Origin of the sequence: Hymenobacter piscis, assembly GCF_018760735.1 — a bacterium.
Lineage (GTDB): Bacteria > Bacteroidota > Bacteroidia > Cytophagales > Hymenobacteraceae > Hymenobacter > Hymenobacter piscis.
Window position 1 is genome coordinate 57,672 of sequence record NZ_JAHHZN010000004.1, and the last position, 57,224, is coordinate 114,895.

Below are 57,224 nucleotides of genomic sequence, written 5' to 3' on the forward strand. Positions count from 1 at the left end.
GATGCTCATCAGCCCGTCGTTGATCCAGTGCAGCAGGCTCAGGTGCAGGGCAATACCGTTGAGGTTGAGGTCGAGGTGCTTTTCCCAGATGGCGGGGAAGAGACGGGCCGGTCCCCAGTTGAGATTGGCCATGAGCAGGGCCAGCACGGCACTCACCATCAGCATGATGCCGCCGGCGGCTTCCCGGCGGAAAAACTCACTGAAGGGGCGAACGAGCGGACGAACAATATGGGGTACGGACATAAGCGGAACGAGGCAGAAAGAGCGGCGAAACGGACGGGCCACCCGCGGGGGCCGACCGGCAAAGGTACAACTGTCAGCCACCCGCGCCGGTTAGGGCGCAAAGCAGAAAGAGCGACGCCGGCCGCCCCCGTAAAAGGGGAGCCTAACGCCCTTCCAGCAGCTCGTCGAACGTGCGCAGCAGCTCAGCGTGGCTGTCTTCGGGCTCGGTGGCGAGGCGCTGCTCAAACACTTCCCGGGCCGTAAAATCGTGGAGGCTGCGGGTGAGGTGGGCCGCACTTTCATCAGCGTCCGCGTCGTCGGGGGTGCCGAGGCCGCGCAGGCGGATCAGGCGCAGGTGGCGGCGGGCCAGCACCTGGAGCTGCTGCCGGTCGAGAGTGTCTATCACCTGGAGCAGGGCCTCGGCTACTTCCAGCTGGGTGCGCTCGGAGTGCACCTGCACATCGGCCCAGGCGGGGAGCAGGAACCCCGTATTTTCGTAGGCCGTGAGGCCGGCCGTTACCTCCTCCAGCGTGCCGTGGAAGCGCACCAGCCGCCGCGCGCCCGGCACGGCCAGAGTGCGCAGGTCCGCCAGCCTGCCGCCGGCAAAATCGAGCAGCAGCACCTGCTTGGGGTGGTCGACTTCTGAAAACGACAGCGCGATGGGGGAGCCCGAGTAGCGGATATGCTCACGCCCACCCACCCGCTGGGGCCGGTGCAGGTGGCCCAGGGCCACGTAATCGAAAATGGCGGGGAAGTGGTCGGCCGTCACCTGGCCCAGGTTGCCTACGTGAATGGTACGCTCCGAGTCGGAGGGGGCGGCCCCGGCGGCGTAGAGGTGGCCGGTGGCCAGCACGGGCAGGCCCAGGTCCTTGAGCTGCCAGACCTGCTCCACCTCGGCTACCCGGGTGTAGTGGTCGGCCAGGCCCTGCTTGATGCGGGCCTCGCGCTCCTCGGCCGATTCGCCGGGTACCGAGAGGCGCACGTCCCGGTCGCGCAGGAAGGGCACGGCGCACACCACCAGCCCGGGCCGGCCGGCCGCGTCGTCGAGCACCAGCACCTGGTCTTCAAAACACTCGGGCACGCAGCCCACCACGTGCACGCGCAGGTGGCGCAGCAGCCGGGCCGGGGCGTTGAGGGTAGCCGGCGAATCGTGGTTGCCGCCCACCACTACCACGTCGCGGCAGCCGGTGGAGCGCAGCCGGAGCAGGAAGTCGTAGTAGAGCTCCAGGGCCTGGTTGGAGGGCGAGCCGGTATCGAAAATATCCCCGGCCACCACCAGCACTTCCACTTGTTCGGCCTGAATGGTAGCCACCAGCCAGTCGAGAAAGTGGCGGTGCTCCTCGGTACGCTCGTGGCCCTGGATAAACCGCTGGCCCAGGTGCCAGTCGGCGGTGTGTAGTACGCGCATGGCTTTTACAACTTTTTTCCCGCGGAAGAGCGGGGAGGAAAAACGCAGAGGTCCGCCGAGAACGACCTCCGCGAACCTCCGCGCTCCTCCCTGGGAAATACTTACTGAACGGCCTGCCCCTGAAACGAGGTAACCGCTTCCGAAAGGTCGTACACCACGGCCTCCGGCAGGGCAGCCTGCACGATGCTGCTGCCGGCGGCCGAGCGGTAGCCGCCGGCGCAGTGCACCAGAATGGGCTTGTCGGTCGGGATTTCGGCCGTCCGCTCGCGCAGCTCGGGCAGCGGAATGGACAGGGCGTTTTCAAACAGGGGCTCCCGGGCCTCGGCGGGGTTGCGGATGTCGAGGATGGTAAAAGCCTCCGGGTGCCGGCGGACCTGCTCCACATCCGGCACCGGGCTGGTGGCCGTCATTTCCCGGGGCGTAAGCAGGGCGCCCTTGATGTTGGTTTCGTAGCCGATTTTAGCCGCTTTCCGAATGACCGTGTCCAGGGCAATCTGGGAGTCGGCCAGCAGGTAGTAGGACTCCTGGGGCCCCACAAGGGAGCCCAGCCAGGTTTCGAACTTGCCGCCGTCCATCAGATTGATGGCCCCGGGCAGGTGGCCGGCCCGGAATGCCTCGGCCGGCCGGGTGTCAATCAGCAGCACGCCGGGCTCCAGCTCGTCTTCCGAGCGCAGGCGCGGCACCATCCGGATGCTGTCCTCGAAAGGCAGGGCCCCGTGCCTGTTGAGCACCACATCGTGGCCGAAATACTTGGGCATAAAGGGCTGGTCTTCGAGCAGCACCTGCACAAATTCCGGCTCCGACATGGGTTGCAGGGCGTAGTTGGTCTTGATTTCCTTGCCGATGGTGCTGTCCAGGTCGGGACTGGTGGTTTTGCCGCAGAGCGAGCCGGGGCCGTGGGCCGGGTACACCCGGGTGGAAGCCGGCAGGGTCATGAGCTTCTCGCGGGTGCTGTGGTAAAGCTGGGCGGCCAGCGACTCGCGGCTGTGCCCGCCCACGGCATCGGATTCGCGCAGGTCGGGCCGGCCCACGTCGCCCACGAACAGGGTGTCGCCGGTGAACACGGCCCGGGTCTGGCCCAGCTCGTCAAGCAGCAGCACGCTGATGGAGTCCGGGGAGTGGCCGGGGGTGTTGAGCGCGTGGAGCTCCACGGTGCCCACGCTGATGCGCTGGCCCTCGTCGAAGGCCTTGTGGGAGTAGCTGGCGTTTACCAGCTGGCTTACGTAGATAGTGGCCCCGGTTTCCTGCGCAATTTCGAGGTGGCTGCTCACGAAATCGGCGTGGGGGTGGGTTTCGATGACGGCCACAATCTGGGCCTCGTGCTCGTCGGCGAAGTCGTAGTAGGGCTGGGGGTCGCGGGCCGGGTCGATGAGGGCAATCTGCCGGTCGCTGCGGATGGCGTAGCTCGCGTGGGCCAGGCCTTTATCGTAAAACTGCTGAATTTGTACCGAGCCGGTACTACTGGGCAGAGGACTCATGGGGTGTTGAATGTGGTGAACGGGCCGCCCGGCCGCGGGGCCGCCGGCGGGAGGTAGTGTGTCAAATATACAGAAGCCCGCCTCTATCCCGCCGAAAACTTGCCGCGCCCGGCCTCACCCGTCGGCCGGATTGCCCGGCCGCCCCCACGCCAAAACGCCCCGACCAAAGCGGGCCGGGGCGTTCGGGGTGCCGGAACCGGTTGCGCCGGAATCAGCTCTTCATTTTCAGCTTGGTCTGGCGCTGCCCGCGCTTTTCCAGGCGGTTTTCCTGCAGCTGGCGGTACTGAGTATACTGATCGGCGCTCAGAATGCCCCGGAGCTGGGTGTCGTACTTGGTGCGCAGGGCTTCCAGGTTCTGGCGCCGGGCCGCCCGGTCGGCGCCGGCCGGCAGCTGGCCGCGCATCGCCTGCATTTCCTGGCGGCGGCTTTCCTCCAGCTGGCGCACCTGCTGGGTCTGCTCGGCTGAGAGGCCCAGCTGTTTCGCGAGTACGGCAGCGCGCTGCTCGGGCGTGGGCTGGTCGGTGCCCGGCTGCTGGCGGGCGCCGGCGGGGCGCTGCAGCGGGGTGGTCGAGGTCTGGGCGGTGGCGGAGCCGGCCAGCAGGGCCGTAGCGGCCAGCAAAAGGAGCATCTTTTTCATCGGAGTCGTGTCAGTGGGGAGGTTGAACGGGGGTTGGATGCCGGCCGTCGGGCAAGGTTTAAGCACGTCCCGGTAAATTCTGCCAATCAAAGCCGAGTAGTTTACCAAGCGCAGAAACGCCTATATTCGGGGCCTCGCAACGGCTTGCAGGCCGTTGGTCATATGGTGTCACCTCTACATTTTTTCCTCTCTCCACCTTTGTATGGCAAATATTTTCGCCAAAAAACCACTGGCCCAGCTGCTGGGCGAGGCTAACTCAACCGGGCACGGCACGCTCAAGCGTACGTTGGGAGCCGGCAACCTCATGGCGCTGGGTATCGGGGCTATTATCGGGGCCGGGCTGTTCGTGCGCACGGCCGCCGCCGCCGCGCAGGCCTCGGGCCCGGGCGTCACGCTGGCCTTCATTGTAGCCGCCATCGGCTGCGCGTTTGCCGGTTTGTGCTACGCCGAGTTTGCCGCCATGATTCCCATTGCCGGCTCGGCTTACACCTACGCCTACACCACCATGGGCGAGTTCGTCGCCTGGATTATCGGTTGGGCCCTGATTATGGAGTATGCCCTGGGGGCGGCCACCGTCGCCATTGCCTGGAGCGAATACCTCAACAAGCTCCTAGAGGTCTTTGGCACCGGCGTGCCGTATAGTTTAAGCCACTCTCCCTTCGAAAGCGCCGTGGTCGATGGCGTTATGCAGCATGGCATTCTGAACCTGCCGGCCCTCATCGTCATTGCGGCTCTGTCGCTGCTGCTCATCAAGGGCACGCAGGAGTCGGCCATGTTCAATGCGGTTATCGTGGTGGTGAAAGTAGCCATCGTGCTGATTTTCATAGGTGTAGGCTGGCAGTTTATTGACCCGGCCAACCACACGCCCTACCTGATTCCGGAAAACGCCGAGCCGGTAAAGAATGCGGCCGGCGTGGTGGTGCGCGAGTACACGGCCTGGAACAAGCACGGCTGGGGTGGTATCCTGGGCGGAGCGGGCATCGTGTTCTTTGCCTTCATCGGCTTCGATGCCGTGAGCACCGCGGCCCAGGAAGCCAAAAATCCCAAGCGCGATATGCCCATCGGGATTCTCGGCTCGCTGGCCGTGTGCACCGTGCTCTACATCCTGTTCGGCCACGTGCTGACGGGCGTGGCCAACTGGCGCGAATTTGCCGACCCAGCCCTGGGCGGCGAGGCTTCCGTGACCTATGCTATTGCGGCCCACATGCCCGGCTACGGCTGGCTGGCTACGGCCGTGACGGTGGCCATTCTGGCGGGTTTCTCCTCGGTTATCCTGGTGATGCTCATGGGCCAGAGCCGCGTGTTCTTCTCCATGGCCAACGATGGCCTGATGCCGAAAGCGTTTTCCGAGCTGCACCCCAAATACCGTACGCCCTACAAGTCGAACATTGCGCTGCTCGTGTTTGTGGGCGCTTTCGCGGCCTTCGTGCCCGGTTCCCTGGCCGGCGACCTGACCTCGTTCGGGACCCTGCTGGCCTTTGTGCTGGTGTCGGCCGGCGTCTGGATCATGCGCCGCTCCGACCCCGCCCAGCCCCGCCCGTTCCGGGCCCCGCTCTCGTCGCCGGCCTTCCCGCTGGTGCCTGTTATGGGCGTACTCGTGTGCCTGGCCATGATTGTGGGCCTCGACGTGGACACGCTCAAACTGGCCGTGGGCTGGATGGTGCTGGGATTCGGGGTGTATTTCCTCTACGGCAAGCGGAATTCCATGCTGCAGAAGGGCGTGGTGGTCAAACCCACCGAAATGGAGGAGCAGGCCTTCATCGAGCCCGATAAGGACAACCGCTAGGCGCCGCCTTCTGCCTCGCTAACCAACTCCCCGAAAGCCCGTCCGGATGCCAATCCGGACGGGCTTTCGTTGTCTGGCCGGCCCTTACTTCCGGGCCTCCTGCACCTCGCTTTTGAGCTTGAGCACTTTGTCGCCGCTTTCCTGCACGATGAGGAAGGCGGGGTTGTCGGGCGTGCCGTGGCGGGTGATGTCCGCGCCCTTGAGCTTGCGGCTGACGGTTTCCTTATAGGTGGCTTCGATTTTGCCGGTGGCCGTACCGGTGCCGTATTTCCAGGTAACCTGAGTGCCTTTGCGCATGGGATAAAATGCAGGGAGCGAAAAAATAACCGGGTTCCGGCCCGGGCCGGACCGAGCGGCTAATAGCCTGTACTGCACAAAACTGCTCTGAGTTGCCACGCTGGCCGGGTAATCTGCCGGGGCGGTTGGCCGGTTCACCAGTATAGTGTAGCCAAGATAATTGTAGTATCTTCAAGATGCCTACCACCCGTAGTAGGACCGTTTAGCCCCTCCGATTACTAGTTCTACCTGCTCGCATGTCTGCCCCTGCTCCCGACGTAATTCCGCTCCTGCTGGTTGATGATCATCCCGTGATAGTGGAAGGCATCAAAAACATGTTGCGGCCGGAAGAAGATCTTCAGGTAATTATTCAGGCGCACTGCGGCACCCAGGCCCTGGAGCTGCTGGCGGCCCACCCCGAGGTGCGCGTGGCCATCCTCGACCTGAACATGCCCGAAATGAGCGGGGTGGAACTGGCCCAGGCCATCCGCACGCGCTGGCCCCAGGTGCGCGTGCTCATTCTGAGCATGTTCCACGACCACGCCACGGTGGCCGACGTGCTGGCGGCGGGCGGTTCGGGCTACGTGCTCAAAACGGCCAGCCGGGCCGAGCTCAGCAACGCCATCCGGCGGGTGGCGGCGGGCCACACCTACTTCAGCCAGGACGTGGCCGATACCCTGCTCCAGAACCTGCAGATTCCCTCGGCCCTGGAAGCGCGCCAGAAGCCCGCCCTCACCGGCCGCGAGCAGGAAATTCTGGAGCTCATTGCCCGCGAGTATTCCAACCAGGACATTGCCGAGTCCCTGTTCATCAGCGAGCGGACGGTGGAAACCCACCGGCGCAATCTGTTTACCAAAACCAAGTCGAAATCGGTAGTGGGCCTGATTCAGTACGCGCTGCGCAACAAGCTGATTTCCTAGCGGCCTCCTGCCTAAGTCCGCTCCCGGCCGTATCGGACGCCAGGCGGCTCCATTTCTGAATTACCCACGGACGCTGAGCCCCCGCGCCGGCCCGACGGCGCCCGTTGGCCGGCGCGGGGACTCAGCAGAAAAGGGTCCCGGGAATCGGGGCGCTTCGGCCGCTCAGGCAGGTGCTGGCGGCGGACTGCAATCAGGAAGAAATAGTGCCAAATCGGCCCCCGAAATCGGTAGCCGGTCCGTTCCGGGGGCGGGGCGGGCCCAGGAAACCACGTGGGCGACTTGCGGGGCACGGGGAAGAAACGGGCGGTGGTGAACGGGAAAATGTCCGCAGGATAAGGCGGTAATTGGCTGATAATAGGTTGGATATCCATTTCGGGGGCCGATGGGGGTGGAGCCCGGAACGGCAACGGTATCCGTACTGGTACGGAGGTGAAAAATAAGGGCTGCTACCTATTTACATTTAACCAATAAAAAATATACCTTAGCATCGTTCAATCAAATAATAATATCGTCATGTTTGACTGGTTGAACCACCCGCTGAAACAGACCTGCAGGAACGTGTTGCACAGCCTCCTGCTTTTTCATCAACCTGCTCATTTTTCTACTCTCTAACGGAAAACACGCCATGGCTTCGAAAATTCTATCCTTCATTTGCCACGTACCGGGTATGGCCCCGGGCAACTACTCTTCCGCTCCGGCCCCAAGCGCCACCAAACCCGTGGAGCGCCGGGCCGAAAGCCGCCGGTCAACGCCGCAGCAGGCGGGCGGACATTTCACGGCCATCTACGAAAATGAGCGGTTCGTGCGCTTCAAGTACATCAACAACAACTAAGCGAAGGGCTCCGCGGCAGCCGCACCGCCGAAAAACGGTAGGGCGGCTCTTCTTTTCAGGTATCTTATAGGCGAGAGGCGTTGTCTTTCCGGGAGGAGGGGCGACGCCTCTGGTGCGTTGGACGGGAGCGGGCCCGGCAATTGGGCTAACTTGCGCCCCTGTTCATCCGTTTTGCGTGCATGATTAACTCGATGGTTCGCGTGGTGGCACCCTGGCTGGTGCTGCTTGGTATTTTGGTGGCGGTTCCGGGCTTTGCCCAGGAGCCTTTCATCCCCGAAGAAAACACCTGGTACGGGGTGGTGGCCCGCAGCAGCGGCCGCTCCCTCGACATCACCAATGCCTCGGCCGAGGCCGGCGCCCCGGCCATTCAGTGGGAGTTCACCCACGCCAACAGCCAGCAGTGGCGGTTTGTGCCGGCTGCCAAGGGCAGCAGCTTCTTCCGCATTGAGGCCCGCCACAGCGGCCAGTGCCTGACGCTGGAAAAACCCGACGAAAACGCCCCCCTGGTGCAGCGCCCCTGGACGGGCAGCTTTTACCAGCAGTGGAAACTGGTTCCTTCCGGCCCGCTGGGCAGCTTTCTGCTCATCAGCCGGGGCAACGACAAGTGCGCGGCCCTGGCGGCGTCCGATAAGTTCAACGGCACACCCGTGGTGGGCCAGCGCGTGCAGAACCGCGCCACCCAGCAGTGGACGCTGTTTAAGCTGCACCTGAACGTGGACCTGAGCCAGCCCGGCTTCGGAGTGCCCGAGCCGCTGCTGAGCCTGAACACGCCCGGCAACGAGCTGCAACCCGTCGTGTCGCCCGATGGCAATACGCTGTACTTCAGCCGGACCCGCTTTGCCGGCAACCTGGAGGGCGTGACTGAATCGGGCGACATCTGGGTGAGCACCTCCGCCAACCGCGGCCGCACCTGGGCCCCGGCCACCCGCTTCGATGCGCTCAACACAACCCAGAACAACGGCGTGATGGCCCTGGTCGACGACGGTAAGACGCTCATTGTGCGCGGCCAGTACCAGCGCGATGGTTCGTTTCAGGACGCGGGCCTGAGCCGGGCGCCCCGCAACGGCGGCGGCAAGAACAACCGGCCGGTGGCCCTGGAAGTGGCCAATTATTACTCGGCTGGCCCGGCTACTTCCTTCTTCGTGACGCCCGACCAGCAGTTTATGCTGCTGAGCCTGGAGCGGGGCGACTCCCAGGGCGCCAACGACCTGTACGTGAGCCGGCCTACGCCCGCGGGCCTCTGGACCGAGCCCTTCAACCTGGGCGCGGTGGTGAATTCGCCCGGCTTCGAGTTTGCGCCCTGGCTGGCAGCCGATGGCAAGACGCTCTACTTCAGCTCCTACGGCCACGCCGGCTACGGCTCGGCCGACATCTTCGTGACCACCCGCCTCGACGACTCCTGGACCCGCTGGACCGAGCCCCGCAACCTGGGGTACCCTATCAACGGTCCCGGGTTCGATGCGTACCTGAGCCTGACGGCCGATGAAAAGCAGGCCTACTACGCTTCCTCGCGCACGGCCAATGGCCCCGCCGACCTGTTTCGCACCGCTACCGGCGTGGCCCCGGCCGCCCTTGTAGCGGATACGGTGCCCAAGCCCGCCCTCGATGCTGCCGCCGCCCCGCGCACCCTGCTGGCCGGGCGTACCATCGACGCCAAAACCGGGCTGGCCCTGGCCACGGAAGTGAAGGCCAACCGCCTCACCGCCGATCTGGTGTTCAACGCCACGGCCCGCACCAGCGAGTCGGCGGGCAGCTTCCAGCTGTCGTTGCCGCCGGGCCGCTACCGCCTGCAGGCCACCCGCGCGGGCTACCTCACCGCCACCGATACCATCACCATCACGGGCTCGCGCAGTTTGCTGCTCTCGTTGGTGCCGGCTGCGGTGGGCTCCAGCCTGGAGCTGCCCACGCTGATTTTCGCCCAGGGCAAGTACACGCTACTCCCCGCTTCCTACACCGAGCTCAACCGCCTGGCCCGCACTCTGGAAGACAACCCCACGGTGAACATCCGCCTGGAGGGCCACACCGACGACCAGGGCCGCCCCGAGCTCAACGTTCAGCTTTCCGAAGAGCGGGTGGCGGAAGTCAAGCGCTACCTCGTGACCCGGGGCGTGGCGGAGCAGCGCATCAGCACCATCGGCTACGGCGGGGCCCGGCCGCGGGCTTCCAACGCCCGCGAGGAAACCCGCAAGCTCAACCGGCGGGTAGAATTCACCATTGTCAAATAGGGCCCTCGGCTTTGACGGCCCCCGGCCCGCTGATTTTCGTATGCACGCACTGATTCGCCGGGAAGTGGCCCTGCCGGAGTTGCCCTCGGCCTCGGGAGCTGAAATTGTGGGCGACGTAGCCTACCTGATCGGCGACGACTCGCCGTTTCTCTACCAACTCAACGCGGCCACGCTGGTGGCAGGGCAGCGCACGGCCCTGTTCGAAACCGTGCATTTCAGCAGCGGCCGGCTGCCCAAAGACCTCAAGCCCGACCTGGAGTGCCTCACGGCCCTGACCACGCCCGCCGGCGAAACCGGCCTGCTGGTGCTGGGCTCGGGCGCCACGGCCGCACGCGAGCAGGGCTTCTGGGTGCCGCTGACCGCAACGGCCGCCGGGGGTGCGGGCACCACGGTGTATCCGCTGGGCTTGCAGGGCCTCTACGCGGCGCTGCGGCCCCACCTGCCCGCGGGCGTTACGCTGAACCTGGAGGCCGCCGCCGCCACCGCTACCGAGCTGCTGCTGTTTCAGCGCACGGTGGGCGCCGCCCGCGGGAACCTGCTGCTGCGCCTGCCCCTGACCGCCACCCTCGATTACCTGCACCGCCGCCGCGCCCAGCCCCCGGCCGTCAGCGCCCAGCTGTTCGAGCTGCCCGCCCTCGATGGTAAGCCGGCCGGCTTTTCCGGCGCTACCTGGTTTGCGGGCCGACTGCTGGTGACGGCTTCGGTGGAAGATACCCAGGATGCCGTGCTCGATGGGGCGGTGCTGGGCTCCTTCGTGGGCGTGCTGGCCCTGCCCGGGCCCGGGCGCCACCAGGTGCTGCCCGCCACCTTCGCCCACCTGGCCTGGCCCGACGGCCGGCCCTACCGCGGCAAGGTGGAAAGCGTGGCCGCCTACCGGGAACGGGCCCCCGGCTGCTTCGAGCTGCTGCTGGTCACCGACGACGATGCCGGTGGTTCCACAGCCCTGACGGTGGAGCTAACGCTTTGATTCGCGGCGGGTAGGCGGTTGAAAAACGGGGGCGGCGCGGGTCGCAGAACGGAATTAAACCCGGCGGCGCGGGGTTTAGCAGGCGGTGCCGGGCCCGGCTGGCAGGCGCTATCGAATCTTATCAAACTGCCGCGTATGATTCTGTTCTCCACCCGATTTCTCTACCCCGTCAGTGCCGTGAAGCTGCAGGAGCAGCAGGGGCTGCTGCCCGCCGAATTTCTGCAAACCCTGCAGCAGTTGCGGCCCTTCCTGGAAAAGGAAAAAGCCTACGGCACCGTCTGCACCACCGCCGCCACCTCGCCCCGGGGCCAGCAGCTGGTGATTTCCTACCGCAAAAGCTACTCCTCGGACCAGGGTTTCGTGATTGAAATTCTGGATGCCGAAGTAGTGCAGCCCCTGGCCCGGGCCGCGTAAACTGCCGCACTAATTAAAAACGCCCGTTTTCTTCGGAAAGCGGGCGTTGCAGTTTGAAAATTGTCTTCATGCGGTGTAGAGACGCATATTTGCGTCTCGTCGTTGAACTGGCCTTGAATCATTTGGCCAAATCCGTATGGTAATCCCTCAGGCCCCGCGCCGCCAGATAAAGCCGTCGAGCACGTAGTGGGTGGCCTGGGGCAGGGCCAGCAGGGGCACGAGCAGGGTCAGCAGGGCCGAATCGGATACGGCGGGCAGGTGCTGGAACCAGCCGAATACGGCCGCATGCTCCCGCCACACCAGCCCGTCCCAGAGGCCTTCTTCCAGCAGGGCCAGCCCCAGCAGCACGCCCACAAACGCCAGCACACCGTAGCGCCCCTGCCACCAGGTCCGGGCTGCCGGGCCCGCCGCGGTGGGCGCCGGCTGGCTGGTGGTCCAGATCAGGGCCAGGTAGGGAATGCCGTGGGCCACCACGTTGAGCAGGGTAAAGGCCAGGTCGCCGTTGAGCAGCACGATGCCCACGTACCAGGAGGCCGCCGTGCCCAGCAGCAGCAGGTTGCGGGGCCAGTTGAATTGGCCCGTGCGCCGCACCTGTTGCGTTTCCTTCACCAAGTAGCCCAGCAGCAGCGCCGCGTACAGCACCGTGAGCCCCAGGCGGCCCGCCGGCCAGTCGCGCTGCACAAAATCACCCTCGATAAACCAGTTGAAGTGCCGGGGCGCCGAGAGGTGCCACCAGAGCAGGGGGTAGAGGGTGGCGGCGTAGATCAGAACCGTATCGAGGTGGCGGCTGAAGCGGTTAGCCGCTTCCTGGCGGCTGTAGAGACGCAGGAAGCCGTACTGCTGGCGGATGAAGTGGAACACGGCCGCGTAGGCCAGCACCCGCCAGAACCAGAAGCCGCCGCCCACGGCGTGCAGGGCCACGCCGGCCGCGTAGCAGGCCAGCGGCACGGCCCAGAGCAACGTCCGGAACCGCCGCCGCCGGGTGCGGTCGAAGTAGGTGCGGAACAGGGTGCTGTAGACGTGGGCTACATCGATGAACACCACCAGGCTCAGCCAGGTCCAGAGCGGCATCTGGGAACCGGTGCGCAGGGCCGGGGGCAAGGCCGCCACGGCCAGCAGGGCCAGAAATGGCGGGGCCAGAATCCAGAACCCATCGAAGCCGGCCGAGCGAATCCAGGGCTGGCGGTCCGGAACCCGGCGGGGCGGCGGTGGGGCAGGAGCAGGCAGAATAGCGGGCGGCATAGTCCCGAAAGTAGCACTTGCGCCGGATTTGCGCAGCGCCAGCTTCTTCCAGAAGCCGTCGGAACGGCGGAGAGACGCAAGGTTCTGCGGCTCATTGTTGAACAGGCTGAACAGGGCCGGATAGATAACAGCCGCAACGACGAGCCGCAAAATCCTGCGTCTCGACACTATTCATTCCGGGTATCACCTAGCAGTAATTCCCCGGCGTAAGGCGCGCTGGTGTCAGGGCCCGGGGGCGGGCGGGGGCTGGTAATCGACGGGCAGAAACTCGCCCATCTTCTCGAAGCCCCAGTAGCCCTCGGTCAGCAGGGCCAGCGGGTCTTCGGGCAGGCCGTTGGGTTGCAGCGGCACCGACGGGTGCAGCAGGTGCAGCACCGATTCCTGCCGGTCGAGGCCGGCGGGCAGGCGTTGGCCGGGCGCGGCCTGGCGGGCCGTGTAGGCGACGTAGGCCGGATCGGCGGGTTCGGCCTCGTAGGCCACCACCAGCAAGTCGGGGAATTGCAGGTTGACCGCGCCCGAGCCGGCCTCCTGGTGGCGGTAATCGGCGGGGGACAGAGGCTGAGTAAACAGGTATTCCAGCTGGCGCGGCACTTGCAGCAGAGCCGCCAGCGAATCGTCGAAGCGGGCGGGATTGGCCAGGCGTGAAGCCGGCGCCCCGGCCCGCATGAGGGCTATCAGGCTGTCGGCGCGGGGGCGGGCGGGATTAGGCACCCGGCGCAGGCGCTGCACCCGGAACCCGGCCGCCCCCACCTGGTTCTGGTGCACGCTGCGCAGAAAGTGGGGCAAGGAGCCCTGGTAGGCCCGCTGACGGTTGGCGTCCCAGCGCTGCTGCTCCCGGCGGGAGCGGGCCCGCAGCGGCTCAAACACCGGCGAGCCGTAGAACGACGTCCAGCCCTCGGCAAAATTAAGCCGGAACTCAAGGCCGTAATAGCGGATGCGGTAGCCCAGGGCGCGGTTTTCCACGGTCAGAAAATCGGGGCAGGTGGCCGTCAGCTCGTTGGTTTGGGCGTCGTATTCCACCCGCACGGCCGCGGGGTTGCGGATGCGGCACTGGCGGGAAAAGGTGGTGCTGCCCAGAAACGTGTCGGCGAATTTGCGGTAGTCGTCGGGGTTGTTGGCGTGGGGGCGGATGACTACTTCGCCCAAGGCGTTGGCCGCCGGGGGCAGCCGGAAGGTCAGCTCCTGGGCTGTGGTAGTGACCGTCAGCGGCTGGCGGCGCAGCTGGTAGCCCAGGTAGGACGCCACTACCTCGTAGCGCCCGGCCGGCACCTGCCCGAAGCGGAAGCGCCCGGCCTCGTCGGTAGTGGTGCCCAGGGTGGTGTTGGCCAGAAACACGGTGCCGAAAGGCAGGGGCTGCCGGGTCACGGAGTCCAGCACCACCCCGCTCACCGGCGCCTGGGCGCGGGCCGTCAGCAGGGGCAGCAGGAGCAGGATCAGGAGAGTAACCCACCGCCGTAGGGTAGACGGGCGAGAAAACAAGGTCAGCCGATAAGTCATTTTTAGATAACTACGATTTATCCGTAATTCTACGAAATATTCGTAATTAAAAAATGAATGCCAGTTTCTGCTTCGGTCCGACGACTACCAGCCGTCGGACAGGGTGGGCCTGGCTAACCGGCGGCCAGAGCTTCCTGCGCGGCCCGGACTCCCTGGTCGAAGCCTTCCTCGAAAATGGAGATGCCGCTCAGGTCGGTGTGGGCCAGGAAGAGCTTCTGCTGCCAGGGCCGGGCGGCGGCGGCCCGGGCCGGGCCCCACAGGAAGCCGGGCGTGGGGGCCACCATGCCGTGGCCCCAGACCCACACGTCGGCGCGCTCGACCAAAGGAGGGAGGCCGGGGTGGGCGGTTTCGAGCTCGGCCAGGGCCTGGCGCACCCACTCGTCGTAGCTGGTCTGGTAGGCCTGGCGGCGGGCGGCGGCGGGGTCGGGGGCGGCGAGGGGGCGGTACCAGGTGATAACCCGGGCACCGGCGTCGGAGAGGCTCAGGCGCTGGTGCCCGGCGTCCACGTACCCCACCGATGCGGTGCCGTAGAGCACGTTGTCCCAGCTCAGGGGCTGGCCCGGGCCCTGGGGCAGGCCCGGCACGGTCAGGTTGACCACCACCCAGGGGGCGCGGTGGCAGGGCAGGGCGCGGTGGGCGGCGGGGGGCAGAGTGGCCAGCAGCCGCTCGGTAATGAAGAGGGGCGTGGCCATAATCACCCGGCGGGCCTCAATGCGGGTGGTTTGGTGGGTGCGCACGTCGTAGCAGTCCACGGCCAGGCCGGTGGGCGTGTCGTGGAGGGCGAAGGCCACGGTATCGGGGCGGAGGGGGGAGCGGGCCTGGCGGCGCAGGGCGTCGGTCAGGAAGCCGTTGCCCTGGGGCCAGGTGAGCACATCGGAGCCGGTGGCGTTGTGGGCGCGGCCCTTGCGGCTGGCGAAGTAGTGCAGCCCCGCCCAGGCCGATACCTGGGCGGCCGACGCGCCGTAATCGTCGCGGCAGCTGTAGTCGAGGTACCAGCGCAGGTAGGGACTGGTGAAGCCCTGCTCGTCGAGGTAGGCCGCAAACGTTAGCTCATCGAGGCGGCGGAACTGCGCATCGCGGGATGACTCCCGGACCGGGATGCGGAAGGCGTCGCGGCCGTCCTGGCCCACGGCCCGGCGCAGGTCCTCAATCAGGCGGAAGAAGCGGGTTATCTGGGCTTTTTCGGCGGCGGGCACGCCCAGCTCCGGCACCAGCCCGCTCTGCCAGTGGCCCTGGATGAAGAGCCGTTCCTCGGGGTCGTGGCAGAGGTGGTACTCGTTGTAGACGGGCAGGCCCGAGGCCGCCTCGAAGCCGGTGATAACGCCCGCTTCGCGCAGGAAATCCAGCAGGGCGCGGTTGCGCACGTCGGGCACGGGCAGGTAGTGGGCCCCCCAGGGATAGGCCGAAACGCCGTTGCGGCCGGCCCGGGAGTTGCCGCCGGGCTGCTCATCGAGCTCCACCAGCAGCAGCCGGGCCGGGTCCAGGCCCTGCCGCTCCAGCTCGCGCCGGGCCGCGAGGCCGGCCACGCCCCCGCCCACAATGAGCACCTCCACCTGCTCGGTGCGGGTGGGGGCGGGCAGGCGGGCGGGGTCGCGCAGCAGGTGGCCGGTGGCGTGGCTGGCCCCGTGCAGACTCCCGCTAATGTGGCCGCGCCCGGTGCCCGGCGCGCAGGAGTGCAGCCCCGCCAGCGGCGCCAGTAGCAGCCCCGCACCCCCCAGGGCAGTACGTTGCAGAAAATGACGGCGGGAAGGCATGGGGAGTAGGGTTTTGAGGGACTGGGGGACTGAGTTTTGGGGGCTAGGGGATTGGGGGACTGGGTTTTGGGGGCAGGTTTTGGGTAGCTGGGTAGGTTCTGTCATCTTTCTTCGCCGCTTGATGCGCGGAATGCTCAGGATGACAGAAATCACCCAGTCCCTCAGTTCCCCAGACCCTCAAAACCCTAATGCACGTACGGGCCCCAGTCTTCCTCGAAGTAGCGGACCAGGGCCTGGTTGTTGAGCTGGTTGATGTCGGTGGGGATTTCGCTCATGTCGGGGGGGAAGAAGCGCATGTCGCGGATGGTGGCGGGCGTCACGTAGCGCAGGCCGGCGGGCAGGGGGCCGGCATCGGGGCGCCAGTGGCGGTTGCGGCCAGCCAGCACGAAGCCCCACTCCCCGAACGAGGGCACGTAGCAGTGGTAGGGCAGGGTGGTGAAGCCGGCGGCTTCTAGGGTGTGGGCCACGCACCAGAACGAGCGGCGGGCCACGTAGGGCGAGGTGCTCTGCACTACCACCCAGCCGCCCGGAGCCAGCCGCCGCTCCAGCTCCCGGTAAAACGCGGCCGAGTAGAGCTTGCCGATGGAGTAGTTGCCGGGGTCGGGGAAGTCCACCACGATGCAGTCGTAGCGGGTGGTATCCTGGCGCACCCACTGGTAGGCGTCGCCGTTGATGACCTGCACTTTGGGGTGGAGCAGGGCGCGCTGGTTGAGCTCGAGCAGCATCTGGTTGTGCTCAAACAGGTGGGTCATGCCCGCGTCGAGGTCCACGAGGCGGATGCTTTGCAGCTGCGGATACTTGAGCAGCTCGCGCACGGCCAGCCCGTCGCCGCCGCCCAGCACCAGCACTCGGCGGGCCCGGGGCAGGGCCTGCATGGCCGGGTGCACCAGGGCCTCGTGGTAGCGGTACTCATCGGCGGAGCTGAACTGCAGGTTGCCGTTGAGGAACAGGCGCAATTCCCGCTGGTTCTTGGTGAGCACCAGCCGCTGGTAGGGCGTGGTTTTGGAGTAAATCACCTGGTCCTGAAACGCCAGGCCTTCGGTGTAGGTCTGCAGGCGCTCGGCGTAGCCGAAGCCCACCGCCAGGGCCATCAGCGACGCCACCAGCGCCCCGGTGAGGGAACGGCGGAAGGGGCGGGTTTCGGGGAAGCGGTAGAGGGCCACCCCGGCCACCACCACGTTCAGGGCCCCGCACAGCAGCGAGGTGCGAATCAGCCCCAGCTGGGGCACCAGCACCAGCGGGAACACCAACGACGCCAGCAGGGCCCCGATGTAGTCGAAGGTGAACACCCGCGACACGAGGTCCTTGAATTCGAAGCGGTTTTCCAGAATCCGCATCAGCAGCGGAATTTCCAGGCCCACCAGCACGCCCGTGAGGCCCACCAGGGCGTAGAGCATCAGCCGAAACGAGCTCACGTACTCGAAGAGCACGAACAGCAGCGGCGCCGAAAAGCCGCCCACCAGCCCCACCAGAATTTCGAGGCGGATAAACCAGCGCAGCAACGAGCCGCCCAGGTAGCGCGAGAGCCAGGAGCCGATGCCCATCGAGAACAAATAGGCCCCGATGATGGTGGAAAACTGCATCACCGAGTCGCCGAGCAGGTAGGAGGCCAGGGTGCCCGCAATCAGCTCGTAAATCAGCCCGCAGGTGGCAATCACAAACACGGAGCCCAGCAGCAGGGCCGGGCGGTAATCGGGCCCGGCGGCGGCCGGGGCAGCCCCGGAGGCCGCCCGCCGCGCCCGGCGCACGGGCACTTTATCCATGAATGGCGGAGCTGATAATCAGGGCCACGGCAATCATAAATGCGGCTCCCATGATGGCCAGGGCCGTATTGTGCTCCTCGATGATTTCCTTCCAGAGCATGCGGGGCGTGAGCTTCTCAATCACGATGAAGCTGATGACCAGAATCACGATGCCCAGCACCGAGTACACCACCGACGAAATAATGAGCTTGAAGTTAAGGTATTCCATGAGGAAGAGTTAGGAGTGGGGAGCTAGGAGTGAGGAAATAGGAGATGATGTCGAAGGGGGGCGAAAGCGAAAACGCTAATCAGCAACGAGCAGAACAAACGAATTCTGTCTCCTAGCTCCTAGCTCCTCAATCCTGACTCCTCACTTATGAAAATACAGGGCGCGGCCGCCGGAGCCGTGGGCTCGACCGGTGCCGTTGAGGTTGGGAGAGGCCTCGTTGTCGTCGCCGAGCAGGCGCTGGCCCGAGAGGCCGGCCCACACGAAGCTGCCGTAGACCAGCACGGCAAACAGGGCGTAGAAGCGGATTTTCCAGAGGGAGCGGAACCAGTCCATGGCGGGGCAGCAGAAGGTCAGGAATAGGGGCTGAAGTCACTGTTTTCCCAGCGCGAGGATTCGTGGAAGGCCCGCCGGGCGTAGATAAAGCCGGGGTAGAGCAGCAGCAGCACCAGGGCCAGCACGGCGTTGGAGCCAGCCGTGGCCCGGGCCTGCACGGTGGCCCGGAACTGGATGGCCTCCGACTTGCCGGGGTCGGCTACGGGGTAGAAGTTGAGGTGGTAGGGCCCGGCCGGCACCTGGCTGAGCAGGGCTTCCGCATCCTGGTTACCCTCGTGCCAACTCTCGCCGTCTTCCACCCCGGAGTAGTACTCCAGGTTGCCGGTAGCCGCGAACTGCTGGCCGGTCTGCTCGTTTACCAGCGCGTAGGGCAGCTCCACCCAGTTGTTGTTGAGGCTGGCCCAGAGCTTCACCGTGAGGGCGCCGGTGCCGGGCACCGTAAACGAGGGCGACACCAGCACCGGCCGCTCGGCGCCGCTGGTCAGTGCCGGCTGGCCCAGCGAGTCCGGCGCGGCGGCCATCGGGGGCGCAGTCACGAACTCGCGGTTGAATACCGTTTCGTTGCCCCACATCATGAGGTATACGTGCGTCAGCACCACGGCCAGGGCCATGAGCAGCGAAAACGTGGCCAGCTGGGGCCAGTTGGCATGGCCCGGGGCCGGCTGGGCCGCGCCCACGCCGTTGCGGTAGGGCAGCCGGCTCATGGTTACCCCGAAGGCCTCGGCCACTTCCCGGGGCTCCAGGTGGCGGGCCCGAAACCAGTGGTTATTATTCTTGTTCTGTCGCTCGCGCACCAGCATCAGGGGCGGACTGATATATTCCGAAATAGTCAGGCTCTCATCAGCCAAAATATTCCAGTCGAATTCGCCCTCGGCGTAGAGCACCCGGGGCGAGTAGCGGTTGTAGAGCTGGTAAGTGGCCTCCATCGTTTCCACGTGGCCGCCGGGCGTGGGGCGGTACTGCTCGTCGGTGGGCTCAATCAGCAGCCAGTGGCCCTGGAACACGGCCAGCTGGCGGTTGGCCCCGGTGGTTTCGTGGCGGAGCTGAAACTCCTCCCAGCGGTAGTTGGGCGACTTGGCCTCGCAGCGCCACTGGTAGCCCGTAACGCGGTAGGTTTCGCCCTCAAACTGGCCCGTGCTGCCCAGCGCCAGCGGCCGGGTGTGGCGTGGCGTCTCCTTGAAGCGGCGCAGCTGCTTGGGCGCGCCCGTCTCGGGATACTCAAAGAACACCTGGCATTCGGGGCACCCGAAAAAGGCGCTATGCAGGGCATCGTAGTAGCGCACCTCGTGGGCGCAGTGCGGGCACTTGACGGCGGCCGGGGCAAACTGGGCGGGCTGACTCATCGGCGCACTTCGGTTTTGCTGGTTTCGGTAGCCCCGAAAAAGGCCAGCGTAGCCGCGTACAGCTCCCGAGCGCGGTCGGCGTTGTCGCGGCGGAAGTTGCTCAGAAACACGTCGAAGGTGGCCAGGCCGTGCTCGGGCCAGGTATGAATGCTCAGGTGCGACTCAGTGAGGGCCACCACGGCCGTGAAGCCGCCCTCCTCGAAGGCGTGGTAGGCGCTGCCCACGGCCGTAAGCTGCTGCCGGGCAATCTGGCCCGCGAAAAAATCCCGGCAGGCGGCCATGTCGCGCAGGGCCGGAGCCGGGGCCGTAAACGTGGCCAGAATATGCAGGCCGGGAGCGTAAGAATCCATTCAGTCACCTAATCTCCCGCCCCGAACCACCGGGCCAGGCCCCGGCAAGTTAGCAAAACGGGGAATGAGTGAAGTAGTAAATGAGTGAAGTAGGGAATGAGTGAATGAGTGAGCGGGACGGTCATTGCGAGGAGGCACGACGACGCAATCCGTCCTTCACGCAGTCTAAATCCCCAAGCAACCACAAAGCCCCTAACGTGCGGACGTCAGGGGCTTTCTAGTAGGTCGAAGTTCGGGAGAAGGGGAAGGGCGGATTGCTTCGCGTAGCTGGCAATGACCGTCCCGCTCACTTATTCACTCATTCCCCGCTTCACTCATTTACTACTTCACCGGCGGGGCCTGGGCCTGAATCCAGGTGCGGATGACGTCGAGGGCGGCGCTGGCGAAGACGGGGGAGGGCTGGCCGTCGATGAGGGGCCACTCCGTGATGGGGGCCTGGAAGAAGTGGTTGAGGCCCTCGAGGCGGCGGGCTTCCACCGCTTTGCCCTTAAGGCCTTTTTCGAGCACGCTCAGGTTGGCACTGGCATTTACCACCACATCATCGGCGCCGTGCACCAGCAGCACCGGGCACTGCACCTGGGCCAGCTCCCGCTGCGGGTAGAAGTGCAGGTAGGTGCGCACCCAAGGCGTGGTCAGGCGGGTGGCGGCGTTGGCGTAGGCTGAGTCGGGCAGGCCGGGGGTGCTCTGGCGCAGGGCGTTGGCCACCAGCTTCTGGGCCAGCTCGTCGGTGAGGTTCTGGCGCACCAGTTCCAGCAGGGGGCGTTGCTGTTTGGCCAGGGCATCAAGGCGCTTTTTCTCCTCTATTTTCTGCCGCAGGTATTGCTGCTCTTCCTGAATCTGGATCTGGGCAGCGTTGGCCCCGCTGGCGCGCATCTTCTCGATTTTCTGCTGGGTAGCCACGTTTTCGGCGTTCTGCCGGCGTTGGAGCTGGTGCAGGAGGGTATCGGCCACGGCCGCGGGGCGGCCCAGCCCCAGCTGGGTGCTGAGTACATCAATGCCGGGCAGACCGGCCGCGGCCAGCGTTACCACGAAGGCGGGGGGCAGGGGACGGGCAGCCGCCAGCAGCGCAATATTACCGCCTTCGCCGTGGCCCAGCAAACCCAAGTGGCCGGCATCCAGCAGCTCCTGAGTGCGCAGAAAAGCCAGGGCTGCCTGGGCATCGCGCACCCGGTCTTCGGGGCTGGCCAAGGCGCTTTGGCCCTGCGAGCCCTCCACGCCCCGGTCGTGCAGGCGCAGAACGGCCACGCCGCGTCGGGTCAGGTGGTCGGCCACGCCGCCCAGCAGCTTGTAGGCGCCGTACTGGCCGTCCTGGTTCTGCGGGCCCCAGTCGGAGAGCAGCGCCACGGCCGGGAAGGGCCCGGCCCCGGCCGGAATGGTGAGTGTGCCTTTCAGGGAAATCTGGTCGGCTTCATTGCGCACCGTTACCTCCTGCACGCGGTAGGGCGGCGGGAAGCGGAAGGTTTTGGGCGGGGCCGCGGGCGGGGGCACGAACGACAGCGTGAGAGCCGCCTGGTAGCCGGGCTGGCTCCAGGTGCCCACCAGCTGGTTTTCGGCCGTGCGCAGGCCCTTGAAACGGCAGCCCACCTGCTCGGCAAAGAATACGACCGTGTCGCCGTGCTGTTCTACCAGGGTGGGGATGCGGTTAATGCGCTGGGGCGCCACATTGAGCACGGCAAACCGGTTGCCGCTGGCCAGTTCCGTGACAATAATCTGGATGGGCAGACTGCCCCCGGGTACGGTCAGGGGGCCCTTCCATTCCCCTTCCAGGGAATACTTGCCCGGACTCTGCGCACCGGCCAGCCCGGGCAGCAGCAGCAACGTCAGCAGCAGCATAGCCCGCCCGACGTAGTTTCTGAGTGCAGGAAAGCAGGTAGGAGGCATCATCATCGGGCAGAAAGCAACTAGGTAGAGAAGGACGTAAGCAGGAGGGAAAGATAGCGGAATCAGTAAGCGGTAAGCGAGGCGGCCAGTTTAGGGCAGCAGCACGCGGTTAATCACGTGCACCGTTCCATTAACACACTGCACATCGGGAATCACCATGCTCGCCGCGGCCGTATTGCCGGCGCCCTGCACCGGGAGCACCCCGTCGGTGAAAGCGCCCAGCTTGAGCGTGCCGCCGCCCAGGGTCCGGAGCGTGCCATTCTCGGGCAGCTCAGGCGTGAACTGGCCGCCCGGCACGACGTGATTGAGCAACACGGCCGTGACGGTGGCCTTGGGCAGGCGGCGAATATCGGCGGGCACGTTCAGGGGCACGCCCAGCAGGATGCCCAGGTCGCGGAACGCCTGGTCGGTGGGGGCAAACACGGTGAGCTGAGGGCTGCCGGGCGAGGCCGAAAGGGCGCCGGCCAGGTCGGCGTAGAGCACGGCTTCTACCAGGAAGCTCAGCTCGGGGGTGGTAAATACCTGGGCTTCCTTGAGGGCAATGGCCGATTGCACAATGTCGGCCCCGGTGGCCAGCAGCACCTTGTCGATGGGGTGCACGGTACCGTTGGCGGCTTTCACATCGGTGGCCAGCAGGCGGGAGCCGTTCACGTAGCGTACGCCGTTGCGCTCTATAATGCGCCGGTCCACCGTCAGCAGTGAGCCCGACGCTGAGCCGGGCGTGAGGCTGCTGCCGGGCAGGTTGCCATTGGCCACGTGGTAGAGCAGGGTGCTGGTCAGGAAATCCTTGTTGAGTCCCGTCAGGTCGGCGGCCGAGCGCAGGCCCAGGCGGGCGAAGGCGGCATTGGTGGGGGCAAATACAGTGAAATTGCCGCTGGCGTCATTTGGATTTTTATTCGAAAGCACGCCCGCTACTCCGCCGCGTACAGCTGCGTCTTCCAATAATTGGAAATCCGGATTGAGCACGGCAATGCTGGCAATGGAAGGATCGGCCTCCTGTTTGTCGGAGCAGGCGGTGAGCGAGCAGCTGGCAGCCAGCAAAATCCCGAAAGTGGTGGTAAATAGGTTTTTCATAGGATGAGGGAGCTTTTTGTGTGTCTTTCAGCTACTTTTGCTGACAAGCTCGGGTACTAACGAAAACAAAAGTTCACCGGTTTTATGGGATTAGCAAACCAACTGAACTTTTGTTTTCGTAGGTCAGTCGAAAAGCAAAAGTCCCTGATTTTGATTTGCTGATTCAAAATGGGAATTGTGTTTTTTTGATTCGCGTTAACCTAATTCTTTTTTCGGACCCAACCTCTACCTCTTCGATGAACACCTTCTACTTCTCGCCCATTGCGGCCATTTTACTGCTGAGCGCAGTGACTACCCAGGCTCAGAGCTTGAGCAGCGGCTTTCTGCCGGGTAAAAAACACGGGTCCATTTCGGTTTCTACCACTCAGGAGTGGTACAAGCAGGTGTACCTGGTGCCGGAGAAAATAGACCAGGTGCCCATATTCGACCGAATCCGGATTCAGTCGGTAAACCTGTATGCCAATTATGGTATCACCGATAAGATTGAGGCCGTGGTGAGCCTGCCCTTCGTGCGCTCCGAGGGCCACGCCAGCCCGCAGGTGCTCCAGGACGGCAATTATACCAATGTGCGCCAGGGCCTGCAGGACGTGACGGGCCTGCTCAAGTTCAAGGGCTATTCCACGGAGCTGGGCAGCAGCATTCTGAACCTGCTGGGCGTGGTGAGCGTGAGCACGCCGGCCAGCAACTACAAGAACGAGCAGGGCCTGGAGTACATCATTGCCATCGGCAACGGCGCTACCAAGGTCTCGACCTCCGGTATTGCCCACCTGCAGACGGCCTCCGGTGTGTTCGTCACGGGCCAGACGGGCTATAGTGTGCGCTCGGGCCGGGTACCCAATGCCTTCCTGGCCGAGGCCAAGGTAGGCTACGCCGGGCCGCTGTTTTACGTCGATGGCTGGGTGTCGTATCAGAAATCGGCCAGTTCCGGCACCGACATCCTGCAACCCGGCTTCGACAACTTCTTCCCCGCCACCCGCGTCGATTTCACCCGCGTGGGCCTGAGCGCCTTCCGGCCCCTGGCCCAGGGGTTCGGGCTGGTACTGGGTGCCAGCACCTACGTCGGCGGCCGCAACGTGGGCAAATCCACCGGCCTGACCGGCGGCCTGGCGTATAATTTCTAGTTGCCGGTTATCAGTTGTCAGTTGATAGTTGTTGGTTGTCGGTGTCCAGTTGCCAGTTTGTCCTTATAGCCATCAACCAACAACTAATAACCAACAACTGACAACCAACAACTGACAACCAACAACTCTCAACCAATAGCCAACGAGCCCTGCCATCCGTGGCGGGGCTTTTTCGTATGCCGTTGCGGGGGCGGGCCGTACCTTCGCCTGCGTCCGTTCTCTACTTCCACCACCCTTCCTTTTCCGCATGACGATGACCACCTCCCGCCTCGAGCACGATTTCCTGGGCGAACGAACCATTCCGGCCGACGCTTACTACGGCATCCAGACGCTGCGCGCCCTCGAAAACTTCGCCATTACCGGTATTCCGCTCAAATCGGAGCCGCTGTTTGTGCAGGCGCTGGCTTACGTGAAAAAGGCCGCCGCCCTGGCCAACCACGACCTGGGCGTGCTGCCCGCCCCCATTGCCGACGCCATCGCGCAGGCCTGCGACCGGGTAGCCAGCGGGGAGTTCGACGACCAGTTTCTGACCGATATGATTCAGGGCGGGGCCGGCACGTCGGTGAACATGAACGCCAACGAGGTCATTGCCAACGTGGCCCTCGAAATCATGGGTCATGCCAAGGGCGAATATCAGTTCTGCCACCCCAACAACCACGTCAACTGCTCCCAGAGTACCAACGACGCCTACCCCACGGCTTTCCGCATCGCGCTCAGTCATAAGCTGGTGGGCTACAGCCAGGTGCTGGGCGAGTTGGCCGAGGCCTTCGGGGCCAAGGGCGAGGAGTTCCGCGACGTGCTTAAAATGGGCCGCACCCAACTCCAGGACGCCGTGCCCATGAGCATGGGCGACGAGTTTCGGGCCTTCGCCACCAACCTGCGCGAGGAGCTCTCCCGCATCGAGGATTCGCGCCGCCTTATCAGCGAAATCAACATGGGCGCCACGGCCATCGGCACCGGCCTGAACGCGCCCCAGGGCTACGCCGAGCTGGTCACCAGGCACCTGAGCCGCATCAGCGGGCTGGATTTGGTGCTGGCCGGCGACCTGTTCGAGGCCACCTACGATACGGGCGCCTACGTGCAGCTCTCGGGCGTGCTCAAGCGCACGGCCGTGAAGCTGAGCAAAATCTGCAACGACTTGCGCCTGCTCTCCTCGGGCCCCCGCTGCGGCATCAACGAAATCAACCTGCCCGCCCTGCAGCCCGGTTCCAGCATCATGCCCGGCAAGGTAAATCCGGTGGTGCCCGAGGTAGTCAACCAGACGGCTTTCTACGTCATCGGGGCCGATCTGACGGTGACTATGGCCGCCGAGGGCGGGCAGCTCCAGCTTAACGTAATGGAGCCCGTCATCAGCTTCGCCCTGTTCACCAGCATCAGCTACATGACCAACGCCTGCCGTACGCTGCGCGAAAAGTGCGTGGTGGGCATCACGGCCAATAAGGAACACGCCGAGCGTCTGGTGCTGGGCAGCATCGGCATTGTTACCCAGCTCAACCCCGTGCTGGGCTACGAGGCCTCGTCGGAAATTGCCAAGGAAGCCCTCAAAACCGGAAAATCGGTGTACGACATTGCCGTGACGGAACGCCGCCTCCTGTCCCAGCAGAAGTGGGATGAAATCTTCACCTTCGAAAACCTCATCCGCCCGGACTTTATCCGGTAAGCTGCCATTTCTAATCAGTAAGGCAGCGCAAACGCCGCCTGCTCCTGTTGGGGCAGGCGGCGTTTGCGCTTTTGGAATACTGAATAGCAATCATGTTGAAGTTGGCGTCAGCAGTAATAAGGAATGAGCAGCCAGCGCCGAACTCTGGGGCAGGAAAGCCAAACTGGTATGTAGCAGCCCTGGCTTTAACACACTGGCAATCAAAAGGCCACATTTTGCTGCCATCTGGGCGGTTTATGCTCTTGTTTGCAATACTTTATTCTACTTTTGCGTCTGTCACGAGATAAGTATCTGATTACTTGGTCTTAACCGCATTGCGGCCCTTTGGCTGATTTTTCAAGGAGTGATCCGTTGTTTTCAGGCATTACGCAGTTGCTTCACCCTTCTTTCGCACCTTTCCATTAACCTATAAAGCCGTTCCTGCATGAAAGCACGTTTAATCACTTGGCTCAGCAGTCCGCTGAACCGCACTCTAAGGGCTCAACCCGAAGGGCTAGGAACTGTACTGCGCCTGTTTCTGGTACTAATGACGCTGGGCGCAGGCCTGAACGCCCAAGCCCAGACTTCCTGCACCTCCACCAGTACCCTGGATTTCACTTCAGCCAGTTACAACGGCAATTGGGCGAATCGGAGTGCAACGGCGGTTCCTGTGGGCTCACAACTGACGACAATAAGTACGGGTGCGCTTGTCTCTGGCAATGGCACTGCTTCTCTTGCCGTTGATAATTCATTTGGTTCTCAACTATTATCCTGGGATACCAACTACGCCACTACTTCAACTAACACGTCTACCATCACCTTCACGTTCAACCGGCCAGTAACCAACGTGCAGATCCGCGTGGCGGATATTGACCGGGCAAACAATGGCGACAATGATGGCTACGTTGACCGCGTAACGTTTACCGGGGCTAACGGCGGTGCGGCAGTTACACCGGTGCTGACGAAATCCGGCAGTAACGACGCAAGTGTCTCTATCAGCGGAAACGTAGCTAGGGGAGTCCTTACAAATCCTACTGCTCTTAACTCCATTGTAACGGCTACGTATGAACTACCCATTACAACATTAACATTGGTCTACGATGGGAATGCTACAAGCCGCAATAACCCTAATGCTCAGGCCATCGGCATTCAGCGGATAACCTTCTGTGCGGCTCCGCCAAAGGCCGTGGACGATGCAGCCACCGTGAGCTATACCTCTACGGCGGCGCTGAACGTGCTGGGCAATGACCAGATTGATAATGCGGCGCTGGCTCCCACTACGGTGGACCTCGATGCTGCCACGACCGGTGTACAAAATACCGTTACAGCGGCTAATGGGATTGTATACTTGGCTAATCCTGCAGGGGCTATTACCTTCACCAACCCGGGTAACTACGTTGGTACCAGCGTTCTTACGTATTCCGTGGCCGATGCCAACGGGCAGCGGTCAAATAATGCCACGCTGACACTCACGCTCACCAACGCAGCCCCGGTGGCCGCACCTGTAAGCACCGCGCTGCTGAGTAGTGCCCCCCGGACTCTGCTTAACGCCTTCGCTGCTACCGATGCCAACGGTGACGGAACTATTGCCAACTACAAGTTCCAGGTGCCTTCCACTACCCTGGGCTCTTTCTACACCGCACCCTCCGGCGGCACGGCCCTGGCTGCCGGCAGTCAGCAGACGCTCACTTCGGCCAACACGCTGTATTTTGACCCAAACGGTACTGGTAACGGCTCTATCACCTTCGACTACACGGCTACTGATAACGCGGTGCCGGCGCTGACGTCCGCGGCGGCTACCTACACCATCAGTCTGGCCAACGTAGCCCCCGTCGCCGCGGCAATTTCCACCCCGGTCATTAACAATAACGGGTCGACCACGCGGACGCAGCTGCCCGCATTTTCGGCTACCGACCCCGATGGAACCGTAGTAAACTACCAGTTCACGGTTCCGGCGGGTGGTTCCTTCTACACCACTGCAACCGGCGGAACGGCCCTGGCTGCGGGCAGTGTCCAAACGGTGGCCCCGGCACAGGCGCTCTATTACCTGCCCACCGGCTCTACTACGGCCACAGTCGCCTTTACGTACACCGCCACCGACAACGGCAGCCCCGTGGCTACCTCGGCTCCGGCCACGTACACCATCAACATCAACCAGGCGCCGGTGGCCGCTGCCCAATCGGTTACGGTGATCAAAACCGCCGGTCGGACGCTGCTGCCGGCTTTCTTTGCCACCGATGCCAATGGCAACGGCACCGTAACCAGCTACAGCATCACGCTGCCGGCCAGCACCCCATTGGGTTCTTTCTACCGGCAAGCCAGCGGCGGACCGGCTGTAACCGGGGTGCAGACGTTCACCGCCGCCCAGGCCAATTCGCTTTATTTCGAACCTGTGCCATCCGCCGCCGATGGCTCGCTGTCGTTGAGCTATACGGCCACCGATGGAACGCTCACTTCGGCACCCGCCGCTTACACGGTGGCCGTTGCGGCCAGCCGAACAATAAGCGGGCGGGTATTTGAGGACGTGAACTACGGCGGGGGCAGCGGGGCTGATTACGCCACGGCCAATGCCAGCGCCACGGCTTCCGGCTTTGCCGCCACCCAGGCTGGCAATACTGACCGCATCGGCCGGTCCGGTGTTCGGGTAGAGTTGTACCGGAATAATCTGCTGGTCTCAGCTGTCAACACGGCGGCAACCGGGGTGTATAGCTTCACGAACCTGGATCTGAACGTAACCTACACTGTGCGCGTGGTTACTAGCACCCTCACTTCGGTGCGAGGTACCCAAACTGTTGTAGCGGTGCCCACCTACATAGGCGCCGGCCCGCTGGCTAGTGAGCAGGTTGGGGGAAGCAATCCGGCGGCGGCAGATGCCGCGGCCAACAACACTAATGGTACAGCTCTGCCTGCTGCTGCCCAGGTGACCTACGCACTGGCTGGCTCAGCCGGAGCTACGAACGTCGATTTCGGCTTCAGCTACGATGTGGTAGTTAATACCAACGATACGGGGTATGGCTCGCTCCGGCAGTTTGTGGCCAATGCCAATGCGCTGTCCAACGCGAATCTTGATCAGCGGCCATTCAACAGCAACGGGGCCGCCATGGGGCGCGATTTTCCGGCCGGTGAGGAAACGTCCATCTTCATGATTCCCGGCGGCGTAGTACTGCCAGGTCTGCGCAGTGGCCTGACCAGCCAGTTGCGCAATGCCGCCGGTACCGTAGCCTCCACCGGCAACCGGCGCGCCCTGATTAACACTACGACCAGCCTGGCGATTACCGGCCCGGGTACCATCGTGGATGGCACTACCCAGACGACGCTGCTCGATTCGAATACCGGCCAGCTGGGCAGCGGTGGTACAGTAGGCGAGCAGGACAAGGCGCTGGCCCAGGTAAACCGGCCGGAAGTGGAAGTCTCTTCTGGCGCCGCTTCCAGCTTCGCCGTATCCGCCAGCAACGTAACGTTGCGTGGGCTTTCCGTACACGGCGGTACGGTAAGCGTGAGCGGCTCGGCCACCGCAAATTTTCTGGTTGATGCAGCACTCATTGGTATCAATGCCTTTGATTTGGCCGTGCCCTCGGCTAACCCAACCAATGGCATTGGTCTTACGCTGGCCAACCTGTCGGGCACGGTGCAGAACAGCATCATCGGCTACGCTGGCAGCTCGGGACTCAATTACTCGGCTGGTGGAGGCGTGGCCAACAGTGGCTATACGATTCGCCAGAACGAATTCGTGGAGAATGGCCGCACAACGGCCGGGGGCGATGCGCTCAGCATTGGCGACCAGGGGCCGGCCGGTCCGCTGCTGATCGAGGAAAACCTGATTCGCCTCTCCAACAGCAGCGGCATTCAGTTTGATATCGGCCGGGTGAGCGACAACGTCGTGCGCAACAATACCATTCGCGACAACGGCGAAGGCGGTTTGTCAACGTCGCGGCTGGAAGGGTCGGGTATTCAGTACCTGGCCCGCGCTACCCCCTTGGCGAGCACCAACTCCGACTTGATTGAGCTCAACACCATCACCAGCAACCAGTCGTCGGGCATCGTCATTAACGTGGGGCAGAACAAAGTGCGCATCACGCGCAACTCCATTTTTGCAAACGGCAGCCGCACCGATGCCTTGGCCAAAGGCTTGATCAGCATCGACTTCACAACCCCTGACCGGCGGGTTGGCGGTACAGCCGACTACGGCCAGGGCGACGGCGTAACGCCCAATGATGGCAAAATCAACACCATTCAGGGTGCTCCTTATGTCAATCAGCCCAACAACGGCATCGACTACCCCGTTATCACCGAAATTGCCAAAACCGCAGACGGCAAGCTGCGCGTGAAAGGCTACGTGGGCTCGGCTCCCGGCCAGACCTTATTCGGGGGCGCCATCGTGGAAATCTACAGTGCCAACGACACGGATGCCAACCAGAACGGTCCTACTGTGGAAGGCGGCTCCGATAACGTAGCGCACGGCGAAGCACAGAACTACGTGGGCACCCTCACCGCGGCGGCCGATGGCACGTTCGACGTAACGCTGGCGAATGTGGCCACGGCCATCAACGTTGGGGATAACATCACGGCCACGGCCTACCTGCCCGCTTACGGCACCTCCGAAGCCGGAGTGAATCAGGTCAGTACCTTCGAAGTACCCTTGCCGGTGGAGCTGACGCAGTTTACGGCTCGTAGTGTTGGCCCGGATGCTGAACTGAACTGGGCCACGGCCCTAGAACTCAACAACGACCGTTTTGAGGTCGAGCGCAGCCAGGACGGGCGTGCGTTTGTTACAATAGGTACAGTAGCCGGCATGGGAACTACGGCCGTTGGTGCTGCTTACTCCTTCTCCGATAAAGGCGTGGGCCAGCAGTACAGCCGCTTGTATTACCGCCTTCGCCAGGTTGATACCGACGGAGCCCGGACCTATTCCGCCGTGCGTACCTTGCAGTTCGCGACGCTAAGCCGCAACTCGGTCCGACTCTACCCGAACCCCGCCCACCACCAGGCCCAACTGGATTTGCGGGCACTCCCCGCCGGTGAGTACCACGTAACGGTACTCGATGGGCTAGGACGGAAAATGCGTGAGTTCACCGCCAGTGGTGGCGTAGAAACCGAGGTAGATATGCAGGGCATGCCCGTGGGTAGCTACATTCTGCAGGTGCAAAATGGCTCTCAGTATAGCACGCTGAGACTCGTGAAAGAAGACTAGCGCTACACTGCGTATTAACGACAAAGCGGAAAATGCCCTCGAATGAGAGGGTGTTTTCCGCTTTGTTGCATCTATTGTAGCCCATAAAGGCTGTTAGGACAACCACCCGGGCGAACATAACGGGGGGTATGAACCAGTATTCCGGCAAAATAGCGGGGCTCAAATGTGTATGAAATGCAGTGCCACCTGGTTCTGCCACTGGTACCCGTACGCCCGTAAGATAGCCGGTCACAGATAGAAGAATCCGCTGCTCCTGGGTGCCGCCGGCCCAGGCGATGGCTATGCTCAGGGCCTGCTCAAACCCGGCTGGCCGGGACTCCTTCGGCAGGCTAGCCAGGCACTGGCCCTACTCCTCATCAGATAATTCTGGGAATCACCCGATGCCGAAGCCGATGGGGTAGGCGGATAATCACCTGCAGCAACACCTGGCAGGTACCGACGCGGCGGGCGGGCCGACGCAGCTTGATGGCTGCTGAACAGTTCATCGGAAAGTCTTTACCAAGCTCCAATATGTCTAAAAACGTAAAATCGGCCCCTCTGATTGCTCAGAAAGGCCGATTTTACGGCTATGTGGCAGTTTTAGTGCCTAAAAGTACCCAGAGCCGGGATCGAACCGGCATATCTTTCGATATCGGTGTTTGAGACCGACGCGTCTACCAGTTCCGCCATCTGGGCAAGTAACCGTTCCTGCTGGTAGCTCAGGAACGGGTGGCAAACTTAGCCAGAGATTCCCGAATGCGCAAGAGGTAGCGCTTTTTCAGGTAGTAGGTCTGCACCTGGGCCAGGGCGGCGGAGCGGGCCTCGGCAGGCAACTGCTCATAGCCAGTCAGGACCGGCTCGATGCCGGCTTCCAGCGTATCGTTCAGTTCGTTAACCTCCATTTCAAGGCGCGAAACCAGGGCTGGATCGGGTTCAAATTCGAGCTCCATCAACTGTTCATTGAGCTCCATTACCTCCATCAAAAAATCGGGGGGCAAGGCCTGTTTTCCTTCTTCCAGCAACTGATGACGGCCCAGAATATAGGCCATGCGCTGGTCGGGGTGGCTGAGGGTGCGGTAGGCGTCGGTGTTGCGGGTGGCCAGTTCCAGGATTTCGCGCTGCTTCTCGGGGCTGGCTGTGGCATGGAAATCGGGGTGGTACTCGCGGCTCAGGGCGTAGTACTGTCGCTTAAGGGCCGCTTCGTCGGGGCGGAAGGATTCAGGCAGGCCGTAAAATTCGAAGTAGTCAGGAATGGGCATAGGCGGGGAACGTGCGGCCAAGCCGCAGGGAAAGTACCAGGACTAACCAGAGTCCGGGGGATTAGGTTACGCGCCGGGCGCTGCCGGCAGCTCGGCGGGCTGCACCGAAAAGGCCAGGGGCGGGGCCGCGAACAAAGCCTTCGTGGCGGGCCAGACCTGCCCAAACAGCTCGGAGCGGCGGTAAGTGTTCAGGTCCTCGGCTGATTCCCAATGGCTGTGGGTGCAGTACACGTGGGGCTGGTCGGCGTCCTGCCAGAGCTCCAGGAAGCGGCAGCCCGGCATCTGCCGAATCTGGCTCTCCGAATCCTGAAAAATCTGCAGGAAGGCCGGCACGTGTTCCGGGGCAAACGTCAGGCGCACAATGCGGATAATCATGGGACGGGTAAGTGAAAGGCGGCTGGCATCGCCGCTACCCCAAAGCGGGAAGGCAATGCGGAGCCGTTTGAAAAGGCAATAAGACAAGCTATGAAGTAGAGGAGCTGACAGGGTGTCAGCCATGCAGTTAACATAATTAATTCACTGAAAGCATAGTTAAATAGTTGCTAAGAAATGGTTATCAGTGCATTAAGATGAAAATCTAACATCCACCTGAGAATCGAAGTGCAGGCCCAGCAGCTCCGAGGCGTTGCCCTGGTTGATGCCGATGCACAGCCGGTCCTGGCTGTTGAAGATGCACACCGCCTCGCCGGGGTCAGCGGCCTGGAAGTGGGCGACGACCTCGCGGACGGTTTCGCGGGCGAAGTGGACGGTAAAAGGCCGGTCGCGACCGATAACTTCCATGGCCGTGCGCGAGATATCGGTGATCAGGTTGCCGTAATGGTCCACGTGCACCACGTGGCCGGTAATGCGGTTGTCCTGCAGGCGCAGCTGGCGGTTGAGCAGCTGGTAGGTTTCGGTGGTGAGCGGGCCCAGCTCGGGAAGGGCACCGCCCCGGGCCAGGTGCACGGCGGCGGGGGCCAGCAGGTCGCGGGTGGGGGAGGCGGTGGTGGGCCGCCCGGCCCCGAGCGTGACAATCTGCTCGGGGTTGCCGTCGCAGAGCAGGGGTAACAGGCCGTTGTCGGCCGTCACGAAGTAGTGGTCCTGGAACCGGGCCGCGTGCCAGGCGGCGTGGGGGGCACCCAGGTCATTGACGCCGACCAGGTGGACCGTCCCGGCCGGGAAGTCGGCAAAAACGGCGCCCAGCACGTGCACGGCATGAGCAATATTAAAGGGCTCGATGCCGTGGGTGACGTCGAGCACGGGCACCTCGGGAGCCAAATGCAGGATTCGCGCCTTCACGGCGGCCACGTAATGGTCGCGGTAGCCGAAATCAGACAAAAACGTAATCAAGCCCATGACCGGAAATTCGCAGTTATTCGTACTATTGCCTCACCCCCTGCGGGGGCGGCAAAAGTAGGCCTTTTGGCGCGAACCGGCCGCGGCAACGATAATGCGCGTTTTGCTGTTAAACAGGGCAGCGGCCCACTGCCCAGCGCCGGGCCGGCCTTTCCTCTTCTCTTTCTGCTCTTAAATTCCCTCAGTTTGGTCGAAAAAATCATCACGCTGGAAAATGTGTCCCTGGTCGAATTCCTGGGGGCCGACAATCAGAACATCCGTCAACTCGCGGCTGCCTTTCCGGGTAGTAAAGTTATTTCCCGCGGCAACGAAATCAAGATTCAGGGCCAGCCGGCCGTGATTGCCCGCATCAACGAAATTCTCTCGGCCCTGATTGAGCACTACCACCAGTACGGGGCCATCACCGATAAAACGGTGAGCCAGTACCTGTCCTCGGCCGATGAGGAGCTGGAAGAAGCGCGCATGGCGGCCTCGCCCGACGTGATTCTGTTCGGGGCCAAGGGCGGCGTCATCAAGGCCCGCACGGCCAACCAGCAGCGCCTCGTGGATGCCGTGATGCAGCACGATTTGGTGTTTGCCCTCGGGCCGGCCGGTACCGGCAAAACCTATATCTCGGTGGCCCTGGCCGTGCGGGCGCTCAAAAACAAGGAGGTCAAGAAAATCATCATTTCCCGCCCCGTGGTGGAAGCCGGCGAAAGCCTGGGCTTTCTGCCCGGCGACATGAAGGACAAGGTGGACCCCTACCTGCGCCCGATTTACGACGCGCTGGAAGACATGCTGCCGCCCGAGAAGTTCAAGTTCTACCTCGAAAACAAGACCATCGAGATTGCGCCCCTGGCCTACATGCGCGGCCGCACGCTCAACAACGCCTTCGTGCTGCTCGATGAGGCCCAGAACACCACGCCCTCCCAGCTCAAGATGTTCCTGACCCGCATGGGCCCCCAGGCCAAGGTGATGGTGAACGGCGACCGAAGCCAGATTGACCTACCCACCAGGCAGAAATCGGGCTTGAACCAGGCCCTCGACATTCTGCGCGACGTGAAAGGCATCGGTTTCGTGGAAATGACATCCGAGGACGTAGTGCGCCACCGCCTGGTGAAGCAGATTGTGCAGGCCTACGACCGGTTCGACGTGGATCAGCAGCAGGAGCTGGCCGACCAGCACAACCGCCCCGTGCGCCCGGCCCAGCCCTTCCGCCGCCCCAACGGCCCCGGCTCCGAAGCCCCCGACCCCGGCAAGCACCCCGACGCCCGCCCCGAGGACGACGGCACCAAGCTGCCTGTAAACCACGAGCAGTAGCCTATCGGCCCCGGATCTCGTCATTGCTGGTAACATAAAAAACGGCCGCTTCCGCTGGGGGCGGCCGTTTTTACGCCCGGCTAATGGCCCGATGGTTACTTTCGCGTACCCGCCATTCCCCCGCCGCCGAGCAAAACCGGGTTTACGCGTTGGCCCGCTCACTACTACTAAGTCATGCTTTGGGGGATGTAGTGCGAACTACCGAGTTCGTGCTACCTTCAACCTACTCATTCCCCGAGTCACTCATTCACAGTTCATGCAAGTCCACCGCATTACCTCCGAAGAGGACCTGACGGCCGCGCTGGCCATTCGCCGCACGGTGTTCGTGCTGGGCCAGAACGTGCCCGCCGACCTGGAAAACGATGCCCACGACCGCACCGACGCCACCCACTACCTGGCCCGCACGGCCGACGGCCAGCCCTGTGGCACTGCCCGCTGGCGCCCCACCGAGCAGGGCGTGAAGCTGGAGCGCTTCGCCGTGCTGGCCGATTACCGTAACCAGCAAGTGGGGGCGGCCCTGCTGGCGGCCGTGCTTCGGGACGTGCGCGCCGCCCACCCCGGGGCGCTGGTGTACCTGAACGCTCAGCTGCCGGCCGTGCGCTTCTACGAGCGCCACGGCTTTGTGAAGGCCGGCGAGCAGTTTACCGAAGCCGGCATCGAACACTACCAAATGACCGCCCCGCAATAAGTAAGAGCCGCGTTTTTTGCCGGAATCAGGCGTCCCGACTTGCAAAATCGGGGCGCTTGTTCGTTTGCAGGATTTTTATCACCTTAACTGCCAGCTGATGAGGAAGTAGTGTCATTATTTTCCGGGTTCGTTATGGAGGTGAAATGGGCGCCAAATGCCTTTGTCCGGCTGGTGCTGCCGCTGATGGCCGGCATCCTGACCTATCTGTACTTCGGGTCCGAGCTGCCCGTTACCTGGCCGCTGCTGGCGGCCCTGACGGCTGCCTTCCTGGGCGCGCAGCGGTGGGCGGCCCGCCGGCCCACCCCGGGCCTTACCGATACGGCAGGTCTGCTGGCCGTGGCGGCTTTGTATGCGGCCGGCCTCACGCTTACCCAGCAGGCCACCGAAAGTCGGGCGGATAACCACCTGTACCGCTTCGGCAAGGAAATAGAGTTTTACCGGGCCGTGGTAGACGACTACACGGTGCTGCGCCCCGCTACCTATGCTACCACCGTGCGCGTGTCGGCGGTGCGGGTGGGCGGGCAGTGGCAGCCGGCCGTGGGTGGCATCCGGGTATCGATTCCGCGCACCGATACGCTGCCCGCACCCCGCTACGGCGACGTCTGGCTGGTGCGGGGGGCGCCGGCCCCGAGCAAGGCCCCGCTCAACCCCGGCGAGTTCGACTACCGCCGCTACCTGCAGTACCACCAGATTTACCACCAGCACTTCATCCACCCCGACCAGTACCAGCGCGTGGCCGTGGCCCCGCCCAGTGTGCTGCGGGCCGTGGCCATGCGGGCGGCGCGGGCAGTCGAGGGCGTGTTCCGGCAGTACGTGCGCGCCCGCCGCGAGTACGCCCTGGCCTCGGCTTTGGTGCTGGGCATCAAGGACGACGTGGACCAGCAGACCAAGCAGGCCTACGCCAGCACCGGCACCACCCACATCATGGCCGTATCGGGGTTGCAGGTGGGGCTGCTGTTCGGGGCCGTGAGCTGGCTGCTGGGGCTGCTGCCGGGCCGGCGCGGGCCGCTGCTGCGCCTGCTCACGGCCCTGCTGGGACTGGCCGTTATCTGGAGCTACGCCTTCCTGACGGGCCTTTCGGCCTCGGTGCTGCGGGCGGCCGTGATGTTCTCCTTCCTGATTGTGGCCCGGGCCACCGACCGGCAGACGTCCATGTACAACCTGCTGGCCGTGGCCGCCTTCGTGCTGCTCTGCTACGACCCCTACCTGCTCTGCGACGTGGGCTTTCAGCTCTCCTTCCTGGCCGTGCTCAGCATCGTGTATTTGCAGCCCCGCATTGCCCGCTGGTGGGAACCCCGGGAGTTCTGCCTTGACCGGCAGCGCCCCTGGCAGCCCCCGCTGGTTCAGAAAGCCTGGAAATGGCTGGGCGTAGCCCTCGACTGGACCTGGCAGGCCACGGCCCTGTCGGTGGCGGCCCAGGTGGCCACGTTTCCGCTGGGCCTGTTCTACTTCCACCAGTTTCCGCTCAGCTTCCTGCTCTCTAACCTCGTGGCCGTGCCCATTTCCAGCCTCGCCGTGTACGTGGGCATCGTGGTGCTGCTGCTGAAGGGCTTGGTGGTGCTGATTGGCCTGGTTTCGGCTCCCGCCGCACATGGGTTCGACTTTCTGGTGCAGGGCGTAGCCCGGGTGTTCGAGTTTATGATCTGGTGCTTTAATGAGTACATCTTCCTGATCGGGCGCGCGCTGCCGGGGGCGTTGGTGTCGGGCATCCACATCACGGCTCCCCAGGCCTGGCTGATTTTCGCCGTGATTCTGGCCCTGCTGGCGTTTTTCGCCTTGAAAAAGCTTTCCTGGCTGCTGCTGGCCTGCTCGCTGCTGGGCGTATTTGCCGGCAGCCGGGTCTGGGCCGCCCGCCGCCTCGCCCCCGACGAGCAGCTGGTGGTCTACAGCATTCCGCGCCGCTCGGTGCTGGGGTTCTGGCAGGGGGCCAGCGCCGACATCGTGACCCTGGACTCGCTGGCGCTTTCCGAAACGGAGCGTACTTACCGCATCGTGCCGGGCAGCATCCGGCGCAACGCCCGGCGGGTGCGGCACTGGCCTGGCTGGCGGGGCTGCCCCGTGCCGGCGCGGGTAGCCGAGCCGGGCCTTCTGCTGCTGAGCTGGCGGGGCCGGCGGCTGGCCGTGCTCCATGGCCGGCTCAGCGGGGCCACCCACCCCGTGCCGGGGCTGGCGGCCGTGGTGCTGCGCCGCAACGCCCGCGTAAAACCAGAAGAAGTAACTGCCGTGTTCGGCAAAGCTGCGCCCATCGTGTTTGATTCTTCCTGCAAAAGCTGGTACGTGGCCCGGCAGGACGCTGTGTTTCAGGCGGCTGGCTTCCGCACCCACGACGTGACCCAGCGTGGGGCGTTCATCGTTCGGGCAGGGCCGTAGAAGGGGTAGGCCGGGAAGTTGACCGAATCCGCCGCCGCTTTCCGGCGGCAGTTCGTATTATAGTAGCATCAATTTTGCTACGTTTGGCTTTCGCGCCTCTTTTTCTTGTCAGCCGAGCCCGTTTTCCTTGTCCGGTGCTCCCCGCTGCTATTTCTCACCGCCCTTACCCCCTGACTATGGAAGACATGCCCACTCAGGAACTGGAAGACCTGCGCTACATCCGCTACGATGTGCAGGATTCCATTGGATACATTACCCTTAACCGCCCCGAAAAGCGCAATGCCCTCAACGCTAACGTGGTAACCGAGCTCAAGCTGGCCTTTGGTCATGCCGAAGACGACGAGACCTGCAAGGTGATTGTGCTGCGGGCCGAAGGCGACGTATTCTGCGCCGGCGCCGACCTGGCTTATCTGCAGGAACTCCAGAACTTCGGCTACAACGATAATCTGGCCGATTCCACTCACCTCATGCAGCTGTTTCACCAGATTTACACCCTCAACAAGGTGGTCATCGGGCAGGTGCACGGCCACGCCCTGGCCGGGGGCTGTGGGCTGGCGACTATCTGCGACTTTGCCTTCACCGTGCCGGAAGCCAAATTCGGGTACACCGAAGTGAAAATCGGGTTTCTGCCGGCCATCGTGAGCATTTTCCTGCTGCGCAAAATCGGGGAAACCCGCACCAAGCAGCTCCTGCTCACCGGCGACGTGATTTCGGCCCAGCGGGCCATGGAGTACGGCCTCGTCAACTTTGTAGTGCCCCGTGAGGAGCTGGCCGACAACGTGTACAAGTTCGCCCGCCGGCTGTGCGTCGAGAACTCGGGCCAGAGCATGGAAGTGACCAAGGAAATGCTGGCCCGCATTCCGGAAATGCCCCTCGAGGACAGCCTCCGCTACGCCGCCCGCATGAACGCCGACGCCCGGGGCTCTGATGACTGCCGCCGCGGCATTGCCGCCTTCCTTAACAAGGAAAAGCTCACCTGGGATAATTAAGCCCAACGCGTGCCGGTGCGCCGGTTGGCCCCGCCGGATCGTCAGAAACCGCAGCCAGGCAACAGTTTCCGGAATTCGGTTTCGGGAATGGTTGCCGGGCTGCGGTTTCCGGCGTCTGGGGGAGGCCCGGCAAACTCCCGGAAAATGTGTATACTCCCCCTAGATTCGCTTTCGCCTTCTTTTCCGGAGCCATTTTGCGGCCTCCGTTGTTTCCTTTCCGTGACTGACGCAACCACTACACCCGCCCGCCCCGACCTGCTGCGCATCCCCTACGATGACTACCGCGCCCTGCCGGCCATTGCCAACTCCGACCTCTCGCGCCTGCGCGACGCCCTGAATGGCCGCCCGCCGCGCCCGCACACCAGCGTGGGCGGGGCCCTGGGCCTGGGTACGGCCTTTCACACCGCCCTGCTCGAGCCCGATCTGTACGAACCCGGCCAGCCCGGTATCAACGACACGCTGATCTGGTGGATGGTGGAGGGCGTACAGCTGCACCCTGAAATGAAGGCCTTGCTGGAAGTGGGCACGCCCGAGCCCAGCTGCATTTTTACCGAGCCCGTAACCAACACGCTCTGTAAGCTCCGCGCCGACCTGGTCATCGACCACCCCGGCCACCCCTACACCGTGGTGGATTTTAAAACCACCATGGCCCGTGACCATAACCACTTCGTGGAGCAGTGCACCAACTACGACTACGACCGGCAGGCCGCCTTCTATGCCGACGCCCTGCAGGCGGAGCGCTTTCTGCTGGTGGGTGTGCAGAAGGTGGAGCCGTTCAAGGTGTTTGTGTACGCCGTGCCCCCGCTCATGCGCTCCGAGGGCCGGGCCAAGTACCTGCGTCTGCTGCGTCTGCTCAATCCGGAAACCCCCGTGCCGCTTTCGGTAGTGCAGGCCGTGCGCGAGGTGCGCGCCGCCCTCACCGGCTCCGACGAGGACTGAGCTATTGCCGCCGCCTGGTACGCGCGTTGAACAAGGATTGGCGGTGGCACGCTGCGAAATTTTATATCCGGTGAAATTCAGCCTGAATTACCTGAATAAGGCAGATTTATATAAAATGTAAATGCCCGGTCGAGAAAATAATAGTTCACTTATTTGGCCGTGCGCCAATAAGCAGGTATACTTGCACACATCCTAACGGAATACTGACTTCACTCATGCGCCATTTTTGCAATAACCGCCAGAATAATAACTCGAATAATCCACTTATTCGGGACTGGAAGGCTATTGCTCCTTTGGAGAAACAGAAATAATCGGTAACTGATTTACTCTGTAAGCCTTCCCTGACCGGAAGGCTTTTTTTGTGCCTGCGCGTGCCCGGAGTCAGTAAATTAATTAGCTGATTGTCGGCTTTTCACGCGGCATTTAATTTCCGGAATCATAAAAATAAACTCCCCTCGGGAGTCGGAAATTCGTGCGCTTTTTTTTGAAAAAAATTCCATAAATAATAAAGTAAACTGCCATGACTGCATCAGAATTATTGCAGACGGAGCAAGCCATCAGCTTCGTGAAAGAGACGTTTGTGCGGGAACTCACCAGCCGCCTGCACCTGAGTAAGGTGTCCGCACCCATTGCCGTGCTCGACGGCACCGGCATCAACGACGACCTGAACGGGGTGGAGCGGCCGGTGGGCTTTCCCGTCAAGGCCCTGGCCGAGCGCCGCGCCGTGGTAGTGCATTCGCTGGCCAAGTGGAAACGGGTGCGCCTGCACGAGCTGGGCATTGAAGCCGGCCGCGGTCTGCTCACCGATATGCGCGCGTTGCGCCCCGACGAAGATTACTCGCCTATCCACTCCATTTACGTGGACCAGTGGGACTGGGAAAAGCACATCGAGGCCGCCCAGCGCACCCCGGCCTTTCTGCGGGCCACTGTGGAGGACATCTACGAGGGCCTGAAGGCCACGGAAGCCCGCGTGGCCGCCGAGTACCCGGGTATTACGCCCGTGCTGCCCGGCCGCATCACCTTCCTGCACGCCGAAGACCTGCTCCGCCAGTACCCCGACCTGACGCCCAAGCAGCGCGAGCACGAGGCCGCAAAACAGTACGGGGCGGTGTTTCTGATGGGCATCGGCGGGGAGCTCAGCCACGGCGAGCCCCACGACGGCCGCGCCCCCGACTACGACGACTGGAGCACCGAAACCGCCGCCGGCTACCGGGGCCTCAACGGCGACATCCTGCTCTGGCACCCGGTGCTGCAAACCGCCTTCGAGGTGTCGTCGATGGGTATTCGGGTGGATCGGCAGGCCCTGGTGCGCCAGCTGGCCCTGCGCGGCTGCCAGGACCGGCAGGAGCTGTCGTTCCACGCCCGTTTGCTACGGGGCGAGCTGCCCCAGAGCATTGGGGGCGGCATCGGGCAGAGCCGGGTGTGCATGTTCATGCTGCGCAAGGCCCACATCGGCCAGGTGCAGGTGAGCATCTGGCCCGAGCAGGTGCGCAAGGAGCTGGCCGAAGCCGGCGTGGGCCTGCTGTAAGGCCAGTGGAACAGCTGCTGTGGGCAGCGGGCGGGGAAGCAGGTTTGGCGGCCGTAGCTTCCCCGCCTTTTCGTGCGCGGGGCTGGCAACGGGCGGCTCCGGTAACCGCTGGGACTGGCTTTTCGTTGGGGCCAAGGCCGGTTCCGGTCCGCAATTCCATCTCACTAAACCTTCTTGCCCATGGCTACCAACGACAAAGATGCCGATGACATCTACACTAAATTTCAAGACGACGTCAACATGACGGCTACCGAGCTGAAAAAATGGCTGCAAACCGACGAATCGAAGTCGGTGGGCCAGGACAGCGGTGACGGCAGCAGTATCGGCCATCATTCGGGCGAGAAGATCGTGCAGATTCTGGGCAAGAAAAAAGCCGACCTCACCGACGACGACCGCGCCCACATGCACAAGGTGCATAGCTACGTTAGCCGCCACGTGGCCCAGGGCGGCCCCGAGCATAAGAAGGACGTGGAGACTTCCGCCTGGCGCTATTCGCTCATGAACTGGGGACACGACCCGCTAAAAAAGTAGCCAACTGGTCTGGCCCCCTAAACGGCTACCGGGCGGATAAATCCTTCCGAAGGATTTATCCGCCCGGTAGCCGTTTGCTGAGCGTAAGGTGGGGGTAAGCGGCAAGAAGCCAGCGGAGCCGGCCTCACCCGTGCCTGCGTTACCCGTTTGACTTCAACGGCTCAGGCGTGCAGGGTAAGCACGGGCGGCTGGGCGTGCAGGGCAACATCTTCGGAAATGCTGCCCTGAAACAGGTGACGCAGCGCCGAACGGCCGTGGGTGAGCATCACCACCAGGTCGGCGTGGGCCTGGGCGGCGAAGCGCGGGATGCCGGTGCGGGCCTGGGGCGCGTCGAACACTTCCGGCTGGTAATGGGTAAGGTGGTGGCGAGCGGCGAATTCGTGGATGGTGGCCAGGGCCTGGGTGTGGCGGTCGGCGGAAGGAACCACGTCGAGCAGGTGCAGGGTGGCTTCCGGGAACAAGGCCTGGAGCTGGTGCAGGCCGGGCACTGCCAGGTCGGCTTCGGGCGAGAAATCGGAGGCGAAGACGAGGTGGCGCACGTCGAAATCGATGGCCGGGTGCTTCACGTTGAGCACCGGGCAGGGCGCCACGCGCATCACCCGCTCGGTGTTGGAGTTGAGGAAGAACCGCGTCCAGGACGTGTGCTTGTGGGCGCCCATCACCACCAGGTCGATGTGGTGGTCGTGGATGGCCTGGAGCACGGAGTCCTCGAATCCGGCCGTCAGCACCAGGTCCGTGACGGGCACCTCAGGGGCCTGCTGGCGGGCTTCGGCCATCAGGGCGTGGAGGCGCCGTTTGGTTGCCTGGAGCATTTTGAGCACGAATACGTTGTTGAGACTGTCGTCGCTGACCCGGCTGCCGGAGGTGGCCATGTGGGCTACCGGCGGCAAATCAACGACGTGCAGGAGCATAACGTGGCCCTGGCTGCGGTGGGCCAGCTGCACGGCCGCCTCCAGGGCGTAGAGCGCCTCGGGCGAGAAATCAGTGGGAACGAGAATGTTTTTCATGGCGGGCAGGGGGAATAGCGGAAGGCGCTACCAGGTTCAGGGCGGGGTGAAAATGAAGGGCCGCCAGAAGCAGTGGGAAGCTGAATAAGATACATATTTAGTATGATATATAAAACTGATAGTTAGTTCTATAGCTTGCTGTGGCCTTGGTCTGTGGGCACAGGACGTCCGCTGTGGCCGCTTCGCCAAACCGGGTACGGCCAACGTAGCCCCCCAGGGCATTCGGGCAAAAACCATGGCGGCGAAGCGGCCGGCACCGTGCCTGCCGTGCCGGCGTATGGCGGAGGGGCAAGTCGCGGAGCCGGGGTGAGGGTGGGGCGGGAAACGGGCAGTCGGAGAATTGATCCGGGACTTTATCGCCCCGGCGTTGTTAGCAGGCCCTATGACGAATGAAATGATTCCCCCGGTGCTCATCATCGGGGCGGGCCTTTCGGGGCTGATGGCGGCGCGGCAGCTGGTGGCCGCCGGCCGGCCGGTGCGGGTGTTGGAAGCGCGTGAGCGGGCCGGCGGGCGCACCCACGCCGTGCCCGCCGGCCCCGGTCAGCCGCTCGTGGACCTGGGCGCTACCTGGGGCTGGCACCATCACCCGCGGCTGGTGCGGCTGGCCCGGGAGCTGAACCTGACCCCCTTCGAGCAGTACAGCGCCGGGGCCATTGCCTACGAGGCGGGCGGCTCCGTACATCACCTGGCCCAAGCGGCGGGCTCGGCAGGCTATCTGCGGTTTCCGGGCGGGGCTGCCGCCCTGGCCCGGGCAGTGGCGGCCCAACTGCCGGCCGGCACCGTGCAGCTCAGTACGCGCGTTACCCGGCTGCGCCAGGAGGGGGGGGGAATAGTGGTAGAAGCAGAAGAAAACGGCCATTCCGTGACCTACCAGGCCGCCGCCGTGGTGGTGGCCCTGCCGCCCCGGCTGGCCGCCCACAGCCTGCAATTCGAGCCCGCACTGCCCGCCGAAGTGCGTGCCGCCCAGCACGAAATGCCCACCTGGATGAGCCACGCCATGAAAAGTGTGGTGGTGTATGAGGAGCCGTTCTGGTGGGCCCGGGGCGGCTCGGGCTTCGCGGTCAGCCAGGTAGGGCCGCTCACGGAAATCCACGACGCCACCCCGCCCGAAGGCCGGCCGGGGGTGCTGTTCGGCTTCTTCGCCGCGCCCCATCCGTTGCGCAGTGCCGCCCCGGCTGCCCGCCAAGCGGCGGTAATAGCGCAGCTGGCGCGCATTTTCGGCCCTGCGGCGGCCGGTTACCGGGCCTACGAGGAACTCGACTGGACCCGGGAACCGTTCACCAGCACGCCCGCCGACGCGGCCCCGCCGTCATCGGTACCGCTCCAGGGCCCGGTCATCCTGCGGCAGCCGCTCTGGCAGAACACCCTGCTCTGGGCCGGGGCTGAAACCGCCACCGGCGAATGCGGCCGCCTCGACGGGGCCATCGAAGCCGGCGAACGGGCCGCAGCCCAGGTGCTGGCAGCAACAGCCGGATAATTTACGCTACGCAACGGTTTTATTTTGCATAACCCGCACGATGTAGCGCGACCTTTGTAGTTCGCGTCTCCGCGCCATTCAACTGGCTTTCACGGCGCGGAGACGCGAACTACAAAGGTTGCGCTACAGGCAACGGCGTAAGAGCAGCGTAGTAATTGAATGGTGTAGAGACGCGACCCTTCGCGTTTCGTCGTTGAATGATGATGTGCTGACGGCGCGGACGACGAGACGCGAAGGGTCGCGTCTCTACACCGTATTCACGAAACCGCGTAAACCAACAACGCCCCAGGCAAACGTAATAAGGTCCTTCCTTCGTCAGGATGACGTTCTTTTGACAACTGACAACTGACAACCGGCAACCATGACTCCCACTCCCCACGCCCTCGAAGACGCATTGTTCACCAATTCCTTCGTGGCGGAGCTGGCCGGCGACCCTTCCTGGGAAAATGAGCCGCGCCAGGTGCCGGGCTACCACTACTCGCGGGTGGCGCCCACGCCCGTAGCCAATCCGCGTCTGCTGGCCTGGTCGGCAGAGATGGGAGCGGAGCTGGGCCTGACGCCGCCCCCGGAGCAGGGCGCGGCCACCGAGCTGCTGGCCGGCAACCGCGTGGCCGATTCCATGCGGCCCTACGCCGCCCGCTACGGCGGCCACCAGTTCGGCAACTGGGCCGGGCAACTCGGCGACGGCCGGGCCATTTCCCTGGGTGAGCTGGCGGGCACGGCGGGGCGGCGCTGGGAGGTGCAGCTGAAAGGAGCCGGCCCCACGCCCTACTCGCGCCGGGCCGACGGCCGGGCGGTGCTGCGCTCCTCGGTGCGGGAGTTTCTGTGCTCCGAGGCCATGCACCACCTGGGCGTGCCCACCACCCGGGCCCTGAGCCTGGTGAGCACCGGCGACGCGGTGGTGCGCGACATGTTTTACGACGGCCACGCCCGCCCCGAGCCGGGGGCCGTGGTGGCCCGGGTGGCGCCCTCGTTCGTGCGCTTCGGGAGCTTTCAGATTCTGCTGGCCCACGGCGAAATCGACAACCTGCGGGCCCTGGCCGACTACGTAATCCGCCACCACTACCCCGAGCTGGGGGCGCCCTCGCCGGCCGGGTACGCGCGCTGGTTCACCGAAATCTGCCGGCGCACGGCCGTGCTGGTGGCCCACTGGCAAACGGTGGGCTTCGTGCACGGGGTGCTCAACACCGACAACATGAGCATTCTGGGCCTGACCATCGACTACGGCCCCTACGGTTGGCTGGAGCCCTACGACCCCGCCTGGACGCCCAACACCACCGACTTTGGGGGGCGGCGCTACGCCTTCGGGCAGCAGCCCCGGGTGGGCCTCTGGAACCTGACCCAGCTGGCCCAGGCCCTGGCCCCGCTCGTGGCCGACCCCAACCAGGACCTGCGCCCGGCCCTCGATACCTACATCAGTACGTACCAGGCCACCTACCACGCCCGGTTGCTGGCCAAGCTCGGTCTCACCAGTCAGCACCCCGAAGCCGACCACGCCCTGCTGGCCGCCCTGCCCGCCGCCCTCGAAGCCGCCGAGGCCGACATGACCCTCTTCTTCCGCCGCCTCTCCGAAGTCGTGCCCGCCCTGCTGGCTCCCGAGGCCGAGGTAACCGGCTGGGGCCGGGAACTGCTGGCCGCCGTTTCCTACGCTGCCCCGGGCAGTGCGGGCGAGGCCCCGCTGCTGACCTGGCTAAGCCAGTACGCCGACCGGCTGCGCGCGGAACCGGCCGCGCCGGAGGCTATCCGGGCCGGAATGCTGGCCTGCAACCCCAAGTACGTGCTGCGTAACTACCTCGCCCAGCAGGCCATCGAAGCAGCTGAAGCCGGGGACCTGAGCCTGCTGCACACGTTGCACGAAGTCCTGAAAAAACCCTTCGCGGAGCAGCCGGAGCACGACGCCCTGGCCGCCCGCCGCCCCGCCTGGGCCGCCACCAAGCCCGGCAGCGCCACGCTCTCGTGTAGCTCCTGATGAGTGGTTAGTTGTCAGTTGCTAGTTGTCAGTTGTCAGTCTGTTCGGAGTTGCCAAAAACGGCTACTGGCAACTGACAACTGACAACTGACAACCGACCACTAACCACTAATGCTGCCTGAGAAGCCAGGCGTAGGCCGAAGCCAGGTCGTCGAAGAGTATGACGGTGGGGCGGGTGACGAACTGCATGGCCGTTTCCATGCTCTTGCGGGCCGACCAGTTGGCGGGGCAGACCCAGGCCACGGAACAGATGCCGAGCCGGGCCAGTTGCAGGTAGTATTCGCCGCCCACCCAGCGGGCCGCCCGTTCCCACTCACTGCTGACCTGGCTATTGTCGTTGAGCATTTTGCGGCAGGGGCGGGCTTGCAGCAGCTCCAGCACCAGCTCGCCGCCAGTCCGGGCCGATTCGGCCGAGTGCTGTCCCCGCCACTCCACGTAAAGCCACTCGCGTGCCGAGTCGTAGGAGATGGTAAGGCCCGGCGTATCGTACAACTGTTCCATGCTCAGTGACTGATGATAAAGGCTCGGCCCCAAGATGCGCAACAACCGCTAGAAAGCCTACTTGCGCTTTCCGCGCCGCCCCTGCGGTGGTCCGACGTGCTTACCTACGCTAAATACGGCAATCCGGACCCCGCCCGCCGCCTGCTGTTGTCGGAAGCCGAATGGGCCGCCCGGCTTCTGCCCGCGCAGTTCCAGGTGCTGCGCCAGGCCCGCACCGAGCCGCCCTACCGCAACGCCTACTGCCGCTCCTACGAGCCCGGTCGCTACGCCTGCGCCGGCTGCGGGCAGGTGCTCTTCGATTCCGCCGCCAAGTACCACGCCATTTCCGGCTGGCCCAGCTTCACCCAGCCCGCCACCCGTGGGGCCCTCCGCTTTCATTTCGACGACTCGCACCACATGCAGCGCGTGGAAGTGCGCTGCAATGTCTGCGAAGGGCACCTGGGCCACGTCTCGGCCGACGGCCCGGCCCCGGCGGGGCTGCGGTTCTGCATCAACTCGGCCAGTCTGCGGCAGGCGCCGGAGGGGACGCTTTAGGCCACTGTTTCGGGGCCGGTTGGTTGCAGCAGGGAGCGGTGAAAAGCGGGGGCGGTAATCGGTTTGTCGTCCGGCAAGCGCCGGAGTGCTGGTATATTTTTTCGGATGCTTGCCGGCGGCCGCCGTATACCCGGGCACTCTCCTAACCTGCTCTCCATGCCTGATTCTGTTCAACCGACTACCCATTTCACCGGTTTCGTGCGCGTGCGCGGGGCCCGGGAACACAACCTGCGCAACATCGACGTGGATATTCCGCGCGATGCGCTGGTGGTGTTTACCGGCGTTTCGGGCTCGGGCAAGAGCAGCCTGGCCTTTGGCACGCTCTACGCCGAGGCCCAGCGCCGCTACCTGGAGTCGGTGTCGCCGTACGCGCGGCGGCTGTTTCACCAGATGGCGGTGCCGGAGGTGGAGGCCATTGAGGGCCTGCCGCCGGCCGTGGCCCTGCAGCAGCAGCGCGGCACGCCCACCACGCGCTCCTCGGTAGGCTCCGTGACCACGCTCGCCAACCTCGTGCGCATGCTCTACTCCCGGGCCGGCGACTACCCGGCGGGCCAGGGTATTATCTACGCCGAAGCCTTTTCGGCCAACACCCCCGAGGGTGCCTGTCCCACCTGCCACGGTCTGGGCCGGGTGTACGAAGTGACGGAGCAGACCATGGTACCCGACCCCACGCTCACCATCCGGGAGCGGGCCATTGCCGCCTGGCCCCTGGCCTGGGGCGGCCAGAACCAGCGCGACATCCTCGTGACCCTGGGCTACGACGTGGACACGCCCTGGCAGGACCTCCCGCAAAAGGACCGGGACTGGATTCTGTTCACCGACGAGCAGCCCGTGGTGCCGGTGTACCCCGGCTACTCGCCCGAGCAAACCCAACGGGCCCTCCGGCGCCAGGAGCCGCCCAACTACATGGGCACGTTTATGGGCGTGAAAAAGTACGTGCTGCATACCTTCGCCACCACCCAGAGCGCCCTCATGAAGAAGCGGGTGCAACAGTACATGCTGGGCGCGGCCTGCCCCACCTGCCACGGCAAGCGCCTGCGCCGGGAATCCCTGAGCGTGACCTTTGCGGGCCTCGACATTGCCGATTTTTCGGCCCTGCCCCTCAAGCGCGTGGTGGAGCTGCTGCGGCCCTACGAAACGGGCACCGAAACCGGCCACGCCCGCCACGAGGCCGCCCACCCCGAGCAGGTAGAAGCCGCCCGCCGCATCGCCCAGGATTTGCGCGCCCGCCTCGCGGTGCTGCTCGATCTGGGCCTGGGCTACCTTTCCCTGGAGCGCAGCACGCCCACGCTCTCGCCCGGGGAGCTGCAACGCCTGCGCCTGGCTACCCAGCTCTACTCCAACCTGTTCGGGGTGGTGTACGTGCTCGATGAGCCCTCCGCCGGCCTGCACCCCTCCGATACCGAAGCCCTGCTCGCGGCCCTGGCCAGCCTCAAAAGCGCGGGCAACTCCTTATTCGTGGTCGAGCACAACCTCGATGTGGTGCGCCAGGCCGACTGGCTGGTGGATGTGGGCCCCCGGGCCGGCGAGCAGGGCGGCCAGATCTTGTACAGCGGTCCGCCCGCCGGCCTGCGCGAAGTAGCCGCCTCCCAGACCCGCCGCTTCCTGTTCCCCGAAGCCGCCGAAACTACTCCGGTGCCCGCACCCCGGGAGCCCGCCGGCTGGTTGCGGCTCGAAGACGTGACCCGCAACAACCTGACGGACCTGACGGTGCAGTTCCCGCTGGGCGTGCTCACGACCGTTACGGGCGTGTCGGGGTCCGGCAAATCGAGTTTGGTGAGTCAGGTGCTGGTGGAGCTGGTGGCCGAGCAGCTAGGCCAGCGGGTGGAAGCCGAAACCGAGGAAACCGACCCGCTGGAGCGCGTGGAAGCGCCCGCCACGGAGGGCCGCATTGCGGCCGGGCTGGAAAACATCCGCCGGCTGGTGCGGGTAGACCAGAAGCCCATCGGGCGCACGCCCCGCTCCAACATGGCTACCTACACCGGCCTCTTCGACCACGTGCGTAAGCTGTTCGCGGCCACGCCCGAGGCCCGCAAGCGCCGCTACGATGCCGGCCGCTTCAGCTTCAACGTGGCCAAAGGGCGCTGCGAGAACTGCCAGGGCGAGGGGTTTGTGATGGTGGAGCTGCTGTTCCTGCCCAGCGTGTACGCGCCCTGCCCGGTCTGCCACGGGGCGCGCTACAATGCCAAAACCCTCGAAATTCAGTACCAGGGTAAGAACATAGCCGAGGTGCTGGGCCTGACCGTGGACGCGGCCTGGGAGTTCTTCGCCCAGGAGCCGCCCGTGCACCGGGCCCTCACGGTGCTGCGCGAAGTGGGCCTGGGCTACCTGCGCCTGGGCCAGCCCGCCACCGAGCTGAGCGGGGGCGAGGCCCAGCGCATCAAGCTGGCCACCGAGCTCCAGCGCACCCAGCGCGGCACCACCCTCTACGTGCTCGATGAGCCCACCACCGGCCTGCACCCCGCCGACGTGGAAAAGCTGCTCACCCAGCTCCAAAGCCTGGTGGCGGCCGGCAATACGGTGGTGGTGGTCGAGCACGACATGCGCGTGGTGGCCGCTTCCGACTGGGTGCTCGATATGGGCCCCGGCGCCGGCGACGAAGGCGGCCGGGTGGTAGCCGAAGGGCCGCCGGTCCGGGTTGCGCAGACGAAAAGCAGCAAAACGGCCCCCTACCTGCGGCGGTTTCTGTCCCGGTCCTGATGGCCGGGCACAAGCCGGCCGCGGGCGAGGTACCAGTTGTGTACGCCGGAAAGGCTATATTTAGCAGACACTATAACCGCCGCAAGCGGACGGAGGGAGCGTATACGGACGGAATAACCAGGTTGACATCAGGACTATGGAGGCGCTTAAACGGCAGAACGTTACAGTTTCGGGCTCCGGTGAGCAGCTGATTGTCTTTTCCCACGGCTTTGGCTGCGACCAGCGCATGTGGCGGCTGGTGGCCCCGGCCTTCGAAGCCGACTACCGGGTGGTACTGCTGGATTTGGTAGGCGCCGGCGGCTCCGATCTGAGTGCCTACGACCCCGCCCGCTACGCCACCCTGCACGCCCACGCCGAGGACTTGCTGGCGGTAGTGGCCGCGCTGGCGGCCGGGCCGGTGATTTTCGTGGGCCATTCGGTCAGTGCCACGATTGGGTTACTGGCCGCGGCGGCGGCGCCCGAGCAGTTCCGCTGTCTGGTGCTGCTGGGGCCCTCGCCCTGCTACCTCAACCAGGGCCACTACGTGGGCGGCTTCGGGGCGCGCGATATTGAGGAGCTGCTTGGCGCCCTCGACAGCAACTACCTGGGCTGGTCGGGCAACATGGCGCCCGTGATTATGGCCCACGATGAGCGGCCGGAGCTGGCCGGGGAGCTGTTCCGCAGCTTCTGCGCCACGGATCCGCGCATTGCCCGCCACTTCGCCCGCGTAACGTTTCTGGCCGACCACCGTGCCGACCTGGCCCGGGTGCGCACGCCCTCGCTCATTGTACAAGTTGCCCACGATGCGCTGGTTCCCGTACAGGTAGGCACGTATCTGCACCGGCACCTGGCCGCCAGCCAGTTGGTGCTGCTCGATACGTTTGGTCATTGTCCGCACCTGAGTGCACCCCGGGCCACTATTGATGCCATCCGGCAGTACCTAGTTCACCTCCCTTCATGAGCCCGCAACCTGAGCCACTACGTCCCCCGCTGGATCTGCGGCTGACCCAGGAAAACCTGGAGGACCTCTACGACGACGCGCCCTGCGGCTACTGCTCCTGCCTGCCCGACGGGACGCTGGTAAAGGTGAACCGCACCCTGCTCACCTGGCTGGGCTACGAGCGCACGGAGCTGGTAGCCCGCCGCTGCTTTCAGGAGCTGCTGACCGTGGGCGGGCGCCTGCACTACGAAACGTACTTTGTGTCGTTGCTGCTGCTGCGCGGGCAGGCCCGTGAAATCAGCTACCAGCTGTGCCGGGCCAACGGGGCGTCGCTGCCGGTGCTGCTCAACGCCACGCTGGTACGCGACACCGACGGCGAGCCCCTGGTCGTGCGCATTACTTTGTTCGATATCACGGAGCGCCGCAAGTACGAGCAGGAGCTGCTGCGGGCCCGGGCCCAGGCCGAGCAGCAGGGCGAGGACCTGGCCCGGGCCAACGACCAGCTCACCCGCCAGAATGAGGAGCTGACCCGCATCAATGCCGACCTCGACAGCTTCGTGTACACCGCTTCCCACGACCTGCGCCAGCCCATCAACAACATGGCCGGCATCTTTGCCGAGCTCAAGCGCACGGCCACCTTCCACGACCCCGAGGCCGAGGGCATGGTGGGCATGTTTGAAGAGGCCCTGGGGCAGATTATGACCACCATCACGGGCCTCACCGAAGTGGTGCAGCTGCAGCGCCAGCTGGCCCCGGAGGCCGAGGAAGTGTTGCTGGCCCCGCTGCTGGAAGAGGTCATCAACGCCCTGCGGCCCCAGCTGCAGGAGATGGCCGGCACGTTCCTGGTCGATGTGGCCGCCGTGCCGTCGGTGCGCATCGGGCGCTCGGGCCTGCACAGCATGCTCTACAATCTGCTCAGCAACGCGCTTAAGTACGCCCAGATCGGCCGGCCGCCCGAAGTGCGGGTACGGGCCGACCGGGCCGAGGACGGTGCGCCGGTGCTCACCGTGCAGGACAACGGCCGGGGCATCGACCTGGAGCGCCACGGCCGGGAGCTGTTTCAGCTCTTCCGCCGCTTCCACCCCGAGGTGCCGGGTTCGGGCCTGGGCCTGTATCTGGTCAACCGGCTGGTGCACCAGGCCGGGGGGCAGCTGGATGTGTCCAGCGTGGTGGGCGAGGGCACCACCTTCCGCATCAGGCTGCCGCGCTAGGCCGCCGGGGCGGGTGGCAACCGGTCCGGCCAGGACGTTGGCAAAACTCTTTTGGGGGTTGCCGGGGGGCGCTGGGGGGGCTCAGGCAGCGGGCGGGGCCTTTTGGCCCCGCCGGCCCGGGGGGCGGGCGGGCAGCAGTCCGAAGTTGGCCGGGAAATGCGGACCTTACCGGCTGCCGGGTCCTATTGACCGGTTTCATTTCCGGCCGGCGCTTCCGCGCGGTTCGTGCCGGACTCCTTCTGTTCTATGGATTCCGCCTTCCGGCCGTCGGCTGAGCTGCTGCTTAGCTTCGGGTTCACGCGTTTTGCCTCGCCCGCAGGCCAGGCCCGCTACAGTCGGCCCAGTGAGGTGGGCCAGGAGACGGTGGTGCTCTACGACGACGACGAAATGACCCTGCTCGAAGCCGTGAACGGCCAGCTGCTGTACTGCTTTCAGGGCCGGGTGGCCTCCGAGGCCGAGCTGCGGGTGCTGCTGCGGCAAGTGAACTGGCCCGCCGAGGTCGGCCGCTAAAGCTCTGGTCCGCCGGTCCGGCCGGCGGCCCGGCCACTACGTTCGGCTTTGCTACTCAGCCCTATTGCTTCTTTACCCAATACCCCTCTTCCGTGGACCAGGACCTGCAACTCAGTTTAGCCAACAACGCCAAGGAATGGCTGGCGCTTTCTCTCTCCATCTCGTCGGCTGAAAAAGTGGCCTTCGACAAAATCCACGACGGCTTTTTTACCATGTACGGGGCCGATTTCATGACCCACGTCTACCGCGGCACGTTTGAGCAGACCCTCCAGCAACTGCCCGAGGCCGAGCGCACCAAGCTGCTCATCTGCTTCAAGAAGGCCATGGACAAGGCCATCGACGAGCACTACTCCGTGCGGACGGTTTAGCCCGGTGGCGGCCCGCGCCGCGGGCCGCCGTACTGGTGGACTCTCACCCCGCGCCCGCCTCCCCGGCCCGCTAAGCGGCCACAGGGGCGGGCGGGGCGGGGCGAAGCTGCGCCCTATTCGAAGACGATGGTTTTGTTGCGGTGCACGCACACCTGCTCGCGGCAGACCAGGGTGAGGGCGCGGGCCAGGGTGAGCTTTTCCACGTCGCGGCCGGCCTGGGCCATGTCGCGGGCGCTCTGGGTGTGGTCGGTGGGGATGACGCTCTGGGCGATGATGGGGCCCTGGTCGAGCTGGTCGGTGACGAAGTGGGCGGTGGCCCCGATGCTTTTGACGCCCCGCTCGTAGGCCTGGGCGTAGGGGCTGGCCCCGATGAAGGCGGGCAGAAAGCTGTGGTGAATGTTGAGCAGGCGGCCGGCAAAGTGACGCACGAAGTCGGGCGAGAGAATGCGCATGTAGCGGGCCAGCACCACCAGCTCGGGCTCGTAGTGCTGAATCTGGGCCAGGACGGCCGCCTCGTGGGCTTCCCGGCTCAGGCCTTCGGCGCTGATGTGGTGGTAGGGCACGCCCAGCTTCTCGGTAATGGCGCGCAGGTTGTCGTGGTTGCTGATAACGGCCAGTACCTCGGCCTGGAGCTGGCCGAAGAAGTGGCGCACCAGCAGCTCGGAGAGGCAGTGGTGCTCGCGGGTGGCCAGCAGCACCACCCGCCGGGGCCGGTCGTCGCGCAGGCGGATGGTGGCCGCCGCCGGCAGGGCCGCTTGCAGGTCGCGGACCAGGGCGGCCGGGTCGCAGGGGCCGTCGAACTCGGTGCGCATGAAGAAGTGGTGGTCGTGGCGGTCCACGAACTCGCCGTTGCGCAGGATGTTGAGGCCGTGCCGGAACAGCACTTCGGAGGTGCGGAACACGAGGCCAGGCTCGTCGGGGCAGTCAATGAGCAGGTAGTGAATCATGGGCAGGCAGCAGATGCGGGGCCGCAAGATTAGGCATTACCAACCGGATTCCGTTTCGGTCCCGCGCACCAGAGTTAGCGGGCAACAGGTAGCGGGCGGAAGTGCGTCGGGTTGCTGCGCGGGCTATGCGGTAAGCTGTCCGTTGGACAGCAGGGGGACGGTAGGGCGCTGCACTAAGCCGGGGTGGCTCCGCGTAGTTGCTGCGGGACCGGAATGCGTCGTTTTCACGACAGATAGCTGCAGGCGCTATCTGTCAACGTGCAGGAGTCATCTGGCAACGTGCAGGAACTATCTGGCAGCGTACAGATGACATCTGGTAGCGTGCAGATGACATCTGGTAGTGTGCAGGAGCTATCTGGCGGTGTGCAGGAGACATGTGGCGGTGTGCAGGAGACATCTGGCAACAAGCAGGAGCTATCTGGCAGCTTACAGATGACATCTGGTAGTGTGCAGGAGCTATCTGGCGGTGTGCAGGAGACATCTGGCAGGGTGCAGATGACATCTGTCAACGTGCAGGAGCTATCTGGCAGGGTGCAGATGACATCTATCAACGTGCAGGAGACGTCTGGCAGAGTGCAGGAGGTAGCTGGCGGGGGAAAGATGATACCTGCCGGTGCGGAGGCAACCGGCTGGCGGGAGGCGGCAGGCGGCGCGGCGGCAAAGCGGAGCGGCGGCGGCACTTGCCTGAGATGCCGTTGGCGATGGGGGCAGGAGCTGGCGGCGGGCAGTGGCAACGCCGGGAGGGGCAGCGGGGCGGGGCGGGCCTGGTTTGCGGGGCCGGCAGTTCGGCAACGCCGGGACGCGGGCGGCGGCGGGGCCTGAGCGGGTGGGGACAGCGCGGGCGGGACGGACGCCGGGAAAGGAAAAAAGTGGGAGCGAAGGGGCGGGGGCGCTGGTAGGTTCGAGGGAAAATAGTAGCTTTTGGGGTCGCTCGTGACGGGGCGGAATTAGTTCACCCTTACTTCTTTACACGTACGTTATGACTACCAAACAGCAAAATCAGGTGACGATGTTTGAGGCCGTGCTGCGCTTCCTGGGGGAGGCGGGCGCGCCACTGGTGGGGATTAAGAAAATTGCCCAGGGCCGCGACGAGTTGGCGGCGCTGGTGGAGCGCATCGGGGCGGCGGCGGCGGCCCAGGACCACACCACCACGGGCGTGACCCGGGACCGGAACGAGATGAAGGCGGAAGCGGGCCAGAAGGCCGAGATGCTGCGGCTGCTGGTGGTGGCCCTGACCACCGACGCGGCCCTGCGCGGGGAGCTGAAGCTGCCCCTGAGCCGGGTGCTGCCGGGCAAGGAGGCCGACCTGCTGCGCTACCTGCAGAAGATAGACGAGGCGGTGGGCACCCTGGGCGAGCAGGAGCTGGCCGATGCGGGCTACGACCCGCAGGTGCGCCAGACCCTGCAGCAGGACCTGGCCGAGCTGCTGGCTACCCAGGGGGCGGCCCGGCAGATTGAAACGGGCACCCGGGCGGCCACCGAAACGCTGCCCGAGCTGCTGGCCGACGCCATGACGCTGCTGGAAACCGGGCTGGACCCCTTCGTGAAGGCCCAGCAGCTGGCCCGGCCGGAGCTGGTGCTGCAATACGAGGCGGTGCGGCGCATTGTGAAAACGGCGGCGCGGCGGCTGCCCGAATACCGGGGTGCCACGCGGCCGGGCCAGCCGGTGCTGGTGTACGACCGGCGGGAGGCCGGCGTGGTGGCACCCATGCTGGGCAACCGCAGCGGCCGGGGCCTGACGCTGCGCTACTACACGGCTGCCTCGCCCACGGCGCTGCCCGAAGCGGGGCAGGGGCTGGCGGTGAAGAACCGGGCGGAGGTGCATCTGCCGGATTACAGCAAGCTGGGGTCGGCGGATGCGCCTTACCTGCTGGTGCTGCAGGAGCAGCTGGACGGGGAAGGGCGCTGGGTGGTGCGGTAGGGCCTCACCCCCCCGGCCCCCTCTCCAGGGGGAGAGAGGGAGCCTGACGATTATTGGGCATGAGAAAGGCCCCGGCGCGGTTGCGGCGGGGCCTTTTGTTGTGTTGGAAGCAGTCGCTCGGCTGTGTCAAGTGACTGCGAAGATGCGTGTTAAAGCCTCCTATCACCCACAATAGTTGCCGATTAAGAGTATTAATGCTTACTTTGGGTAAAAAAAGAATAATCAATGAAAAATTTTGATTCCAGAGTTTATAGTATTTCAGATTTCATAGAATGGAATGATAGTGGATTACTGGAGTTATCACCTGATTTTCAGAGGCGAGATGTATGGTCTGAAAAGGCTAAATCTTATTTAATAGATACTGTTATTCGGGGTAAGCCAATACCCAAGATTATTATTACTCAGAGATTAGATGGCTCAAGAAATGTTAGGGTTGTTGTTGATGGACAACAAAGATTAAGGGCTATTATTGATTTTTATTTAGGTTATTTTAAAATAAACAAAGCTCATAATGCTGAATATGCTAGTATGTATTATGATGATCTTCCTGATGATATACAGCGTGAGATAAAAAAAATATGAATTAGGTGTTGACCTGCTATTTGATACGCCATATGAGGAGATATTGGATATTTTTGCTAGGTTGAATTCTTACACGGTAAGATTAGTAGATCAAGAGTTATTTAATGCTAAGTATTTAGGATTCTACAAGAAGTATGCATATGACTATGGTTATAAATATGTTAAATATTTCATAGATTCTCATATATTAAGTAAGCTAAAAGTTACTAGGATGGCAGAGGCAGAGTTGTCTTCTGATTTATTTATGCTGCTATTAGATGAAATACAGAGTAATAAGAATATAGAAAATTTTTACATCAAATATGAAGATAACGAAGATGGATTGCCGATGGCTGGTGTAAAATTTGACAATGTTATGAGTTTCATCGGCGAGTTATATCCTTCGGACAAAATAATTCATACAAACTGGAATAGAATTCATTTATTCTATTCATTGTTTGCGGCAATATCGCATATGCTATATGGGGTGAAAAACTTGAATCAAAGCTATCGAATAGATATTTCGGAAAAAATAATAGGAAAGTTACGTGTGTGTTTAGATACTATTAGCTCTGATTTTAACGAGCTGTCGGATAAGTTTGATGACTTGAGTAGCCAAGATGATGGCAACTCGGTACTATCAGATGATTCTATAGGTACTGCAGAGATGTTGAAATTTATTTATTATTCTAGGAGGGGGACAACTGACGCAACCGCACGTATATATCGAGCAAATTATATTTCAAAAAGAATTTATAATTTTATTGGTAAGTAAGCATGTCCAAAGTTAGGCGCAAAATATCGGCCGTTTACAGTGATTTTATAAACGAAATAGATAGAATGGAGAGATTTGACGCTACTAATCAAGTGAACTTTGCATCAAAGCACATGACAAAGTCGCAGCTGTATCAGTTAACAGAATCTATATTCTTTAATGTTTACAGGGATTTTGAAATATTTATAAGGGATATTTTCTTGCTTTACTGTCAAGGTAAAAGGCCTCTTAGCGGAAAGAAAGTAGAGTCATATTTAATGCCAAAGAGCTTTGTGCATGCAGAAGATATGATTAGATCATCTATGCCGTTTCTTGACTGGACCAGTGTTAGTGTAGTAATTGATAG

At 63.6% G+C, this 57,224-nt stretch carries 49 protein-coding genes and 1 tRNA gene (2 of these 50 cut by a window edge); 28 read left to right on the forward strand and 22 right to left on the reverse strand.

Annotation, left to right across the window (positions count from 1 at the left end; translation table 11 throughout):
- From nhaA to KLP40_RS05845, 4 genes are all read right to left on the reverse strand, one after another.
- Nucleotides 1–243, reverse strand: the beginning of a protein-coding gene (gene nhaA / locus KLP40_RS05830; RefSeq protein ID WP_215592816.1) for a Na+/H+ antiporter NhaA. Its footprint begins 1,071 nt before the window's first position; the window shows 243 of its 1,314 coding nt (coding positions 1–243); the start codon lies at nt 241–243; the stop codon falls past the left edge of the window.
- 142 nt (nt 244–385) lie between these two features.
- On the reverse strand, nt 386–1,630 hold the full coding sequence (gene sbcD / locus KLP40_RS05835; protein ID WP_215592817.1) for an exonuclease subunit SbcD: 1,245 nt from the start codon (nt 1,628–1,630) through the stop codon (nt 386–388).
- A gap of 101 nt (nt 1,631–1,731) precedes the next feature.
- Nucleotides 1,732–3,108, reverse strand: a complete 1,377-nt coding sequence (locus tag KLP40_RS05840) for an MBL fold metallo-hydrolase (RefSeq protein ID WP_215592818.1) — start codon at nt 3,106–3,108, stop codon at nt 1,732–1,734.
- A gap of 211 nt (nt 3,109–3,319) precedes the next feature.
- Nucleotides 3,320–3,745, reverse strand: a complete 426-nt coding sequence (locus KLP40_RS05845; protein ID WP_215592819.1) for a hypothetical protein — start codon at nt 3,743–3,745, stop codon at nt 3,320–3,322.
- Nucleotides 3,746–3,947: 202 nt separating this feature from the next.
- Between KLP40_RS05845 and KLP40_RS05850 the strand changes: the two genes are divergently transcribed.
- A complete protein-coding gene (locus KLP40_RS05850; protein ID WP_215592820.1) occupies nt 3,948–5,531 on the forward strand; it encodes an amino acid permease in 1,584 nt (527 codons plus the stop codon).
- 84 nt (nt 5,532–5,615) lie between these two features.
- Here the strand turns inward: KLP40_RS05850 and KLP40_RS05855 are convergent, their stop codons facing one another.
- Nucleotides 5,616–5,828: a hypervirulence associated TUDOR domain-containing protein gene (locus tag KLP40_RS05855; RefSeq protein WP_215592821.1), complete on the reverse strand. Its 213-nt coding sequence runs from the start codon at nt 5,826–5,828 to the stop codon at nt 5,616–5,618.
- Nucleotides 5,829–6,064: 236 nt separating this feature from the next.
- Here KLP40_RS05855 and KLP40_RS05860 point away from each other — a divergent pair, with 236 nt between their 5' ends.
- From KLP40_RS05860 to KLP40_RS05880, 5 genes are all read left to right on the forward strand, one after another.
- Nucleotides 6,065–6,727 carry a response regulator gene (locus KLP40_RS05860; RefSeq protein WP_215592822.1) on the forward strand — a complete coding sequence of 221 codons (663 nt, stop codon included), beginning with the start codon at nt 6,065–6,067 and terminating at the stop codon, nt 6,725–6,727.
- Between the two features lie 625 nt (nt 6,728–7,352).
- Nucleotides 7,353–7,559: a hypothetical protein gene (locus tag KLP40_RS05865; RefSeq protein ID WP_215592823.1), complete on the forward strand. Its 207-nt coding sequence runs from the start codon at nt 7,353–7,355 to the stop codon at nt 7,557–7,559.
- A 179-nt stretch (nt 7,560–7,738) separates the two neighbouring features.
- On the forward strand, nt 7,739–9,784 hold the full coding sequence (locus KLP40_RS05870) for an RICIN domain-containing protein (RefSeq protein WP_215592824.1): 2,046 nt from the start codon (nt 7,739–7,741) through the stop codon (nt 9,782–9,784).
- Between the two features lie 40 nt (nt 9,785–9,824).
- A complete protein-coding gene (locus KLP40_RS05875) occupies nt 9,825–10,751 on the forward strand; it encodes a DUF6929 family protein (RefSeq protein WP_215592825.1) in 927 nt (308 codons plus the stop codon).
- 135 nt (nt 10,752–10,886) lie between these two features.
- On the forward strand, nt 10,887–11,165 hold the full coding sequence (locus KLP40_RS05880) for a hypothetical protein (protein WP_215592826.1): 279 nt from the start codon (nt 10,887–10,889) through the stop codon (nt 11,163–11,165).
- A gap of 147 nt (nt 11,166–11,312) precedes the next feature.
- On the opposite strand, the gene KLP40_RS05885 is transcribed toward KLP40_RS05880, so the two are convergent.
- The 10 genes from KLP40_RS05885 to KLP40_RS05930 form a co-directional block, all read right to left on the reverse strand.
- Nucleotides 11,313–12,407, reverse strand: coding sequence for a hypothetical protein (locus tag KLP40_RS05885; protein ID WP_215592827.1), 1,095 nt, complete (start codon nt 12,405–12,407; stop codon nt 11,313–11,315).
- A gap of 222 nt (nt 12,408–12,629) precedes the next feature.
- Complete coding sequence (locus tag KLP40_RS05890) at nt 12,630–13,886, reverse strand: carboxypeptidase-like regulatory domain-containing protein (RefSeq protein WP_215592828.1); 1,257 nt, start codon at nt 13,884–13,886, stop codon at nt 12,630–12,632.
- A gap of 131 nt (nt 13,887–14,017) precedes the next feature.
- Nucleotides 14,018–15,658: an NAD(P)-binding protein gene (locus KLP40_RS05895; RefSeq protein ID WP_215592829.1), complete on the reverse strand. Its 1,641-nt coding sequence runs from the start codon at nt 15,656–15,658 to the stop codon at nt 14,018–14,020.
- Between the two features lie 185 nt (nt 15,659–15,843).
- On the reverse strand, nt 15,844–17,421 hold the full coding sequence (locus tag KLP40_RS05900; RefSeq protein ID WP_215592830.1) for a polyamine aminopropyltransferase: 1,578 nt from the start codon (nt 17,419–17,421) through the stop codon (nt 15,844–15,846).
- Nucleotides 17,414–17,629 (reverse strand): DUF350 domain-containing protein, encoded by a 216-nt coding sequence (locus tag KLP40_RS05905; RefSeq protein WP_215592831.1) that lies wholly within the window; start codon nt 17,627–17,629, stop codon nt 17,414–17,416. Before KLP40_RS05905 ends, KLP40_RS05900 begins: the two co-directional genes overlap by 8 nt.
- A 141-nt stretch (nt 17,630–17,770) precedes the next feature.
- Complete coding sequence (locus KLP40_RS05910) at nt 17,771–17,962, reverse strand: hypothetical protein (protein ID WP_215592832.1); 192 nt, start codon at nt 17,960–17,962, stop codon at nt 17,771–17,773.
- Nucleotides 17,963–17,979: 17 nt separating this feature from the next.
- A complete protein-coding gene (locus KLP40_RS05915) occupies nt 17,980–19,305 on the reverse strand; it encodes a DUF4178 domain-containing protein (protein WP_215592834.1) in 1,326 nt (441 codons plus the stop codon).
- A complete protein-coding gene (locus KLP40_RS05920; protein WP_215592835.1) occupies nt 19,302–19,655 on the reverse strand; it encodes an S-adenosylmethionine decarboxylase family protein in 354 nt (117 codons plus the stop codon). The genes KLP40_RS05915 and KLP40_RS05920 overlap by 4 nt, the downstream gene beginning before the upstream one ends.
- A gap of 321 nt (nt 19,656–19,976) precedes the next feature.
- The gene (locus KLP40_RS05925; protein WP_215592836.1) at nt 19,977–21,542 is read right to left on the reverse strand and encodes an alpha/beta hydrolase; all 1,566 of its coding nucleotides are present in this window, start codon (nt 21,540–21,542) and stop codon (nt 19,977–19,979) included.
- Nucleotides 21,543–21,626: 84 nt separating this feature from the next.
- Nucleotides 21,627–22,610, reverse strand: coding sequence for a fasciclin domain-containing protein (locus KLP40_RS05930; RefSeq protein ID WP_215592837.1), 984 nt, complete (start codon nt 22,608–22,610; stop codon nt 21,627–21,629).
- 236 nt (nt 22,611–22,846) lie between these two features.
- Between KLP40_RS05930 and KLP40_RS05935 the strand changes: the two genes are divergently transcribed.
- From KLP40_RS05935 to KLP40_RS21525, 3 genes are all read left to right on the forward strand, one after another.
- On the forward strand, nt 22,847–23,731 hold the full coding sequence (locus KLP40_RS05935; RefSeq protein WP_215592838.1) for a hypothetical protein: 885 nt from the start codon (nt 22,847–22,849) through the stop codon (nt 23,729–23,731).
- Nucleotides 23,732–23,978: 247 nt separating this feature from the next.
- Nucleotides 23,979–25,391 (forward strand): aspartate ammonia-lyase, encoded by a 1,413-nt coding sequence (aspA, locus tag KLP40_RS05940; RefSeq protein WP_246558661.1) that lies wholly within the window; start codon nt 23,979–23,981, stop codon nt 25,389–25,391.
- A gap of 526 nt (nt 25,392–25,917) precedes the next feature.
- The gene (locus tag KLP40_RS21525) at nt 25,918–30,561 is read left to right on the forward strand and encodes a T9SS type A sorting domain-containing protein (RefSeq protein ID WP_394369987.1); all 4,644 of its coding nucleotides are present in this window, start codon (nt 25,918–25,920) and stop codon (nt 30,559–30,561) included.
- A 593-nt stretch (nt 30,562–31,154) separates the two neighbouring features.
- On the opposite strand, the gene KLP40_RS05950 is transcribed toward KLP40_RS21525, so the two are convergent.
- From KLP40_RS05950 to KLP40_RS05965, 4 genes are all read right to left on the reverse strand, one after another.
- Nucleotides 31,155–31,236, reverse strand: a tRNA-Leu gene (locus KLP40_RS05950).
- Between the two features lie 23 nt (nt 31,237–31,259).
- Nucleotides 31,260–31,799: a Fe-S protein assembly co-chaperone HscB gene (gene hscB, locus KLP40_RS05955; RefSeq protein WP_215592840.1), complete on the reverse strand. Its 540-nt coding sequence runs from the start codon at nt 31,797–31,799 to the stop codon at nt 31,260–31,262.
- A 66-nt stretch (nt 31,800–31,865) separates the two neighbouring features.
- Nucleotides 31,866–32,174 carry a putative quinol monooxygenase gene (locus tag KLP40_RS05960; protein ID WP_215592841.1) on the reverse strand — a complete coding sequence of 103 codons (309 nt, stop codon included), beginning with the start codon at nt 32,172–32,174 and terminating at the stop codon, nt 31,866–31,868.
- Nucleotides 32,175–32,363: 189 nt separating this feature from the next.
- Nucleotides 32,364–33,134 carry an SAM hydrolase/SAM-dependent halogenase family protein gene (locus KLP40_RS05965; RefSeq protein ID WP_215592842.1) on the reverse strand — a complete coding sequence of 257 codons (771 nt, stop codon included), beginning with the start codon at nt 33,132–33,134 and terminating at the stop codon, nt 32,364–32,366.
- A 186-nt stretch (nt 33,135–33,320) separates the two neighbouring features.
- Between KLP40_RS05965 and KLP40_RS05970 the strand changes: the two genes are divergently transcribed.
- The 7 genes from KLP40_RS05970 (at nt 33,321) to KLP40_RS06000 (ending at nt 41,478) form a co-directional block, all read left to right on the forward strand.
- A complete protein-coding gene (locus tag KLP40_RS05970; protein WP_246558663.1) occupies nt 33,321–34,433 on the forward strand; it encodes a PhoH family protein in 1,113 nt (370 codons plus the stop codon).
- A 256-nt stretch (nt 34,434–34,689) separates the two neighbouring features.
- Nucleotides 34,690–35,121 (forward strand): GNAT family N-acetyltransferase, encoded by a 432-nt coding sequence (locus KLP40_RS05975; protein WP_215592843.1) that lies wholly within the window; start codon nt 34,690–34,692, stop codon nt 35,119–35,121.
- 132 nt (nt 35,122–35,253) lie between these two features.
- Nucleotides 35,254–37,491, forward strand: a complete 2,238-nt coding sequence (locus tag KLP40_RS05980) for a ComEC/Rec2 family competence protein (protein ID WP_215592844.1) — start codon at nt 35,254–35,256, stop codon at nt 37,489–37,491.
- 176 nt (nt 37,492–37,667) lie between these two features.
- Entirely contained in the window at nt 37,668–38,480 is an 813-nt protein-coding gene (locus KLP40_RS05985) for an enoyl-CoA hydratase/isomerase family protein (protein WP_215592845.1), read from the forward strand.
- A gap of 219 nt (nt 38,481–38,699) precedes the next feature.
- Complete coding sequence (locus tag KLP40_RS21185; RefSeq protein WP_215592847.1) at nt 38,700–39,419, forward strand: PD-(D/E)XK nuclease-like domain-containing protein; 720 nt, start codon at nt 38,700–38,702, stop codon at nt 39,417–39,419.
- A gap of 520 nt (nt 39,420–39,939) precedes the next feature.
- A complete protein-coding gene (asnA, locus tag KLP40_RS05995) occupies nt 39,940–40,947 on the forward strand; it encodes an aspartate--ammonia ligase (protein WP_215592848.1) in 1,008 nt (335 codons plus the stop codon).
- Nucleotides 40,948–41,127: 180 nt separating this feature from the next.
- Complete coding sequence (locus KLP40_RS06000) at nt 41,128–41,478, forward strand: DUF3140 domain-containing protein (RefSeq protein WP_215592849.1); 351 nt, start codon at nt 41,128–41,130, stop codon at nt 41,476–41,478.
- Between the two features lie 161 nt (nt 41,479–41,639).
- On the opposite strand, the gene KLP40_RS06005 is transcribed toward KLP40_RS06000, so the two are convergent.
- Nucleotides 41,640–42,485, reverse strand: a complete 846-nt coding sequence (locus KLP40_RS06005) for a universal stress protein (RefSeq protein WP_215592850.1) — start codon at nt 42,483–42,485, stop codon at nt 41,640–41,642.
- A gap of 382 nt (nt 42,486–42,867) precedes the next feature.
- Here KLP40_RS06005 and KLP40_RS06010 point away from each other — a divergent pair, with 382 nt between their 5' ends.
- Together KLP40_RS06010 and KLP40_RS06015 are read left to right on the forward strand one after the other, a co-directional pair.
- Nucleotides 42,868–43,962: a flavin monoamine oxidase family protein gene (locus KLP40_RS06010; RefSeq protein WP_215592851.1), complete on the forward strand. Its 1,095-nt coding sequence runs from the start codon at nt 42,868–42,870 to the stop codon at nt 43,960–43,962.
- A gap of 361 nt (nt 43,963–44,323) precedes the next feature.
- Nucleotides 44,324–45,931 (forward strand): protein adenylyltransferase SelO, encoded by a 1,608-nt coding sequence (locus KLP40_RS06015; RefSeq protein WP_215592852.1) that lies wholly within the window; start codon nt 44,324–44,326, stop codon nt 45,929–45,931.
- A gap of 108 nt (nt 45,932–46,039) precedes the next feature.
- Here the strand turns inward: KLP40_RS06015 and KLP40_RS06020 are convergent, their stop codons facing one another.
- The gene (locus KLP40_RS06020) at nt 46,040–46,432 is read right to left on the reverse strand and encodes a SpoIIAA family protein (RefSeq protein WP_215592853.1); all 393 of its coding nucleotides are present in this window, start codon (nt 46,430–46,432) and stop codon (nt 46,040–46,042) included.
- A 96-nt stretch (nt 46,433–46,528) separates the two neighbouring features.
- Here KLP40_RS06020 and msrB point away from each other — a divergent pair, with 96 nt between their 5' ends.
- The 6 genes from msrB to KLP40_RS06050 all read left to right on the forward strand — a co-directional run bounded on the left by msrB (nt 46,529) and on the right by KLP40_RS06050 (nt 52,674).
- Complete coding sequence (msrB, locus tag KLP40_RS06025; protein WP_317196753.1) at nt 46,529–46,966, forward strand: peptide-methionine (R)-S-oxide reductase MsrB; 438 nt, start codon at nt 46,529–46,531, stop codon at nt 46,964–46,966.
- 156 nt (nt 46,967–47,122) lie between these two features.
- Nucleotides 47,123–49,666 (forward strand): excinuclease ABC subunit UvrA, encoded by a 2,544-nt coding sequence (uvrA, locus tag KLP40_RS06030; RefSeq protein ID WP_215592857.1) that lies wholly within the window; start codon nt 47,123–47,125, stop codon nt 49,664–49,666.
- A gap of 136 nt (nt 49,667–49,802) precedes the next feature.
- Nucleotides 49,803–50,606: an alpha/beta fold hydrolase gene (locus KLP40_RS06035; protein ID WP_215592858.1), complete on the forward strand. Its 804-nt coding sequence runs from the start codon at nt 49,803–49,805 to the stop codon at nt 50,604–50,606.
- Nucleotides 50,603–51,796 carry a sensor histidine kinase gene (locus tag KLP40_RS06040; RefSeq protein WP_215592859.1) on the forward strand — a complete coding sequence of 398 codons (1,194 nt, stop codon included), beginning with the start codon at nt 50,603–50,605 and terminating at the stop codon, nt 51,794–51,796. The genes KLP40_RS06035 and KLP40_RS06040 overlap by 4 nt, the downstream gene beginning before the upstream one ends.
- Before the next feature lie 246 nt (nt 51,797–52,042).
- Complete coding sequence (locus KLP40_RS06045) at nt 52,043–52,306, forward strand: hypothetical protein (protein WP_215592860.1); 264 nt, start codon at nt 52,043–52,045, stop codon at nt 52,304–52,306.
- A gap of 92 nt (nt 52,307–52,398) precedes the next feature.
- The gene (locus tag KLP40_RS06050) at nt 52,399–52,674 is read left to right on the forward strand and encodes a hypothetical protein (RefSeq protein WP_215592861.1); all 276 of its coding nucleotides are present in this window, start codon (nt 52,399–52,401) and stop codon (nt 52,672–52,674) included.
- 113 nt (nt 52,675–52,787) lie between these two features.
- Here KLP40_RS06050 and purU read toward each other — a convergent pair whose 3' ends face one another.
- The gene (gene purU, locus KLP40_RS06055; protein ID WP_215592862.1) at nt 52,788–53,621 is read right to left on the reverse strand and encodes a formyltetrahydrofolate deformylase; all 834 of its coding nucleotides are present in this window, start codon (nt 53,619–53,621) and stop codon (nt 52,788–52,790) included.
- Between the two features lie 979 nt (nt 53,622–54,600).
- Between purU and KLP40_RS06060 the strand changes: the two genes are divergently transcribed.
- The 4 genes from KLP40_RS06060 to KLP40_RS06075 form a co-directional block, all read left to right on the forward strand.
- A complete protein-coding gene (locus KLP40_RS06060; RefSeq protein WP_215592864.1) occupies nt 54,601–55,542 on the forward strand; it encodes a hypothetical protein in 942 nt (313 codons plus the stop codon).
- Between the two features lie 225 nt (nt 55,543–55,767).
- Nucleotides 55,768–56,124 (forward strand): DUF262 domain-containing protein, encoded by a 357-nt coding sequence (locus KLP40_RS06065; protein ID WP_215592865.1) that lies wholly within the window; start codon nt 55,768–55,770, stop codon nt 56,122–56,124.
- 61 nt (nt 56,125–56,185) lie between these two features.
- On the forward strand, nt 56,186–56,878 hold the full coding sequence (locus KLP40_RS06070; protein ID WP_215592866.1) for a hypothetical protein: 693 nt from the start codon (nt 56,186–56,188) through the stop codon (nt 56,876–56,878).
- Between the two features lie 2 nt (nt 56,879–56,880).
- Nucleotides 56,881–57,224, forward strand: the 5' portion of a protein-coding gene (locus KLP40_RS06075; RefSeq protein ID WP_215592867.1) for a hypothetical protein. The gene runs 280 nt beyond the window's last position; 344 of the gene's 624 nt are visible here — the first part of the coding sequence; its start codon is at nt 56,881–56,883; the stop codon falls past the right edge of the window.

Coding starts and splice junctions, on each gene's coding strand:
- KLP40_RS05980 (WP_215592844.1), top strand. CDS start 35,254: ATGGAGGTGAAATGGGCGCCAAATGCCTTTGTCCGGCTGGTGCTGCCG.
- KLP40_RS06040 (WP_215592859.1), top strand. CDS start 50,603: ATGAGCCCGCAACCTGAGCCACTACGTCCCCCGCTGGATCTGCGGCTG.
- KLP40_RS06035 (WP_215592858.1), top strand. CDS start 49,803: ATGGAGGCGCTTAAACGGCAGAACGTTACAGTTTCGGGCTCCGGTGAG.
- KLP40_RS05935 (WP_215592838.1), top strand. CDS start 22,847: ATGAACACCTTCTACTTCTCGCCCATTGCGGCCATTTTACTGCTGAGC.
- KLP40_RS06005 (WP_215592850.1), bottom strand. CDS start 42,485: ATGAAAAACATTCTCGTTCCCACTGATTTCTCGCCCGAGGCGCTCTAC.
- KLP40_RS06020 (WP_215592853.1), bottom strand. CDS start 46,432: ATGGAACAGTTGTACGATACGCCGGGCCTTACCATCTCCTACGACTCG.
- KLP40_RS05960 (WP_215592841.1), bottom strand. CDS start 32,174: ATGATTATCCGCATTGTGCGCCTGACGTTTGCCCCGGAACACGTGCCG.
- KLP40_RS05845 (WP_215592819.1), bottom strand. CDS start 3,745: ATGAAAAAGATGCTCCTTTTGCTGGCCGCTACGGCCCTGCTGGCCGGC.
- KLP40_RS06060 (WP_215592864.1), top strand. CDS start 54,601: ATGACTACCAAACAGCAAAATCAGGTGACGATGTTTGAGGCCGTGCTG.
- KLP40_RS05885 (WP_215592827.1), bottom strand. CDS start 12,407: ATGCCGCCCGCTATTCTGCCTGCTCCTGCCCCACCGCCGCCCCGCCGG.
- KLP40_RS21525 (WP_394369987.1), top strand. CDS start 25,918: ATGACGCTGGGCGCAGGCCTGAACGCCCAAGCCCAGACTTCCTGCACC.
- KLP40_RS06015 (WP_215592852.1), top strand. CDS start 44,324: ATGACTCCCACTCCCCACGCCCTCGAAGACGCATTGTTCACCAATTCC.
- KLP40_RS05840 (WP_215592818.1), bottom strand. CDS start 3,108: ATGAGTCCTCTGCCCAGTAGTACCGGCTCGGTACAAATTCAGCAGTTT.
- KLP40_RS05920 (WP_215592835.1), bottom strand. CDS start 19,655: ATGGATTCTTACGCTCCCGGCCTGCATATTCTGGCCACGTTTACGGCC.
- KLP40_RS05880 (WP_215592826.1), top strand. CDS start 10,887: ATGATTCTGTTCTCCACCCGATTTCTCTACCCCGTCAGTGCCGTGAAG.
- KLP40_RS05985 (WP_215592845.1), top strand. CDS start 37,668: ATGGAAGACATGCCCACTCAGGAACTGGAAGACCTGCGCTACATCCGC.
- uvrA (WP_215592857.1), top strand. CDS start 47,123: ATGCCTGATTCTGTTCAACCGACTACCCATTTCACCGGTTTCGTGCGC.
- KLP40_RS05925 (WP_215592836.1), bottom strand. CDS start 21,542: ATGATGATGCCTCCTACCTGCTTTCCTGCACTCAGAAACTACGTCGGG.
- KLP40_RS05910 (WP_215592832.1), bottom strand. CDS start 17,962: ATGGACTGGTTCCGCTCCCTCTGGAAAATCCGCTTCTACGCCCTGTTT.
- KLP40_RS05895 (WP_215592829.1), bottom strand. CDS start 15,658: ATGCCTTCCCGCCGTCATTTTCTGCAACGTACTGCCCTGGGGGGTGCG.
- KLP40_RS05875 (WP_215592825.1), top strand. CDS start 9,825: ATGCACGCACTGATTCGCCGGGAAGTGGCCCTGCCGGAGTTGCCCTCG.
- KLP40_RS05865 (WP_215592823.1), top strand. CDS start 7,353: ATGGCTTCGAAAATTCTATCCTTCATTTGCCACGTACCGGGTATGGCC.
- purU (WP_215592862.1), bottom strand. CDS start 53,621: ATGATTCACTACCTGCTCATTGACTGCCCCGACGAGCCTGGCCTCGTG.
- hscB (WP_215592840.1), bottom strand. CDS start 31,799: ATGCCCATTCCTGACTACTTCGAATTTTACGGCCTGCCTGAATCCTTC.
- aspA (WP_246558661.1), top strand. CDS start 23,979: ATGACGATGACCACCTCCCGCCTCGAGCACGATTTCCTGGGCGAACGA.
- KLP40_RS06010 (WP_215592851.1), top strand. CDS start 42,868: ATGACGAATGAAATGATTCCCCCGGTGCTCATCATCGGGGCGGGCCTT.
- KLP40_RS06000 (WP_215592849.1), top strand. CDS start 41,128: ATGGCTACCAACGACAAAGATGCCGATGACATCTACACTAAATTTCAA.
- KLP40_RS05900 (WP_215592830.1), bottom strand. CDS start 17,421: ATGGATAAAGTGCCCGTGCGCCGGGCGCGGCGGGCGGCCTCCGGGGCT.
- KLP40_RS06045 (WP_215592860.1), top strand. CDS start 52,043: ATGGATTCCGCCTTCCGGCCGTCGGCTGAGCTGCTGCTTAGCTTCGGG.
- asnA (WP_215592848.1), top strand. CDS start 39,940: ATGACTGCATCAGAATTATTGCAGACGGAGCAAGCCATCAGCTTCGTG.
- KLP40_RS05860 (WP_215592822.1), top strand. CDS start 6,065: ATGTCTGCCCCTGCTCCCGACGTAATTCCGCTCCTGCTGGTTGATGAT.
- KLP40_RS05855 (WP_215592821.1), bottom strand. CDS start 5,828: ATGCGCAAAGGCACTCAGGTTACCTGGAAATACGGCACCGGTACGGCC.
- KLP40_RS05965 (WP_215592842.1), bottom strand. CDS start 33,134: ATGGGCTTGATTACGTTTTTGTCTGATTTCGGCTACCGCGACCATTAC.
- KLP40_RS05905 (WP_215592831.1), bottom strand. CDS start 17,629: ATGGAATACCTTAACTTCAAGCTCATTATTTCGTCGGTGGTGTACTCG.
- KLP40_RS06065 (WP_215592865.1), top strand. CDS start 55,768: ATGAAAAATTTTGATTCCAGAGTTTATAGTATTTCAGATTTCATAGAA.
- KLP40_RS05870 (WP_215592824.1), top strand. CDS start 7,739: ATGATTAACTCGATGGTTCGCGTGGTGGCACCCTGGCTGGTGCTGCTT.
- KLP40_RS05930 (WP_215592837.1), bottom strand. CDS start 22,610: ATGAAAAACCTATTTACCACCACTTTCGGGATTTTGCTGGCTGCCAGC.
- KLP40_RS05915 (WP_215592834.1), bottom strand. CDS start 19,305: ATGAGTCAGCCCGCCCAGTTTGCCCCGGCCGCCGTCAAGTGCCCGCAC.
- KLP40_RS05975 (WP_215592843.1), top strand. CDS start 34,690: ATGCAAGTCCACCGCATTACCTCCGAAGAGGACCTGACGGCCGCGCTG.
- sbcD (WP_215592817.1), bottom strand. CDS start 1,630: ATGCGCGTACTACACACCGCCGACTGGCACCTGGGCCAGCGGTTTATC.
- KLP40_RS05850 (WP_215592820.1), top strand. CDS start 3,948: ATGGCAAATATTTTCGCCAAAAAACCACTGGCCCAGCTGCTGGGCGAG.